Genomic DNA, 55,655 nt, shown 5'->3' with positions numbered 1-55,655 from the left:
GCGAGTTCGAGTTCCCGGCGGACGATCTTGCCAAGTTCGACATTGTCGACGGCGCCGGTGACCAGCATCTGCTTGGCATCAGACAGCGCGCGCATCCGCCCGTCGAATTTGGTTTCAAACTCGTCGAGGCTGGCCGATTCGCGCAAGGTGATGCGCGCCAGTGCGCCGATGCGCGCAAAGGCGTTTTTCATCCGGTGCGCCATCTCGCCGATCATCAGCTCGCGGTCTTCGGCATGGCGCGCCTTTTCGGCGGCGAGCGCCTGAAACGCGTCGATGCGGCGCCGCTGGACGCGGTGGAGCTGGGTTGCGAGCAGCGCGAGCGCGATGCCGAAGATCAGGATAGCGATCGGGCGCCCGAGCCGTTCGAGCAGGCGGCCATAGGAGATTCGCATCGTCCATTGCCGGTCGGCGACGCGCAATATCTGTTCCTGCGCGTCCCAGCCCATCGTTCCCTTGCGAAATACGAGCGGGGCCGACGGGCCTTCCCCGGCAAAGATTTCGATGCCGTCGATGGCGTCGAGCTGCGTTCCGAGCACCGCCTTCATCATGTCGTTGGTACGGAACGGGGCATAGACGAAGGCTTCGATCGGGCGGCTGTCGCCCGAGGTCGCGATAGTTTCGGGGTTCGTCCCTGCCGGAGCGCGCGCATAGACGGGCACGTAAATCAGAAATCCCGGCTGTTTGACCTTCACGCCCTTTTCCTGCGCGAGCTGGACGATGCCGCTCGCCGCCGGCTGTCCGGTTTGCCAGGCGCGGCGCATCGCGGCGCGGCGCGTCGGATTGCTGTACATGTCGAACCCCAGCGCGGCGTTGCGGCGCGGGGTAAAAGGTTCGACGAGGACGACGACAAAGCCGACGGGCTGGTCGGTCATTGGCCATACCTTGATGTCGCGGCCGTAATTTTCGCGCAGCTTTGCCTCGACCGCGGCGGGGGTGTCGGCGCGCATTGCAGCGGCAATGCCCACACCCTCCATCCCCGGCGCCTGCACCTGCGGCTGGAGCGCGGCGAGATAGGCGCGGATGCCGGGGCCGCTGGCGGCGGCGTCGGATTGATAGAGCGCGCGGACGCCTTTCAGCACCGCGACATGATCGTGCAGGCGCATGTTGACTTGCGCTGCCACGCGCTCGGCGCGATCGGCCTCTTCGGACTGGTTGTAGAGGAAACTTGCAGTCGCGGCGGCGAGCGTTGCCAAAAGGATGACCAGCCCGACGAACCGGACCAGCAGCGCCAACAGCCGATCTGCCCAAGAATTAGGGCGCATTCAATATTCCTGCCTGCTGGCTGCCGCGGCAGCGCCCCCCTCGCAATCGTCGATGTTCCACGCGGCGCGGTCGTTGGCAAGAATATTTCGCGAGGCGGTGAAATTCGCTTGAATGGGTTGCGGACAGCAACCTTTTCTCTATGCTGTCAGCAACAAAAAAGGAGCGTGGCGCGATGATTATTTACGGATCTTTGGTGTCGCCGTTCGTGCGCAAATTGCTGGCGTATCTGGGCGAAAAGGGGATCGATTTCGAGCTGAAGGGCGTCGGTATCGGCGATCCCGACCCGGGGTTCCGCGCTGCGTCGCCGCTGGGCAAGATGCCGGCGATGGATGACGATGGTTTCACGCTCGCCGATTCGAGCGCGATCATCCACTATCTGGAGGCGAAATATCCCGAACCCGCGCTGATCCCCGCCGATCCGCAAGAACGCGGGCGGGTGATCTGGTGGGACGAATTTGGCGACACGGTGCTGGCCGCGTGCGGCGGCAAGATGTTCTTCAACCGCATCGTCGCGCCGAAATTCCTGGGGCGCGAGGGCGATCTGGCGGCGGCGGCGCTGGCCGAGAGCGAGGAACTGCCCAAGCTGCTTGCCTATCTGGAAAGCGCGATCCCGGCGTCGGGGTTTCTGGTCGGCGCCCGGCTGACCCTTGCCGACCTGGCGGTCGCGTCGCCGCTGATGAACCTGCGCCACTGCGGCTGCGGGGTCGATGCCGCGGCCTATCCGAAGGCGGCGGCGTGGAGCGAGGCGATCCTGTCGCGCCCGAGCATCGCGCCGTGGATTGCCAAGGAAGAACGGATGATGGCGCGGGTGCTGGCCCCCGCGTCATAACGCGAGCAGCCACCCCGCGAGCGCCGCGGCGGCGATGATCGCCGGGGTCACCCACGCGCCCTTGATCCGCCAGACGGCGGTGAGCGCGAGTGCGAAAATCAGGATCGCGGGCAGCGGCCCGGTAACGCGCGCGGCGGTGACTTCGCCGAGCTGGATGAAGGTCGCGGCGATGACACCGACCACGGCGGCGGCGACCCCGGCGAGCAGGCGGTGGAGCGCGGGGTTTTCGACCACCGCCTCCAGCCGTTCGAAGAAGATCAATGAGAAAGCGAAGGCGGGCAGGAACATCCCCACGGTGATCGCGAGCGCGCCGCCGGGGCCGCCGACGACATAGCCGACGAAGGTCGCGAAGATGACGAGCGGCGCGGGCAGTATCCCGGCGAGCGCGACGCCGTCGAGGAAGGCCGCATCGTCGATCCAGCCGCGCCCGACGGTGTCGGCGCGGACATAGGGGATCGCCGTATAGGCGCCGCCGAAGGTCAGCAGGCCGCCCTTCAATCCTGCGATGAACAGCGCGAGCAGGGTGATCGGCGCATCCGCGGTACCGGCGACGAGCGCCGCGCCGGGGTTGGGGATCGCAAATTGGTGCGCGGCGAAGGCGGCGCCGATCGCGGCAATGCCGACGGCGAGCGCGACGAGCTGGCGCTGCGCCGCGGCATAGACAAGCCCGCCCGCGATGAGCGGGATCCAGAAGGGCACCGCAGCGAGGGTCGCGAGCAGGCTGGCGACGGCGATTCCGGCGAGCAGGTGATCTTCGATGATGTGCTGGCCGATGCGGACGACGGCGCGCAGGATGATCGCCAGTACGGCGATCTGCACCCCGAGCAGGACGCCGGTCAGCCCGGGGTCGCCTGCGATCCAGGTGACATAGAGCCAGCCCGCAAGCAGCATCAGCAAGAGGCCGGGGAGCATGAAGCCGAGCCCGGCGAGCAGGCCGCCGATCCGCCCGCGCGCGATCATCCCCAAATGGACGCACAGTTCATGCGCTTCGGGGCCGGGCAGGACCTGCAGCACCGCGAGCAGGCGGTTGAAGCGCGCCGAATCGATCCAGCGTTCCTGATCGACGAGCGCGTGGCGGATCATCGCGATCTGCGCGACCGGGCCGCCGAAGGCGAGCGCGCCAAAACGCAGGAATTTGAGGAACAGCGCGGGCAGGCTGAGCTGCGACGGTTCGGTGGGGGTGGGGAGAAGGCTCATATCAACGCTCCGAGCGCCGCGGATGCGGCGGGTGGAGCGGACTTGGACGGCGCCGAACTGTTCTTGGCCGTCTGAACGGGCGTCCGCGTCGGCCCGTTACCCCGCCTATCATCGAAGGCACGCCGCGCTGTCAAGCCGGGTTTCTAAAGCCAGCCGATGCTTTTGAAGCGCCAGAAGACCAGCCCCGAGCCGCCGAAAATCAGGGCCAGCGCAAAGGGGTAGCCGAAGGCCCAGTCGAGTTCGGGCATGAATTCGAAATTCATGCCGTAAATCCCTGCAATCGCGGTCGGCACCGCAAGGATCGCGGCCCAGGCGGCGAGCTGGCGGGTGATGACGCCCTGGCGTTGCTGTTCGAGCATCCCGTTGGTTTCGATCACCGACGCGGCGACATCGCGGAGGCCGGTGAGGCGGAACTCGGCACGCTGGACATGATCCCAGATGTCGCGAAAGAAGGGACGCACCGCGGGGTCGATACAGGGCAGGTCATCCTCGCCCGCGAGGCGCCCGGCGACGTCTTTCATCAATCCGGCCAGCCGCTGAAACCGGATGACTTCGTGGCGCTGGGCATAAAGCTGGCGGATTTCGGCGGCGTCGAGCGGGGTGTCCATCACGCTGTCCTCGACCAGCAGCATCCGGTCCTCGATCGCGTCGATCAGCGGGAAATAGCCGTCGACGATGAAATCGAGGATGGCATAGAGGACATAATCGGGGCCGTGCGCGAGCTTGGCGGGCAGGGTTTCGAGCCGCGCCCGCACCTCGCTGTGGGTGCGGGCGGAGCCGTGGCGGACGGTGACGATGAAGTGGCGCCCGACAAAGATCGCCGTCTCGCCCGACTGGATCGTCCCGCCGCCAAGATTGCCGGTGCTGGCGATGATGAACAGCTGGTCGCCATAGACTTCGACCTTGGGCAGCTGCTTGGCCTTGGTCGCATCCTCGACCGCGAGCGGATGGAGGCCGAAGCGTTTGGCGATGCCCTCGAGCTCGCCCGGGGTCGGCTCGTAGAGGCCAAGCCAGAAGAAATCGCCCTCGGCGCAATCGTCGGGCAGTTCCTCGTCGGGACCGATGTCGCGGACGAGCTTGCCGTCATGATAAACGCGGGCGGCCATGATCGGCATCGGCGGGTTACTCCGTTCAGTGTGGCGCCGCTATAATGGGCGCCACACCGAAGGGAAATCAATCGTCGCGGTTGGCGATGTTGGTGAAGGCCGCCCAGGCGGCGGGGTGCGCCCATTCGGCTTTCCAGCCCGCGATCGCGCTGCCGTCGGCGCGCTTGCCGCTGCGCACCGCGGCCATGCCCTGTTGCAGCGCTTGCGCGCGCGACAGCGCCGGGTTGTTGCGCCGCGCCAGCAGCGTTTCGACGGTGAGCACCGCGGTCGCATCGTCCGACACGCGCCAGTGGCTGGCGAGCAGCGCGTCGGCCCCGGCGTAGAGAAAACCGCGCGCGAGCGCCGACAGGCTGTCGCCGCCGCCCGAATTTTCCGCCGACGCGGTGTTGCACGCCGACAGGATCACCCAGTCGGCTGACAGGGTCAAGCGCGCCGCTTCGGTCGCGGTGAGCAGCCCGTCGTCGATGTCGCTGGCCGTGGGTGGCGGGGTCAGCACCAGCCCCGGCTCGCTGAAGCCGATCGACGGGTCGGGGAGCAGCCCGTGGGTGGCAATCGCGACGATTTCGCTGGTCGCGAGCGCGGGGTCCTGGCGCAGCGCCGTCTCGGTCGCCTTGCCGTCGATCGTCAGGCTGCCCGGCGCGACGCCGAACAAACGTGCCATTGCCGCCAGCTCGACCTTGGTCCCGGGCAACGGCGCGAGGCGGCGTAGTACGTCGGGGTCGGCGAGCGGCGCGCCCGATGGCGACACGGCGTCGAATACCGCGATGCCGCGCGCGGCGCGCGATCCGGTGTCGCCGCCGACCAGCACCGGGGCGCCGTAACCGCGGAAACTGTTGCGGCGGCGATCGCGCGGCGGATCGCGGGTCAAGGTCAGCGCGGCGACGGCAGGCAAGCTGGTGAAGGCGAAACGGTCGGACAGCCACGCGGCGCGCGCCAGCGTGTCGGGATCGGCGATGTCGGCGCCCGCGGGCCGCGCGGTCGCCGACAGCATCGCCAGCGGCAGGTCGCCAAGCTTGCCCGAGCTGGCGACATAGATGCGCTGGCTGTCCCTCAGCAGCGGCTCGACCGGTTCGATCAACAGTTTGTAGAGCGCGTTGGCGGTGTCGAGATCGAAGCGGCGATGGCCTTCGAGTTCGAGCGCCGACATCGGCAGCGCGTCGAGCTCGGCCTTGCGCGCCGCCGAACAGGTGGCGAAATCGACGTCGCAGCGTAGATCGGAAATCTGTTTCAGGACAACCGCGACCTCTTTGCCCGGACGGCTCCACCCGACCGATGTCGGGGTGACGACGAACAGGTGCAGCGCGTTCGCCGCTTCGGTCATGAGCAGCAGCGCTTCGCCCGGCTTCAGCGCCTGCCGCGCTTCGGCCAGGCTGATCGGGCGCGGCGCGACGAGCTGGCGATAGGATGGATATTTGCTGTCGATCAGCGCGCTCACCTTGGCCAGCTCAGCCTGTACCGTGTCGAGTTCGCCGCGCAGCCGTGCCGCCTCGACCGGTTTGCGCCCGCCGAGAGCGCGGAGGAGATTTTTGTCGATGAGGTTCGCCTTGGCGGCAAGATCCTGTTCCTGGCGTACCGCTTCGGCCATTTGCGGCGTCTTGGCGGCGCTGCGCGCTGCGGTTTGCAGCACCGCGCGGCCCGAAGCGGACGCAATCGCATCCTGCGCGGCGCGAAAGGCACGGTCCTGAATCTCCGCCTGCTGCGCGGCGTCGGGGGTGGCCTCCATCAGTCCGAACGCGGTGTTCAGATAGGTGGTGAAAATACCGCGGTCGGGGGCGGCCTGCTGCCGGTCGAGCGCCGCGAGCCCGACCGCGCCGCTGCCCGCGGCGCTTTGTTCGTTCAGGCGGCGCAGGATCGCGACCGCCTTGGCGGCCAGCGGCTCGGCCTCGGCGGCCTTGCCCTGGCGCAGCAGGGTCAGCGCCAGATTTTCATAGGCGCGTGCCGTATCGATATGCGTCTCGCCAAGGTTACGGCGCAGGATGTCGAGCGATTGGCGATAATAGGGTTCGGCGGCGCGGTCGCCGGGGCCGCTGCGGTCGCCGCGGACCAGCGCCGCGCCGACATTGTTGTAGGCGACGGCGGTCAGCGGGTGATCTTCGCCCAGCAGGCGGCGACGGATGGCGAGCGCCTTGCCGGTCATCTCGGCCTCCTCGGCATGGCGCCCGAGCCCGCCGAGCGTCGTCCCGAGACTGAGATAGGCCCAGGCGGTTTCGGGATTATCCTCACCGAACTTCGCGCGATAGACGGCGAGCGCCTCGCGCATCAGCGGTTCGGCGCGTGCCGCGTCGCCGCCGTCGCGCAAATTATAGGCAAGATTGATCTGGGTCGCGGCGTAGGAGGGATGGTCGCGGCCCGCGATGCCGCCCTGAATGTCCAGCGCGCGCCGATACATCGGTTCGGCCTCGGCATAGCGGCCCTGCCGGTTCAGGTTATGCGCAACATTGGCGTACATCGTCGCGGTGCGCTCGCTGTTGTCGCCATAGGCGCGGCGCGTGCTGTCGAGTGCCTGGCGCAGCAAGGGTTCGATGGCGGTGGGCGGCAAGCCGCGATTTTCCATGTTGAGCGCAAGGTTGTTCGTCGCCTCGGCGGTGAGCGGGTGCGCCGCGCCGAGCAGCCGGGTGCGGTTGTCCAGCGCCTTGCGATAGGCGGTTTCGGCTTCGCCAAAGCGGCCGGTCAGCCCGTAGCTATAGCCGAGCACGGTATAGCCGAGCGCCGCCTGAACGCTGTCGTCGCCCTTGGTCGCGCGCCAGATCGCGAGCGCGCGGTTCGCGGCGGTTTCGGCGTCGGCATAACGCCCGAGTTCGGTAAAGTTCACCGCGCGGTTATAGTGATGCAGCGCGACGTCGGGGCCGTTCGGGCCGGTCATCGCCTCGTCGATCGCCAGCGCCTTGTCGAGCATCGTCGCGGCTTCTTCGAACTGCCCCAGACTGCGCAACGTGACCGCCAGATTGGCGTATTGCGACGCGGTTTCGCGGTGCTGTTCGCCGTGGAGCGCCAGATTGGCGGCAAGTGCCTGACGGAACAATTTCTCCGCGCCGCGCATGTCGCCCAGCTCGACCAGCAGTCCGGCGAGATTGCCGGTCGCCGCTATCGTCGTTGCATGCTGCTGGCCAAATTGCGCGGTGCGCGCGGCGAGCAGGTCGCGGCGGAGTGGCAGCGCCTCGGCCGGGCGACCCTGTTTGGCGAGGTTGGTGGCGAGGAAGCCGGTGGCGGTGAGCGTCTGATCGTCCTGCGCCCCAAGGTATCGGCTATTGATCGCGAGGAGGCGGCGCCAATTGGCTTCGGCATCCTTCAGCTGGTTTTGTTCCTCGAGGTTGAATGCCAGCGCGCGATAACCAAGGCTGGTAATCAAATTGTCGGCGCCATAGCGTTTCGTCGCTTCGTCGATCCAGCGCCGATAGACGTCGCCCGCCTCGCCAAGCTTGCCTGCCCGTTCAAGTTCCATGCCGCGGTTGATCAGGTCGAGCATCTTTTGCTGATCGGCGTCGAGCGGCTTGGCCTCGGGGGCGGCGGCGCTGGCGGGGGCCGTGTCCTGCGTAAAGGCGGCGGGCGCGGCGGTCCACATGGGGGCGGCGAGGAGCAGCGCAAACAAGCGATGGCGTCGGTCGGTCATGGGACGGCGTATTCCCTGTCTTGTGTCAAGATAATGATAAATCTGGATATTGGCAGTGGTGGCCTTGCGCGATCACACAGGTGGAGCGTCGGGTGGGTGGCAATTGGGGTTTAAAAGGGGCGGATTTGCGGGGGTGTGACGGGGATCACTGGCAGACGGCGAGATGATGACCCGGTACATTTGGGGTGGGCGCGTGCGACGGTAATGGACGCGATTCCTCGCTGTGGCGCAGCCATGGGGAGGGGGACCGCCGCGAAGCGGGGGTGGAGAGGCAGCGGCCTTGCGTCGGGCCTCATCGGTGTCGGCCCCTCCGTCAGCCCTGCGGGCTGCCACCTCCCCATCGCTTCGCGACAGGGAGGATCGTCGGCGCCTGCCCACCTGTGTTACCTGAATAAAACCCCTTGCCAAACAGGCGCTACAAATGTAGCACGCTACAAATGTAGCGCATGAGGTGAGTCGCATGTTGTCCAGTTTGCCGCCGCGGGAACGCGAAATTGTCGATATTCTGTACGAGCGCGGCGCGTCGACCGTGACCGAGATCGGCGAGGCATTGAGCGACGAACTGTCGGGCTCGGCGATCCGCGCGATGCTGAAGCGGCTGGAGGCGAAGGGGTTTGTGGCGCGCGAAGCGTCGGACAACGGCTTTGTCTATGCGCCGAGCGTATCGGACAAGACCGCGCGCAAATCGGCGCTGAGCCAGGTGGTGCGGGTGTTTTTCAACGGATCGGCGACCAGCGCCGCCGCGGCCTTGCTGGGGATGCAGGAGGAAATGAGCGCGGATGAGCTCGACGAGCTGGAAAAGCTGATCGGGCAGGCGCGCGAAGGGAGAGCGAAATGATGATCACCGCTTCGATGTTGATCGGGCTCGCCTGGAAGTCGGTGCTGATCGCCGGGCTGACGCTGGCGTTGCTGCGGCTGGCGCGGACGCGTTCGGCGGGCGAGCGGTCGCTGGTCGCGCATGTCGGCCTGCTGGCGCTGCTGGTGCTGCCGGCCGCCTCGCTGGCGCTGCCGATATGGCAGCCGCTGCCCGCGAGCTGGGTCGCCGAGGCAGCACCCCGAGCCGTTTCGAGCAACGCGACGGGGGGATCGGCGGTCGATCCGGTGGCCGCGACGACATCCGTCCCGGTCGTGGCGGATACCGCCGGATCGCCGCCGATCAGCTGGTCGGTGGGGGCCGACCTTGCGCCCTTTCTCTACCTTGTCCCGCTCGCGCTGCTGTTTGGAGTGATGTTGCTGGCGGTGGTGCGGCTGTTCGCGATGCGCGGACGCGCCGAAATTCTGGTCGACGGGTCGTGGCTGTCGGCGCTCGCCGAGGCGCAGCGGCGGATGGGCTTCAAACATGGCACAGCGTTGCTGGTCAGCGACGAACTGCGCTCGCCGATCAGCTGGGGACTGCTGCGGTCGACGATCGTGCTGAGCCCGAAGGCGGCGCAGGCGGTCGGCGAGGCAGAGGCGATCATCGCGCACGAGCTGGCGCACATCGCGCGGCTCGACTGGGCCAAGCTGCTTGCCTCGCGCATCGCCTGCGCGATTTTCTGGTTCAATCCCCTGGTCTGGATGCTGGCGCGCGAGAGCCATCAGCTGCGCGAAGAGGCGGCCGACGACGCGGTGCTGATGGCCGACATCGACGGTCCCGACTATGCGACGCTGCTGGTCGGCGCGGCGCGGCATGACAATAAGGCGGCGCTGATGGCGGCGCATGGCGTCGCGCCGTCGAAGAGCAGCCTGAAACGCCGGATCACCCGCGTGCTCGACGCCAGTCTGAAGCGCGGGCCGGCAAGCGCGAGCTGGGTGTTGATGAGCCTGGTCGTGCTGGCCGGCGTAACCGCGCCGCTGGCCGCCTTTTCGGCGACCGCAGCCGAAGAAAAGATCGCCGCAAAGGATAACCGGACCGCGGCGCTAGCCGAACGGAAATCGGCGATCGCGTCGGCGCGCGTTGCCGGAGCAGCGAAAGGCGATGCCGAGGATCAGGCCGCCGCGACCGCATCGACCGAGAAGCTGAGCGCCGAGCAGCTGATCAACCTGCGCGCCGTCGGGGTCACCGCCGAATATGCCGCCGAGATGCGCGCCGAGGGGGCGTCGATGGATGTGGACGAGCTGATCTCGGCGCGCGCAAGCGGCGTCGATCCCGCCTATATCCGGCAGATGCGCCACATCTTTCCGAACGTGGACGTCGACGAATTGATCGGCGCCTCGGCGTTGCACATCGAACCCGCCTTTGCCCGCGACATGAAATCGCATTTCCCCGACATCGGTATCGACGATGTGATCGCGCTGCGCGCGATGGGGGTCGATTGCGACTTCGTCACCGACATGCGGAAGGCCGGGGTGCGGATGCGCAGCGCCGACGACGCGATCGAATTGCGTGCGACGTCGAAAGCCCGACCGACCGTCAGGTCGAAGTCGGCGGTGGCGCGGTCGGCAAGCGGCCCCACGGTCCGCATGAGCGCGGACGGGATGACGATGGAAGCGCGCAGCAGCGATGGCCGGGTCGCGCGGATCGAAATGGCCGAACCGTCCGCACCCCCCGAACCACCGGCGCCGCCAACCAGCTGACGCCCGGACATTCGTCCAAGCCTGAATATCGTTGATCGAAGCCTTGTTTTGAAACGCCGCTGCGGGGGCGAGCGATGACGCTCGTCCAGCGTCGGCAAGAGGAGTGCTGCCATGAAAACCCCCATGATCGCCGCAACCGCCGCGCTGATGACCGTCATCGCCTGCGCCGCGCCGAGCAATGCCGCCGACCCGCTGGTGATGACCGACATCGAATGGAAAGCGCAGCCCGGAAAAGGCCAGCCGCATTTGCGGGTGAGCCACGGGCGGTCGAGCAGCGATCTGTCGCTGGGCAGCGCGCGCGCCGCCTTGGCGCCCGCCCGCGATGCGCTGCAGGGCGCGGCGGGACCGGTGGCCTTTACGGTGGAACATGAGGCGGGAACGCTCGCCTGTACCGGCACGCTGACGCGCGCGTTTGAAGGGACGGGGCGTTGCCGCTTTACCTCTGACCCCGCGTTCGAGGCGGCGCTGGCGTCGCGCGCGCTGGTGCCCGAGCGGCGCAGCGACATGCTGTCGATGCTGATGGTCGACGCGACGATCGCGCTGGCCGATGGGCTGACCGATGCCGGAGCGAAGCCGAAAGACGCCGACGAGCTGATCGCCGCAGCAGCGCTGGAGGTCACCCCTGCCTATCTTCGCGACCTGAAATCCGAAGCATTGGTGCTGACCGACGTCGACGATGCGATCGCGTGCAAGGCGCTGGGGGTTGACGGCGCCTATGTGCGCGGGCTGGCCGCGGCGGGGTATCGCAAGCTGAGCGCCCATGATGTCGTGGGGATGAAGGCGATGGGGGTCACCGGCGAATATGCCGTGGCGATGAACCGCGCGACGCAGGGGGTCAAGTGATGCGGCTGATCAGCCTTTGCGCATTGTCCGCCGCGATCGCATCGCCGGTGCTGGCGCAGGAAACCGCGGCGACCGGCGAAGCGCCGCCGCCCGCTGCAGCAGCGACGGCGGCGACGGGCGCGGACGGCAGCGCGCGGCAGGTCTTCACCGCCGCCGATTTCGCCCGTTACGCACCGACAAACGCCTATGACATGCTGAACCAGGTTCCCGGCTTTTCGATCCGCGACAATGAAAATCTGCGCGGGCTGGGGCAGGCGACGGGCAATGTGCTGTTCAACGGCGAGCGGCCATCGAACAAGGGTGATGATATGTACACCCAGCTGTCGCGCATCCCGGCGGGAAATGTCGAACGGATCGAGATTGTCGATGGCGCGACGCTGGATATTCCCGGCCTTTCGGGGCAGGTCGCCAATATCGTCTATCGCGCCGACAGTTTTTCGGGGCAGTTTTCCTGGAAACCCGAATTTCGGGCGCATCATACCGACCCGCTGTTTACCCGCGCCGACGTGTCGGTTCGCGGGCGCAGCGGAACGGTCGAATATGAGGTTGCGCTCAGCAATGACAGCGCCCGGCGCAGCGGCGCCGGCGGGCCGACGATTATTACCGACGGCGCGGGGCAGGTCACCGAACGGCGCCATGACGTCTGGAACACCCATTTCGATGCGCCGAAGCTGTCGGGGCGGCTGACCTGGGATCCGGCGGGTGACACGGTGGTGAACATCGGCGGACATTATCAGCGCGAATATGACCGCTATGACGAGGATGGCGTCCGCGTGTCGCCGGGCCAACCCGACCGCGAGCGTATCGTCCGCCAGACCGACGATGCCTGGAATTACGAGGTCAACGGCGATTATCAGTTCGGGGTGGGGCCGGGCAGGCTGAAGCTGATCGGGCTGCGCCGCTTCAGTCACGAACCTTATGTGCAGGAGATCGTCACCACCCCCATCGGCGGCGCCGCCACGGGCGATCGCTTTGCGCAGACCGGCGACATCGGCGAAACGATCGGACGCGGCGAATATCAGTGGAAGATGCTGGGCGGCGACTGGCAATTGTCGGGCGAGGCAGCGTTCAACAAGCTCGACAATGTTGCGTCGATCGCGGTGCTCGATGCGAACGGAGTGTTTATCGAACAACCGTTTGTCGGCGGCACTGGCGGGGTGAAGGAAGATCGCTACGAAGGCTTGCTGAGCTTCGGTCGCAAGCTGACCGATACGCTCAATTTCCAGATTATCGGCGGCGCCGAACATTCGACGATCACCCAGACCGGAATGAACGGGCTGACGCGCAGCTTTTTCCGCCCCAAGGGCTCGATCTCGCTGGCATGGACGCCGTCGTCCGATTTCGACGTGTCGGCGAAACTGCGTCGCCGGGTGCTGCAACTGTCCTTCTATGATTTTCTGGCGCGCGCGTTCCTGAACGACGGCAACCAGAATGAAAGCAACAACGACCTGCGCCCGCAGCAGGACTGGACCTATGAGGCCGAGATCAACAAGAAGTTCGGCGCGTGGGGATCGACCAAGCTGATCCTGATTTATCGCGATGTCGAGGACCGCGTCGATGTCGTGCCGGTCGGTGCGAACGGTGAGGCGGTCGGCAATATCGCCAAGGCAAAGGCAGGCGCGATCGACTGGACTGCGACGATCAACCTCGACCCTGCGGGGCTGAAGGGGGTCAAGCTCGACACGCGGCTGCTGCTCCAGAAATCGTCGCTCCGCGATCCCTTTACCGGCGAAAAGCGCCAGTGGAACGGCTTCACCGATACGGTCGCCTATGTCGGTGTTCGGCACGATGTCGCGGGTACCGATTGGGCATGGGGCGCTGACGCCGAATATACGCACAACCAGCCGAGTTACCGGCGCAACCAGAGCGACAAGATCTGGGAAGGGCCGGTGTGGGCGACGGTCTTTGTCGAGCACAAGAATGTGATGGGGCTGACCGTGCGCGCGCAGGTCCGCAACATCGCCAACGCCAGGTCGAAGCGCGATCGCTCCGTTTACACGGGGGTGCGCGGTGCGAGTCCGATCGCCTTTGTCGAAGAACGCGACCGGCTGATCGGCCCGATCTTCTCCTTCTCGGCGCGCGGGACGTTTTAGGGGGGACATGATCCTCCCTGTGGCGCAGCCATGGGGAGGGGGACCGTCCGCCAAGCGGATGGTGGAGGGGCTTTGCGAGGGTAGTGCCAAAGCCCCTCCGTCAGCGCTTCGCGCTGCCACCTCCCCATCGCTGCGCGACAGGGAGGATGTGGTTCCAGCGTTCGGTCCTTCGCGCTATGCCCGGCGCGATGAAACCCCGCCGCACCAAAATCTATTTCGACGGCGGGTGCCGCCCCAATCCCGGTGCGATGGAGATTGCCGTCGTGATCGGCGGGGTCGCGGCGATCGACCGCGCGGCCGGGACAGGCAGCAGCATGGACGCCGAATGGCTGGCGCTGATCGCGGCGCTGCGGCTGGCGCAAGCGCGCGGGCTCAGCGACTTTGTCTTGCTGGGCGATGCGGCGGCGGTGGTGGCGCAGGCGAATGGCGCGGTTGCGGCGCGCCATGGCGCCGCGGCGCATCTGGCGGTATTCCGGGGCTTGGTCGGCGACGGCCCGGCCCCGCGCGTCCGTCATGTCAAGCGCAGCCAGAATCTGGCGGGCATTGCGCTGGCGCGGCGCTGACCCGCGATAGCATCCGATCGGGTTGCAAATCTGTACTAGTTCTTGCAAGGGGAAGCGTGGCTATCCCGATGCAATATAATGAAAGAACGGTGCGTTGAAGCCGACCCATCCCTTGCCCGTGCATCACAGCTGGCCGCTGTATGAACGCGAACGCTATTTCGAGCTGGGGCGGCTGCACGGCGCCGATACGCTCGACGCGGTGGCGAATAGCGGCGATATCGCGACGGTGGAGCGGTTCGGACCGGGGCTGCCGGGCTGGTGGGAATGCGACCTGGCGGCGGGCAACCGGCTGAGCTGGTCGAACGAGGTCTTTGATATTTTCGGCCTGCCGCGCGGCGCCGCGGTGACGCGCGCCGAGGCCGCCGCGCTGTACGAGGAGGGATCGCGCGCGGCGATGGAAAAATTGCGTGCCTATGCGATCAAGCATCGCCGCGGCTTTACGCTCGATGTCGAAATCCGGCCGACCGCGGCGCCGCCGCGCTGGATGCGCCTGATCGCCGCGCCGCTGTGCGCCGATGGCGCGATCGTCAAATTGCAGGGCCTGAAATTCATCGTTCCCGGCAGCGCCTAGCGCCGCGCGGCGATCGCCGACCAATGGCGGCTTTGGACGACGAAGCGTTGCTTCGCGGCGGCAAGTGGCGCGTGCGGCTCGACCGGGCCTGATAAACCAACGGTCTGCGCCAGCGGCGTTGACCTGATTTAACCATCGTCACAAGCCGAAATCCACGGGTGTTGCGGGCGTGACCGCGCGCGCGCCCGATTCTCCAATCCGCATCACCAGGGGCGTTCGGCGCATATGAAATTTTTTAATCGGTTCGGTTCGGCCGCGCATGACATGGCCATCGATCTGGGGACCGTGAATACCGTCGTCTATGTCCGCGACAAGGGCATCGTCCTCAACGAACCGTCGGTCGTCGCGCTGGAAACGCGCGACGGGGTACGGCGGGTGAAGGTCGTCGGCAACGAGGCCAAGCTGATGATGGGCAAGACGCCGAGCAACATCCAGGCGATCCGGCCGCTGCGCGATGGGGTGATCGCCGACATCGACGTCGCCGAACAGATGATCAAGCATTTCATCCAAAAGGCAAAGGGCGGCGTGGGCGTGCTGCGTCAGCGCAGCAATGTCGTGATCTGTGTGCCGTCGGGATCGACGATGGTCGAACGCCGCGCAATCCGCGACGCCGCATCGAACGCGGGCGCGGTGTCGGTGCAGCTGATCGAGGAATCGCTGGCGGCGGCGATCGGCGCCGGGCTGGACGTCACCGCGCCGCTGGGGGCAATGGTCGTCGACATCGGCGGCGGCACGACCGAGGTTGCGATCCTGTCGCTGGGGGGCATCGCGTACAGCAATTCGGTGCGCGTCGGCGGCGACAAGATGGACGACATGATCTCCTCGTACATCCGCCGCAAACATAATCTGATGATCGGCGAAATGACCGCCGAACGGGTCAAGCTGGCGGTCGGCTGTGCCGTGGCGCCCGAGGGCGAGGGCATGATCATCGCGGTGAAGGGCCGCGACCTGGTCAACGGCCGACCGGCGGAAGTGCAGGTCAGTGAGGCCGAGATCGCCGAAGCGCTCGCCGAACCGGTCGGGCAGATCGTCGCCGCGGTGCGCGCCGCGCTGGAACAGACGCCGCCCGAACTGTCCGCCGACATCATCGACGAAGGCATCACGCTGACCGGCGGCGGCGCGCTGCTGCGGCGGATGGACGTCGCGATCGCCGAAGCGACGGGATTGTCGGTCCGGGTCGCGGACAATGCGCTGATCTGCGTCGCGATGGGCGCGGGGCAGGCGTTCGAGGACCGGTCGTATCATGGGGTGCTGATTGCGGCTTGATTTTGGCTGGACGCCGATGGGCCGATAGGGGGAGGTTTCCAGGCTGCCCTCTATTCCCGTTCGTGTCGAGCGAAGTCGAGACACGCGAGGTCATGCACGATGTCAGCGCGTCTCGACTTCGCTCGACACGAACGGATTTCAAACGACAGCTTGCCCACAAACCATCGGTATCTGACCTTCTTCAGTCAGGCGTAAGCGTCGATCGCGGCGAGGTGCGCCGCCTTTGCGGCATCATCCAGAAACGACCCGGTGAAGCTGTTCCGCGCGAGGGTCAGCAGGTCGCCTCTCGACAGGTCGAGCGCGTCGGCGACGGCCTGATAGTTGGCGTTGACATAGCCGCCGAAATAGCTGGGATCGTCGCTGTTCACCGTGGCATGCAGCCCCGCGTCCAGCATGATTTTCAGCGGATGCGCGGCGATGTTGTCGACGACGCAGAGCTTCAGGTTCGACAGCGGGCAGATGGTGAGCGTGATGCCCCGGGCGGCGAGGCGCGCGACGAGGGCGGGGTCTTCGAGGCTGCGGTTGCCATGGTCGATGCGGTCGACCTTGAGCAGGTCGAGCGCTTCATACACATAGACGGGCGGACCTTCCTCGCCTGCATGCGCGACAAGCTTCAGGCCAAGGTCGCGGGCGCGGGCGAAGACGCCTTCGAACTTGGCGGGCGGGTGGCCGACCTCCGAGCTGTCGAGACCGACGCCGTCGATGCGGCCCAGATATGGCAATGCTTCGTCGAGCGTCGCCTCGGCGTCGGCTTCGCTGAGGTGGCGGAGGAAACACATGATCAGTTTCGAGGTGATGCCATAGCGCGCCTGCGCATCGTCGAGCGCGCGGGTGATGCCGGTGATGACGGTACCGAACGCGACGCCGCGCGCGGTATGGCCCTGCGGATCGAAAAAGATTTCGACGTGGCGCACCGCGTCGGCATGCGCGCGAGCGAGGTAAGCGGCGGTGAGGTCGTAGAAGTCTTGCTCGGTGTGGAGGACGCCCATCCCCTGATAATAGATGTCGAGAAAATCCTGGAGTTTCGAGAAGGCGTAGGCGGCGCGGACCTCTTCGACATTGGCGAACGGGATGGCGACCCCATTGCGCTGCGCGAGGTCGAACATCAGCTCGGGTTCGAGCGAGCCTTCGATATGCAGATGGAGCTCGGCCTTGGGCAGGCCCGCGATGAACGCAGCGCGCTCGGCAGCCGAAGCAAAACCGTCAGCCATTGGTATGCCCCTCTTCGCGCAGGATGATGGCCGCTTCGGGCTTGTGCTGGCGGATTTCGTCGATCGTCAGCCCGTCGATTTCGTGCGGAAAGATCAGCCACTGGTCGGTTTCGTGAACGAAGAAATCGGGGTGGAGGTCGGTGACGTTGCGCCCGGGTTTGAACCAGACGGTCGCGATACGAATGTCGCGCGGCATATTGTGGCGGCAGCGGGCTTTCAGCTCGGCGATGAAGGCGCGGATGCTGCGCCCGCTGTCGAACACATCGTCGATGATCAGCAGCCGGTCGTCGGGGTCGAGCGTGTCGATCAGATAGCCCAAGGCGAACACCTTCACCTCGGGATCCTGGCGGTCGATGCCGTGATAGGATGAGGTGCGGATCGCGATATGGTCGCAATGCTGGCCGTGATAATCGAGCAATTCCTGCACCGCGATGCCGACTGGCGCGCCGCCGCGCCAGATGCCGACGAGGTGGGTCGGTTTGAACCCGCTGTCGATGACCTGCATCCCCAGCCGCAGCGAATCGGCGAGGAGGTCGTTGGCGCTGATGAAGATCTTGTCGGCGGTCATGGCCGAGGGGTAATCGGGCGGGGCGGTGTCCGCAAGGCGGGTTTGCGGTAACTCCCGTCAGTCGGGTGCGGCTTGTGGTCCCAGCTCGGCGCGCAGGAAGGCGCTGATCTTGGTCCAGCTGTCGGCGCGCGCCGCGGCATTGCCGACTTCGGTGCCGCCGAGCTGTGCCCAGTTTCGGCGCGTCTTGGCGTCGGTAAAGGGCGCCCCCATCACGCCATGTCCGGCATCATTGTACCGCAGCACGATCGGCGCGGGCGCTGCATTCTTGGCGGCGCGCGCGACGATCTGGTCGGTCATCGGGCAGCTGGGCCACAGTTTTTCGGCCTCGCCGCAGATCAGCATCAGCTTGCCCTGAAATTTCTCGACCGGGATGACGGCGGCGGGATTGGCGCTCACTTCCTTGAGGCCGTTCACAAACACCGGCATCAGCCCGTCGGCGCCAGGTCGGCCCTTATAGGCGAGGTGCGGCAGCGGTTCGCCCTTCTCGCTCCAGGAGGAGCTGAACGATCCTAACAGATAGTTTTCGCCCGACATGCCGTCCCACACGACGCTCGACGGCATGCCAAGCACTGCGGCGCGAATGCCCGGATAGCGCGTCGCAACCACCAGCCCCGCCTCGGCACCTTTCGAATAGCCGACAATGCCGATCCGGTTCGGATCGACCTGCGGCTGCCTTTTGAGCCAGTCGAGCGCTTTGTAGAAGTCCTCCAGCGGGATATTCTTCAGCTTCGCCGATTTGCCGGGAGCGTTGTGATAGGCGAGTTGCAGCGTGTGATAGCCTTGCGCTTGCAGCAACAGCGCCAGCGCGTGCATGTCCTTGCCCAGCCCGCCTTCGGAGCCGCCGAGCAGCAATATGGCGGGCGAGGGACCGGACCCCTGAGCGGGGAAATAATTGGCAAGAATGCCGTTGTTCGCCACGCGCTGGCCGGTGGGCCCCGCATCGACGATCCGCGCCGGTTTCGGCGGCTGGACGATCATCCACGCCGCGCCGCCCGCGCCGACAACAACCAGCGCACCCAGCAGTCCAAGCGTGATTTTCCATTTGCGTTTCATCGTCGCCCTTCCCGTCGAACTGTATTATCCATATAGAACAGTTTCCGGATTGGCGACAAAAAAGGGGCCGCTCGCACGGCCCCATTTGTACTAGTGCATGGCGATCAGCCTGCCAGCCGCGCCGCATATACCTCGCGCAGCCGCACGAAATTGTCCCAGTGCGGGGTGGCTTGCGTGCCGCTGAGCTTTGCCTCCAGCACATCGACATGCGCGTGCCAGCCGGCGCTGACGTTGAGCAGGACGGCGGGGTCGGTCACGCGGTGGTGGGTGATCGTCAGCAGCACCTCGTCGCCCCGCGGTTCCAAGGTGAAGGTTACCCCGCCGGTGCTGCCCCAGCTGATCGCCAGCCGGTGCGGGGCGTCGCATTCGAGGACTTCGCAGGTCATGCGATGTTCGTCGCCCATGGCTTCGGGGCGGGTGCCGGGCGGATCGGTCAGCTCGTCGTTGCGCCACACCAGTTCGACCGCGGCGCCGACCTTTTCCTCCATCGCTCCCGCGGCGAGCCACTGGCGGCGGAGGTCGCTGTCGACGAGATAGGACCAGATGCGCTCGATCGGGCCGGGCAGCAGGCGTTCGAGCGTCAGCGTCGCATCCTCGCGAACGACGCCATAAGCGTCGGCGGGCGTCATTGTGGCCATCATCATTCTCCTTCTTTCCCGGGGAGGGGTGGTTTGACGGGAGGCGTCCCCGAATTGGGCGCGCGCAGTAGCGCTTCGAGCGTGTCGAGGCGGTCGGTCCAGAAACGGCGGTAGATGCCGAGCCACTGGTCGGCCGACATCAGCGGCGCCGGATCGAGGCTACAGATATGGGTGCGGCCGCGGACGTCGCGGCGGATCAGCCCCGCGCCCTCGAGCACCTTGATATGCTTCGAAGCCGCGGCGAGCGACATGGCGAAGGGCGCGGCGAGGTCGCCAACGCTGCGCTCGCCGGCGGCAAGCTCGCCGAGCATGGCGCGCCGTGTTGCGTCGCCGAGCGCGTGGAAGACCGTATCGAGAGCGAGCGAATCATGTTCAACCATGTGGTTGAATATGACCTGACCAATTTTATTGTCAACCGATTGGTTGAATTATTTGACGTCGATCCCGGCAATCCGGTTTCCGGCGTCTTCGCGGTAGGGCGTCCAGTCGGCGGGGCATGTGTTCACCGCCCTTGGCAATCCCTGCATACCCTCGGTCACCCAGCAATCGTTGAAGATCGAGCAATAGCAGGAACGGACCTTGAGCTTCCACCGTTCGCGGTTGAACTTCTGCCACACCTGTTCGGACGCCGGGCTGCGCGGAAAGCTGATGAATTCGAGCGTCTCGCCCGGGCGTACCGCCACCCCGCTGGACGGCGAGGTGGAAAAACGCAGCGCCTGCGCCGGGGTGTTGGTGCAGCACGCCCGCAGCAGTTCGAGCGGCGTGGCGATCGGCTTGCCTTCATAGCGAATTTCGATCGGGCCGAGGATCGCGGGGCCGACACCATTGTTCGTCAGCGACAGCGCAATATCCTGATTGCCGTCCGCGTCGCCGTTGCTCGTGCCAAAGGTGACGAAGGGCATCACCCCGCCGGTCTGCATCTTTTGCGTCGCATCGGCCTGGACAAAGGCAAACCAGGCGAGCGCGAGCGACGCGATCAGCGCGGGCAGGCCGATCAGGAAATGCGCGATCGTGATCAGCGGCAGATAGCGGAGCAGGCGCGATGCCGTCTCGGTCGCGGCGGCGGCGCTGGGGGCTGGATCATGGTCGGGCGTATCGGTCATGCTTTTCCCCTGTCTGGCCCATGTCTGACCTATGTGGCGCGGTTGGCGCGTCATCTAGCCGGATTCCGGTTCCTTTCCAACGACCCCTGAGATCGGGAATGGCGCGGCGTCGGCGCACAGGGGGCGATGCCCCCGCCGGGGCGCGGCAAATTTCGGCTTTCGTGCCATGGGCGATCGGATCATAAGCGGGGTATGTTGACGATCCTTCTTTCGCTCGCCCTGACGGCGCAGGCTGGTCCCGCCGTCATGACCACGCCGCCGGGTACCGGCCCGACCGTCCGGCCGATGATGGCACCTCCGCCCCCGCCGCCACCCTTGCCGGTGCCGGTCGTCGCGCCCGACACGCGGCCCTATGTTGCGCTGGTCACCGACCTTGGCACGATCACCGTGCGGCTTGAAAACAAACGCGCGCCGGTGACCAGCGCCAATTTCCTCCGCTATGTCGATGCCAAGCGGATGGACGGGTTCAAATTCTATCGTTCGACCAAAAGCTGGGGGCCGGCGAACCAGCTGGTGCAGGCGGGCAATCGCGGCGATGCGCGCAAGAATTTTCCGCCGATCGCGCACGAGCCGACGAAGACCAGCGGGCTGACCAATTGCAAGGGCGCGCTGTCGATGGCGCGGCTGAACCCCGGCGATGCCACGACCGATTTTTTCCTGCTGCTGTCGGACATCAAGGGGTTCGACAGCGATGCACCGGGCGGCGACGGGGCGGGCTTTGCAGTGTTCGGCGAAATCGTCAGCGGCGCCGATGTCGCGGCGGCGATCTTCAACGCGCCCATCTCGCCCACGGCCGGCGAGGGGGTGATGAAGGGCCAGATGCTGGAGCCGCAGGTCACGATCAAGACCGCGCGCCGCGTTCCCGCGCCCGCCGATGCGCTGAAAGGGTGCGTGGTAAAGGCGCCGTAAATCTGCGGCGAACCACCCATCATTTATTTTGCGTTCATCGGCGCTGTGGCTATACCGCGCGCATGACTCATCGCACCCCTTCGCGCGCCACCGTGCGCCTGCTCGCTGCCGCTCTGGTTATTACCCCCATGCTGGCGGCCTGTGGCGGCGCCGGGGTCAAGAAAGACACGCGCTATGTCGCGCGCGACGTCAACACGCTGTACCGCGCCGCGCAGGATCGGCTTGATCGCGAGCAATATGGCGTTGCTGCGGCGCTGTTCGACGAGGTCGAGCGTCAGCATCCCTATTCGCCCTGGGCGCGCCGTGCGCAGCTGATGAGCAGCTTCAGTTACTATATGGACCGCGAATATACGCCCGCGATCGAAGCGGCGCAGCGATTCCTGGCGATCCATCCGGGCAACAAGGACGCGCCCTACGCTTATTATCTGATCGGGCTCAGCTATTATGAGCAGATCAGCGATGTCACCCGCGACCAAAAGATCACCCAGCAGGCGTCGAACGCGCTGGGCGAGGTGATCCGCCGCTATCCCGACAGCCGCTATGCCGCCGACGCGCGATTGAAGATCGACCTGGTGCAGGACCATTTGGCGGGCAAGGAAATGGAAATCGGTCGCTTCTATCAGCGCAGCTCGAACTGGCTGGCGGCGTCGATCCGCTTTCGCGAAGTCGTCGACAAATATCAGACGACCAGCCACGCGCCCGAGGCGCTGTACCGCCTGACCGAATGCTATCTGTCGCTCGGCATTCCCGCCGAGGCGAAGAAGTCGGCGGCGGTGCTGGGCGCCAACTATCCGGGCAACGAATGGTATGAGCGCGCGTACAAGCTGATGCAGAAGCACGCGCCGAGCGCCTGATTGCGCCGGGAATAGATTCTGCCTTTGTTCTGCGGTAAGGACGGCCTGTGCTGACCGCTTTGTCCATCGCCAATATCGTTCTGATCGAACGGCTCGACCTCGATTTCACGCGCGGGCTGGGGGTGCTCACGGGCGAGACTGGGGCGGGCAAGTCGATCCTGCTCGACGCGCTGGGACTTGCGCTCGGCGCGCGCGCCGACAGCGCGCTGGTGCGGCAGGGAAGCGGACAGGCGCAGGTCACCGCCACTTTTGTCGCGCCCGCGGCGGGAACGCCGCTGGCCGCGCTGCTCGCCGAAAACGAGATGGCGCCCGAACCGGGCGAGCCTTTGCTGATCCGCCGCACCCTGAAAGCCGATGGCGGCAGCCGCGCTTTTTTGAACGATCAGCCCTGTTCGGCGGCGCTGCTGCGCGAAGTTGGCGCGCATCTGGTCGAAATCCACGGCCAGCATGATGATCGCGGCCTGCTCGCGCCCGCAGGCCACCGCGCGCTGCTCGATAGCTATGCGCGCGCGAACACGGGTGCGGTCGCCGCGGCGCATGTTGCATGGCGCGCTGCCGAGGCACGGCTTGCCGCCGCGCGCGCCGCGATTTCGGAGGCGGAGCGCGACCGCGAGTGGCTCGAACATTGTGTCGCCGAATTGCAGGCGCTCGGCCCGCTGCCCGGCGAGGATGCCGAACTTTCGGAAGCGCGCACCGCGATGCAAAAGGGCGAGCGGCTCGCGGGCGATCTGGGCGCGATCATGGAAGCGTTCGAGGGCAGCGAGAGCGGCCCCGCGCAGCTCCGCGGCGCGGCGCGGCGGCTCGACCGGCTGGCGGGCGACCACCCGCTGCTCGCCGAAGCGCTGGCGGCGCTCGACCGCGCGATCATCGAGGCCGACGAGGCCGAGGGCAAGCTCCATGAAGCGGCGCGCGCGATGGAATATGATCCCGACCGGCTCGAGGCGACCGAGACGCGTTTGTTCGAACTGCGCGCCATGGCGCGCAAACATGGCGTCCAGCCCGACGAGCTCACCGAACTCACCGGGACGCTCGCAGCGCGGCTCGACGCGATCGAGGGCGGCAGCGCGGGGCTGGCGAAGCTCGAAGCCGCGGTTGCTGAGACCGCCGCCGCCTACACCCATGCGGCGAGCGCCCTCTCCGACCAGCGTAGCAAGGCCGCCGTCCGTCTCGATGCCGCGGTCGCGGGCGAACTGGTGCCGCTGAAACTCGACGCCGCGCGCTTCCAGACGCTCGTCGAACGGCTGCCCGCCGAACGGTGGGGTCCCGACGGCATGGACCGCGTCGAATTCCTCATCTCGACCAACCCCGGCGCGCCCTTCGCGCCGCTCGCCAAGATCGCGTCGGGCGGCGAACTCTCGCGCTTCATTTTGGCGCTCAAGGTCGCGCTGGCTGAAGAGGGCGGCGCCGACACGATCATCTTCGACGAAATCGACCGCGGCGTCGGCGGCGCGGTGGCGAGCGCGATCGGCGAACGGCTGGCGCGGCTGGCGGGCGCCGGAAAACAGCTTCTCGCGGTGACGCACAGCCCGCAGGTGGCGGCGAAGGGTGCGGCGCATTTCATCATCGCCAAATCGAGCGAGGGCATTGTCACGCGCACCAGCGTCCACGCGCTCGACGAAGCAGGCCGCCGCGAGGAAATCGCGCGGATGCTGTCGGGCGCCGAGGTGACCGCCGAGGCGCGGGCGCAGGCGGAAAGGCTGTTGGAGACGATATGACCGGCGGGGCGGAGCAATATCGACGCGAGGGCTATCTGGCGCTGCCGGGTTTTGTCCCGATCGACGTCACCCACGCGTTGCTGGCGACCCTGAAATCCGACCTGATCCGGGGCGGGGTGTCGTTCGATGCCTTGAAGCGCGGATCGGCGCTGCTCAAGACCGAGGCGGTCGAGGTCTATGGCCAGCAATATCCGCCGCTTGCGACTTTTTTATGGGGAATGACCCCGGCGATCAGCGCGCTGGTCGGGCATGATTTGCGCCCGACCTATTGCTATTTCCGCATGTACCGCGCGGGCGACATCTGCCGCGTCCATTCGGACCGCCACGCGTGCGAGCATAGCCTGTCGCTGCTGCTCGCCGCGAGCGATGACAAGCCTTGGCCGCTTGAGGTCGGATCGCAGCATATCGAAACGCCGCGTGAACGCGCCGACGCCGATTTCGGCGCCGAGGCCTATGGGTCGGTGCCGATGCTGCCCGGCGATGCGGTGCTGTATCAGGGGGTCCACCGTCTGCACGGGCGGATGATGCCGAACCCCAATCGCTGGTCGGCGCATCTGTTCCTGCACTGGGTCGACCCCGCAGGACCGTATGCGGCGCAAGCGTTCGAGGGGATGAAGATTCCGGCGACGGCAACGCTGGCGATGGAAGGAGGCTGAGCCAATGACCGCGCACCCGCTCGATCGCCCGGTGTGGAGCATGCTCACCGGGCGGCAGGCGCATCTCGCCACCGGCGACGCGCGCGCGCTGCGCCTCGACCGCGGCTATGGCGTTTTCGGCGTCGCTGCCGACACTGGCGCGGCGGCGCAGGAGGCGTTGGCGGCGCTCATCCCTCCCGGTGAGGATCTATGGATCGTGGAGGGTGACCCTTGGCCGCTGCCGCCGGGGACGCGCGAAGTGAAGCGCGCCGCGCTGACACAGATGGTCGCCGAGGGGCCGCCGCCAGAGCCGCGGCCGGGCGAGCCTGCAATCGTCGCGCTGGGCGATGCCGACACCGCCGAAATGGCGACGCTGGCTGCCCATGCCCAGCCGGGCCCATGGGGGCCTAAAACGCACCTGTATGGGCCGTTTTACGGCGTTCGCGAGCAGGACCGTCTGCTCGCGATGGCCGGGCAAAGGATGCTGATGCCCGGCATGGCCGAGGTCAGCGGCGTCGCCACGTGGGCGGATTGCCGTGGCCGCGGGCTCGCGCGGACGCTGATCGGCCATGTCATGCGTCAGATGGTGGCGCGCGGCGAACAGCCCTTCCTGCACAGCTATGCCGACAATGCGGGGGCGATCGGCCTCTATGAATCACTCGGCTTTCGAATTCGGCGCGAGGTGCATGTGCTGGCGATCGTCCGCGCATGAACCGCCGCGAACATCTGGCGGCGTTGCTGGCGATGGCGGCGATGGTGCTGCCACACCGAAAACTGCAGGCGCTGGAGGCGCAAATGGAAGAAGTGATTCCCGAATATGGGCTGATCGGCCAGATGCTGGCGCAGCCCGGCCAGCGGGCGGCGCTGGTCGCGATCCTGTCCGAAGCGACCGACGCGATGCCCGGCAACATGGGCTATCTGATCGGCGAGGACAGCGCGAACGCGGACGCGATCTGGATCGTCGAGCTGTGGGACACCAAGGCGTCGCACGCTGCCTCGCTCGAGCTACCCGCGGTGCAGGCCGCCATCAGCAAGGCGCGCCCGCTGATCGCCGGATTTGGCACTCGCGCCGAGTTCACGCCGGTGGCAAAAGCGCGCGCATGATCGAGATTGAATCGCTGACCGAGGCCGATGCTGCTAACGAACTGATGCGTCTGGCCAAGGCGATCGCGCATCATAACAAGCTCTACCACGCCGAGGACAGTCCCGAGATTTCGGACGCCGATTATGACGCGCTCGTCCGCCGCAACAATGCGATCGAGGCGGCCTTCCCGCACCTGATCCGCGCCGACAGCCCGAACCGGCTGGTCGGCGCGGCGGTCGAGGCGTCGCCGCTCGCGAAAATTACCCATGCGCAGCGCATGATGAGCCTCGACAATGCGTTCGCCGACGAGGATGTCGCCGAGTTTGTCGCGCGGGTGCGGCGGTTCCTGAATTTGCCCGAGGACGCGCAGGTCGCGCTGACCGCGGAGGACAAGATCGACGGATTGTCCTGTTCGCTGCGCTATGAACGCGGCAAGCTGGTCCAGGCGGCGACGCGCGGCGACGGCAGTGTCGGCGAGGATGTCACGGCCAATGTCCGCACCATCGCCGATATTCCACAGGAGCTGAACGGCGCTGTTCCCGACGTGTTCGAGATCCGCGGCGAGGTCTATATGGCGAAGGCCGACTTCGCCGCGCTCAATGCCCGGCTGCTCGCCGAGGCCGACGATCCCGAAAAGGCGCGCCAGTTCGCCAATCCGCGCAACGCCGCGGCGGGGTCGCTGCGCCAGAAGGACGCGAGCGTCACTGCGTCGCGCCCGCTGCGCTTCCTTGCGCACGGCTGGGGCGAGGTGAGCGACCTGCCCGAGACGACGCAGTTCGCCATGATGCAGCGCATCGCGGCCTGGGGCGTGCCGGTGTCGCCACTGGTGAAGCGGCTTGAGAATGTTGCCGAGGTTCTCGCGCACTACCGGATGATCGAAGCCGAGCGCGCCGAGCTGCCCTATGACATCGACGGCGTCGTGTACAAGGTCGACCGGCTCGACTGGCAGGCGCGGCTGGGGTTCGTGGCGAAGGCGCCGCGCTGGGCCATCGCGCATAAATTCCCCGCCGAACGCGCGCAAACCACGCTCGAGGCCATCGACATCCAGGTCGGGCGCACCGGCAAATTGACCCCGGTAGGGCGGCTGACCCCCGTCACCGTCGGCGGGGTGGTGGTGTCGAATGTGACGCTGCACAACCGCGACGAGATCGGGCGGCTGGGCGTGCGCCCGAGCGACCGGGTCGTGGTGCAGCGCGCGGGCGACGTGATTCCGCAGGTCGTCGAAAATCTGACCCGCGAGGAGGCGCGCGATCCGTATGTTTTTCCCGACCATTGCCCGGTGTGCGGCAGCGAGGCGGTCGCCGAGGAGGGCGAGGTCGATGTCCGCTGCACCGGCGGGCTGATCTGCGCGGCGCAGAAGTTCGAGCGGCTGCGCCATTTCGTCAGCCGCGGCGCGCTCGACATCGAGGGGCTGGGCGAGAAGAGCATCGCCGAATTTCTCGAGCTCGGCTGGCTCGACAAGGGACCGGCGGATATTTTCCGGCTGCACCGGCGCCGCGATGAATTGCTGGCGCGCGAGGGGTGGAAGGAAAAGTCGGTCGACAATCTGCTCGCCGCGATCGAGGCGAAGCGCGCGCCCGACGCGGCGCGGCTGCTGTTCGGGCTGGGCATCCGTCACATTGGCGCGGTGACCGCGCGCGATTTGATGAAGAGGCTGGTGACATTGCCGACGCTGCGGACGGCAGTGGAGCAGATGAATGAAATGTATCGGCTCGAAGATGGCACGCGAATTCCCGCTCCAGCCAACTATTTTGAGATCGACGGCGTTGGCACCGCGGTCAATGAAGCATTGCGCGATTTTTTCCACGAGCCGCACAACCGCGCGCTGTGGGATGATCTGTTGTCCGAAGTGTCGCCGCCGCCTTATGTGGTCGAAACGCGTGACAGCGAGGTGTCGGGGATGACCGTCGTGTTCACCGGCAAGCTGGAGACGATGAGCCGCGACGAAGCGAAAGCGCAAGCCGAAGCTTTGGGCGCGAAGGCGGCGGGATCGGTGAGCGCCAAGACCGACCTGGTCGTCGCGGGGCCGGGCGCGGGATCGAAGCTCAAGCAGGCCGCGGCGCTCGGGATCAGGGTCATCGACGAGGCCGAGTGGGCGAAGATTGTGGCGGCGGCGGGGTAGTGATCCTCCCCGGTGGGGGAGGATCGGCTATTGTCGCGTGCGCGCCGTCACAGACGACGCCGCGCAAATGGGGTTGGGGGACCAAATGGCCAAGCGTGACTATCTGACCAACCTGATGCGCGATCTGGAATCGCATACCGAGGTGCGGCGCTTTGGCAGCGGGTGGCTGTCGGGGTTCTTCGCGTTGCTGTTTGCCATCGTCGGCTTCGGCATGGTCGTCGCGCTGCGCTTTCCCGACTGGTTTGCGACGCCGGAACTGGCGATCATCAAGGATTGGGGCGGGTTTCGCGGGCTGGTGCATCTGGTGCTGCTGGCGAGCTATGGGCTCGCACTGCTCAGCCTGCTGCTCCGCCCGCGCAAGGTGCTGGGTGCGACCGCGCTGATGATTGCGCTCGCCGCAACGCTGTTCGGCGGCGCCAATGTCCAGCCCGAGGAGACGCGAAGCTGGGGGATTTTCTTCGGGCTCGACTTTTTCGTCGTCAACCTGCTGATCACCGGCTTCATGTTCGCGCCGCTCGAACGCCTGTTCCCGCACCGCCGCTCGCAGCGCCTGTTCCGCACCGAATGGCGCGAGGATCTGTTCTACTATCTGGTCAGCACGATGTTCGTGCAGGTGCTGGGCTTTCTGGCGCTCGCGCCGTCGACGATCATCAACGAGAGTACGAACAGCTGGGATACGTTCCGCGCCACCGTCGCGTCGCTGCCGTGGCTGGTTCAGTTCGCGATCGTCCTCGTCGCCTCCGACCTCGCGCAATATTGGTACCACCGGTTGTTCCACAAGATACCGTTCCTGTGGGGCTTTCACGCGATCCACCACAGCGCCAAATCGATGGACTGGCTGGCGGGGTCGCGGATGCATTTCGTCGAGATCATCCTGCTCCGCTCGATCACTTCGCTGCCGCTGTTCACCCTCGGGTTCAGCCCGTCAGTGATGCAGGCCTATATCGGCTTTGTCTATGTGTGGTCGTCGCTGCTCCACGCCAATGTCGGGGGCAATTTCAACCGGCTCGGCCACTGGATCGCGACGCCGCGCTTTCATCATTGGCACCACGGGCTGGAGCGCGAGGCGTTCGACGTCAATTTTGCGATCCACTTTCCGTGGCTCGACAAGATTTTCGGGACGTTTCATCTGCCGAAGGACCGCTGGCCGGAGAATTATGGCATTCCCGAGGATGTGCCGAAACATTATTGGGGGCAGTTCCTGTATCCGTGGCGGCGGACGGGGAAGAAGATCGACGAGACGCCGGCGGAGTGATTTGAGCCTTTTCTGCCGTAGCCCTGAGCCTGTCGAAGGGCGCTTCTCAGTGAAGCGCCCTTCGACAGGCTCAGGGCTACGGTTCCATACTTGCCACGCCCGCCCCGTGGCCATAAAGGCCGCCGCGTGAGCCTGCTCGCCGCCTTTCGCCGTCCCGGTATTTTGCTGCTGCTGCCGCTGCTGCTCGCGCTCGGCGCGCGGGTGTTGGTGGCGCCGGGGTGGATGATCGAGAGCGATGCGGGTGGGTCGATCACGGTGCGCATCTGTTCGGACCCGACCGACCCCGGCAAGACGGTGACGATCCCGCTGGAAAAAGCGGGCAGCCATGATGCGGGCGAGACGCAACAACATTGCCCGTGGGGGGCGCTGGCGAATGCGCCGATCGTTCCCGATGAGCCGATTTTGGCCGCCGCGCCAATGGTGGCGGCGCCGACGCCGGTTGCGGTACGATCGCTGGGTTTTGCCCCCGGCATCGCCTCGCCGCTGCCGCCGAGTACGGGGCCGCCTTCCCACGCATGATGTGTCGTTCCGGCGGAGGCCGGAGCCTCGCCGCTGCGCATTGATGCGACGGTGAGATCCCGGCGTGCGCCGGGATGACGACTTGAATTGTCGCGCTGGTCCTGCCGCGCGGCTCCATCATCTACATATCGGGAAGAAATTGCCCATGACCAAAACTGCCTATCGGGCGGCGCCTTTGCTCGCGCTCGTCCTCTCGCTCGTCCCTGCCGCGGCTCAGGCCGCCGAGGCCGAAGCCGATCCGACGATCATCGTCACCGCCCCCGAACTGACTAACGACGCTGAAACGCGCGCCCAAAAGACCGCGGGCGGTGCCGACGTCGTCAGCCATCAGGATTATGCCGACAAATCGATCGTTTCGCTGCGCGACACACTGGCCTTTTCGCCCGGCGTCTATCTCCAGCCGCGTTACGGGCAGGAGGTACGCATTTCGATCCGCGGATCGGGACTGTCGCGCGGTTTCCATATGCGCGGCCTGACGCTGCTGCAGGACGGGGTGCCGATCAACCTGGCCGACGACAATGGCGACTTCCAGGAGCTCGAGCCGATCTTTTTCGATCATCTTGAGGTCTATCACGGCGCCAACGCCTTGCGCTTCGGGTCGGGTACCCTGGGCGGCGCGGTCAATGGCGTGACGCCGACCGGGCGCACCGCTGAAGGCTTCTACCTGCGCGGCGATGTCGGCAGTTTCGACAGCTATCGCGGGCTGGTGTCGGCGGGCGTGGCGGGCGAGCGCGTCGATGCGTGGGCGGCGGTCAGCGCCGACACGTCGAGCGGCGACCGCGACCATGTCAACCGGCGCAGCTTTCGCTTTCACGGCAATGTCGGGCTGAAGCTCAGCGACGTCGTGTCGACGCGCATTTATGCCAGCTACAACGACATCAAGCAGGAAATTCCCGGCGCGCTGACCTTTGACCAGGCGCTCACCACGCCGCGCATCGCCAGCCCGGCGGCGGTGGCGGGCGATCAGGCGCGCGACATTGTGTCGCTGCGGCTGCAGAACCGGACCTCGTTCGATTGGGGCGCGTTCAAGCTTGACGTTGGCGGGTTCGTCAACGCCAAGTCGCTGTACCACCCGATCTTTCAGGTGATCGATCAGGATTCGCTCGATGTCGGCGGCTTCTTCCGGGCCGATTATGCGAGTGGGCCTGTCGAGGTGACGCTGGGCGGCGAGCTGCGGCGCGGCAGCACCGACGCACGACAGTTCGTCAATATCGACGGGCGGCGCGGCGCGCTGGTGTTCGATGCCGACCAGACCGCGCGCACCGCCAATATGTATGGCGAGGTGCGGGTGCGGCCGACCCGTCAGCTGACCTTGATCGCGGGCGGCGTCTATGCCGATGGCTTCCGCAAGCGGCGCGTCAACGTCTCCACGTCGCGCGACGGGCGGATCGACTTCGACGCCTTTTCGCCCAAGCTCGGCTTGTTGTTCGAACCGAGCGCCGACGTGCAGTTCTTCGCCAACTACAGCCGCTCGGCGGAATTTCCGGGCTTTGGCGAAGTGTTCCAGAATATCGGCACGCCTCCGATCAGTCAGGTCGTCTCGACGATCCGTCCGCAAGGCGCGTGGACGGCTGAGGTCGGGACGCGCGGTAAGGCGGGGATCGTCCACTGGGATCTGGCGCTCTATCGCTCGACGCTGAAGGGCGAATTGCTGCAGTTCACCACCAATGTCAGCATCCCGGCGGCGACCTTCAACGCCGACCGGACGCTGCACCAGGGGGTCGAGGCGGCGCTGGAAGTTGCGCCGACCGACTGGCTGCGGCTGCGGCAGGTTTACACCTACAGCGACTTTCGCTTCCGGAACGACAGCGAGTTCGGCGACAACCGGCTGCCGGTGGTGCCGAAGCATGTTTATCGGGCCGAGGCGCGAATCGGTAGCGACGCGCTGCATATCGCGCCGAATGTCGAGTGGGTGCCCGATGGGCCGTTCGCCGATTACCGCAACCTCGTCCAGACACCCGGCTATGCCCTGCTGGGCGTGACCGGCGGGGCGCGGATCGCCGAAGGGATCGACGCGTTCGTCGATGTCCGCAACATCACCGGCAAGAAAGCGATCGGCGATATTAGCGCGGCGATCACCGTGACCCCGGCATCGGCGGTCTATTATCCGGTCGAGCGCCGCGCGGTGTCCGCCGGTATTCGCGCGCGCTTTTAAGCGAAAGGACAGGGGATGACCGACATCAACCGGATTCCGCTCTATCGCACGATCTGGCGCTGGCATTTTTATGCCGGGCTGTTCGTCATCCCCTTCATCCTGCTGCTGTCGGTGACGGGCGCGGCCTATCTGTTCAAGCCGCAGCTTGACCGGTGGCAGGAGCGCGGATGGCGCGATCTGCCGACCGCCGAGCGGGTCGATGCCGACGCGCAGGTCGCGGCGGCGCTCGCCGCTTTTCCGGGCGCGAGCTTTCACTATTACCGGGTGCCCGAGGCGCCGGGCGATGCGGCGATCGTCCATGTCGGGCTGCCAAATGGCACGATGCGCGATGTGGCGGTGGCGCCGCGGGGAGAGGTGATCGGGTCGGCCAATCCCGACGACCGGATTTCGGCGTGGCTGGCAAAAATCCACGGCAGCCTGCTGATCGGGCGCGCGGGCGGGATCATCGTCGAACTCGCCGCGAGTTGGGCGATCGTGATGATCCTGACCGGCCTGTATCTGTGGTGGCCGCGCGGGCGCGGGGCGGCAGGGGTCGTGTGGCCGCGCCTGTCGCTCGGCCGGCGCACCGCACTGCGCGACCTTCACGCCGTCACCGGCTTTTGGGTGTCGGGACTGGCGCTGGTGCTGCTGCTCACTGCCTTGCCGTGGACCGATGTCTGGGCGCAGGGCTTTCGTGCGGCGCGCGCCGAAATGGGGTGGGTGCAGGGCGCGCAGGACTGGAAAAGCGGCGGCCATGCCAACCACCATGCTGCACATGACCACAGTGCGATGGCAAAGGCGATGCCCGCGCCAGTCGCGGTCAGCGATGCGCCGCGCGTCCCGCTCGACCGCATCGTCCTGCGCGCGCAAAACGAAAACCTGCCCGCGCCGGTGATCATCCAGCCGCCGGGGGCGCCGAACATGTTCGGGCCGCCCAATGGCGACACCTGGACGCTGACCACCCAGACGCAGAACCGCCCGCTCGTGCGCAAGGTGAGTTATGACGTCGTCACCGGGATCGAGGTGTCGCGCAGCGGCTTTGCCGACAAACATGTCATCGACCGTATCGTCGGCATCGGCATCGCGTGGCACGAGGGCGCGCTGTTCGGGATCGTCAGCCAGCTGATCGGGGTGCTCACCGCGCTGATGCTGATGACGCTTGCGGTGTCGGGTTTCCTGATGTGGCGCCGCCGCAAGCCCGGCGATGCGCTGGGCGCCCCGCCGCTGCCGCGCGACCCGGCGAAGCTGAAAGGCTTGACGGCGATCATCCTGTTGCTCGCCGCGCTGCTACCGCTGCTCGCCGCGTCGCTGATCTTGCTATGGGTCGTCGATCGGCTGTTGCTCCCGCGCCTGCCGCGCGCGGCGCGCTGGCTCGGAGTCGCGGTCTAGGTCGTTGCCGCCGCCGTCCCCGGCGCCGACGGCACGGCGCCGGGGACGCGTGCGTTCATGTCCTTATTCTCGGGAAAGATCGGCCACAGGAGCTGCTGCCCCAGCGTCGCTGGCGGCAGATTTTCGACGCCGTAGCTCGCCGGATAATGCCGCGTGATCTTCGCGGTGCCGAAGAGCACGTCCCAAAAGAACAGCAGGTTCCCGAAATTGCCCTTGTAGTTCACCGCCGGATCGTCGGCGTGGCGGCCGTGGTGCGCGTGGTGCGTCGCCGGGGTGCTGATCGTGCGTTCGACGACCCACATCAGCGGCGACAGTGCCTTGATCCGGTAGAGCGGCGCATCCCACGCGACATCGCTGTGCGCGCCGATGATCACCGCCATCTTGACCACCAGATAGCCCGCATAGAACCAGCCGAGCCCGAGATAGACGAGCACGCCCGCGAACCAGATGCTCGGCATCATCGCATAATAGATGATGTTGTTCCGATAGACGAGCCGTACGCTCATATAGCGCGCATTATGGTGCGCGCGGTGGAGGTTGTAGAGCCACGCAAAGCTGTGGCTCGCGCGGTGCCACCAATATTGCATCATATCCTCGAAGACGAGGAACAGCGCGAGCGCGGCCAAGAAGGGCGCATTCGCAAGCGCCCCCTCATATTGCGGAAAGAAGCGGTGGCCGAGCGCGCCGACCACCAGCAGGATCGTCGGCTGGGTGACGATCAGCAGCATGAAGGTGCTGATGATTTCGATGATCCCGTCGTGGCGCGCCTGCTCGTCCTTCGCGAACAGGCGGGTGCGGATCAGCTCGATGAGGCAGAAGCCGAGAAAGATCGCCGCGACGATCGCGCTCGACTGGGCGGTGGTCAGATGCATGTCGCGGCACTCCCATGGCCAGTGACAAGTCGTTGCTTGCCATGCCCCGCTGTTTGCCACAGTGTCGCGCCTCGAAATGCAAAGAACTTATCAATTTGCGATGGCCGAACGCTCGACGCTGTCGCCGCGCGAACTGGCGCAGCTGACGGCGCGCGCGCGGGTGCGCGATTTCGCCGACGGCCAGTTTATCCAGTATCAGGGCGATCCGGGTCGGGAATTCTGGGCGGTGGTCGAGGGCCATGTCACCGTCGGGCGCTTTGCCGCTGACGGCGGATTTACGCATTTCGGCGTGCTCGGCGCGGGCGACCTGTTCGGCGAGCTTGCCTTTTTCACCGGAGTGCCGCGCCAGGTCGATGCGCTCGCCAGCGGTCCGGCGCGGCTGGTGGCGATCGACCGCCCCTTGCTGCGCCAGCTGATGGCCGCCGACGTTGGCTGGGCCGAGCTGTTGCTGCGGAGCCTGTCGCGTCAGCTTGCGGCGACGCTCGACACAATCGACGCCGAGCGGCGGCTGTCGACCCCCGACCGGCTGCTCGGCCTGCTGCGCACGATGGCGCGCGAAAGTGACGAGGGCGACCGGGTGACCGCGACGCAGCAGCAGCTTGCGGACCTGCTCGGCGTTTCGCGGGTGACGCTGGGTGCGGCGCTGCGTATATTGGCCGGGGCCGGGGAGGTCGAACGCGGCTATGGCCAGATTCGGCTGCTGCGGCCCGGTCGAGACGGTTTCATTTGAAACTTTTTTATGCTAGACGGTTCTCATGAAAGACGGCTTTACCCATGTCCACGAAACGCCGCCGCCGGGTGCCGCGTCCGACTGGACGATTTCGCAAAATTGGGACGCCTTCACCGCCGCCGAACATGCGATGTGGGACAGGCTGTTCGCGCGCCAGTCGGCGATGCTGCCCGGCCGCGCGTCGGAGGCGTTTCTGCGCGGGATCGACGTGCTGCGCCTCGAAAAGCCGGGGATTCCCGATTATCGCGAGCTCAACGCGCGGTTGATGGACGCGACGGGGTGGCAGGTCGTCGCGGTGCCGGGGCTGGTTCCCGATGATGTGTTTTTCGACCATCTCGCCAACCGGCGTTTCCCGGCGGGCAATTTCATCCGCACGCCCGATCAGCTCGACTATCTTCAGGAACCCGACGTGTTCCACGACGTGTTCGGCCATGTCCCGATGCTCGCCGACCCGGTGTTCGCCGATTATATGGTCGCTTATGGCGAGGGCGGGCTGCGCAGCCTGCAATTCGATGCGCTGAAACAGCTGGCACGGCTTTACTGGTACACGGTCGAGTTCGGGCTGATCCGCGAGGCGGGCGGTCTTCGGATTTATGGCGCCGGGATCGTGTCCTCCTATGCCGAAAGCGTGTTTGCGCTCGACAGCGACAGCCCCAATCGCATCGGTTTCGACCTCGCGCGGGTGATGCGGACCGATTATCGAATCGACGATTTCCAGCAGAATTATTTCGTCATCGACAGCCTCGACCAGCTGCTCGACACAACGGTGAACACCGATTTTGCGCCGCTTTATGCCGCGAATGACGCGCTGCCGCCGATCGCGATCGCGGATATCTTGCCGGGTGATGAGGTGATCACGCGCGGCACGCAGGATTATGCGCTAGGCAAGCAAACCGCCTGAACCCCTTCGTGGCGAGCGAAGTCGAGACACCGTGAAGTCTCGCGCCACTCATGCGTGTCTCGACTTCGCTCGACACGAACGGGCACGGCGGCGGTCTTCTACCAGCTCCCGAAACTTGCGTCCGCCGGGTCGGCGCGGTGGAAGGCGCGTTCCTTGCGGCGCCAGCCATAGCGGCGGCGCTTGACGAGCAGCAGGCACGGCCATTCGGCGCTGCCCCCGCGCGCCACCAGGCGAAAGCCCTGCGCGCGGTAGGCGGCGAGCACTGGTTCCATCTGCCGCGCGATCAACCCTGCGAGGATGGCGTGGCCGCCCGGCGCGGTCGCGGCGCCGATGTCGGGAGCAAGGGTGATCAGCGGCCCGGCAAGGATATTGGCGATGACCAGATCATAAGGCGCGCGGTGACGGATCGCGGGATGGTTGGTCCCCGGCGCCACCGCGAGCGCGAGGCGTCCGCCGCCGCGGCCGAGCGGCACGCGGTTGATCGCGGCATTGTCGCGGGTGACGAAGATGCTCGCGGGATCGATGTCGGACGCGATCATTTTCGCGCGCGGCCACAGCGCCAGCCCGGCAAAGGCGAGCAGTCCGGTGCCGGTGCCGATGTCGGCAATATTGCGCGGACTGGCGCCCTGCCGCGCAAGGCGGTCGAGCATCGCTAGGCACCCCGCGGTCGTGTCGTGGCCGCCGGTGCCGAACGCTTGGCTCGCGTCGATCAGAAAAGGGGTGGTGCCGGGCGGAATGCGGTCGGCGTGGCTGCTCGTATGGACGAAAAAGCGCCCCGCCTGCACGGGTTCGAGCCCCTGCTGCGACAGCGTGACCCAATCCTCCTCGGGCAATTGTTCGGCGGTGGGCTTCACTCCCTTTGCGCTTGGTACGAGCGACTGGAGCAGCGCCAGCAACGCCGCGTCGGGCTTGTCATCGACATAGGCGTCGAGCTGCCACAGTCCGGCCTCCTCGTCGATTTCGCGCGTGACGATGACGGGCGCCTCGGGCAGCGCATCGAGTTCATGAATTTCGCCCGACAGCGCCTCGGCCTCGGCGCGGGTGCAGGGGAGGGAGACGATCCAGCTCATCGGTCAGCGCACATAGCTGGCGCCATTGATGTCGAGCACCGCGCCGGTCATCGACGCGGGCGCATCGAGCGCGCACCAGCGCGCCATTTCGGCGACCTCCTTCGGCAGTGCGACCCGGCCCAGCGGAATGTCGGCGAGCAGCTTGTCACCGTCGCGGCTGGCGAGATAGTCGTCGGCCATACCGGTCATGGTGAAGCCCGGGCAGATCGCAAAGGCAAGGATGCCCTCGGCGGCATAGGCGCGCGCGATTGTCTTGGTCATCGCGACCATCCCGCCTTTCGATGCGGCATAATGCCAGTGCGCGGGGCTGTCACCGCGGTGCGCGGCGCGGCTGGCGATGTTGACGATGCGGCCTGAGGCTTTGTGGTCCTGCCAGTGGAGGACAGCGCGGCGGCAGAGGTCGGCGCTGGCGGTCAGGTTGATCTGAAGCGTGCGGTTCCAGCTGGCGAGCCAGACGTCATCGTCGTCATCGAGCGGGCTGGCTTCAAAGATTCCGGCGTTGTTGACCAGCACATCGATGCGGCCATCGAGTTGGTCGATACTTTGATGCCACAGACGGGCCGGGACTGCCGGGTCCGCAAGGTCGCCGTCGGCGCTCGACAGCGCGACCGTCCTAGTGGCGTCCGAGGTCAGCGCGGCGGCGATCGCGGCGCCGATGCCGCGGCTGGCGCCGGTGATCAGGATGTGGGTTTGCATGGAGCGGCTTTAGCGATGCAATGGCGGCAGTCCAACCGCCAAACCGCGACCCATAGCGTCAGGACTTTCCTCGTTCCGTTTGTGTCGAGCGAAGTAGAGACACGTTGCGTTTGTGCATGGCCTCGCGTGTCTCGACTTCGCTCGACACGAACGGATCAAATTTGTACCCTTACGCCACCCGGCGGCTGAACTCGCTCGCGGCTTGTTCCAGCTGCTGAAGCCGCCCGCCCATCTTGCCGAATTCCTGGCTGAGCACGCTGATTTCGTTCGCGACCATCCCCGAATCGTTGCGGATGCTGGCGATCGTCGACGACATGCTGTCGGCGGCAAGCGCGGTTTCGTCGACCGCGGCGGTGATCGAGGTGACGGTCTGCGCCTGCGCGTCCATCGCGTCGCGGATGCGTTGCGCCGAGCGCTGGACCTCGACGATCGTCTGCTGGATCGACTGGTTGGCACTCACCGATCCGCGCGTCGCCTGCTGGATCGCGGTGATCTTGCCCGCAATATCGTCGGTGGCGCGCGCGGTTTCGTTGGCCAGGCTTTTGACTTCCTGCGCGACGACGGCGAAGCCGCGGCCCGATTCGCCGGCGCGCGCTGCCTCGATCGTGGCGTTCAGCGCGAGCAGGTTGGTCTGGCCCGCAATCTCCCGGATCAGGCCCAAAATGGACTCGATCGATTCGGCGTGGTGCGATAGCGTTTCGGACATCGCGACCGCCTCGCCCGCCTGTTCCGACGCGCGGGTGGCCACGCTGGCCGATGCCTCGACCTCGCTGCGCGCATCCTCGATCGCGCGGATCAGCCCGGCGGCGGTCGAGGCGGCCTCGCGCATCGCCATCGCCGATTGTTCGGATGCGGCGGCGACTTCGCTGGTCTTGGCGATCATGCCCTTGGCCGCCTGATCGGCGGAGGCGGCTTGCTTGGCCAATTGTTCGCGCACCCCGTCGGTGTCCTGGACCAACGAGGCGATCGAGCGATCGAAATCGCCTGCCAGCGTCTGGCGTTCGCTGGAAATCACCGCACGGTCGAGCTTTTCTGCATAGCGCTGCATGATGTCGAATTCGAGCAGCGCCAGCCGGTTGATCGCGCTCGTCAGCCGCGCGAGCCGCGGCGCATCGTCGATGCAGGCGGCGACGACATATTCGATCGTCAGCCGTTGGCTTTCGGCGATGCACGACATCACCGACGCGAGCGGCAGTTTAACCCGGCGCGCCATATGCGCGTTCTGGCAGGCGATCGTCGCGACTTCCTGTCCGGCGGCGTCGGCATATTTGGTTTCGGTGTGCCGCGCGCTGCCGCGCACATAGGATTCGAGCAACTCGCCCTCGACCGCGCGTTCGACGCTGGGCAGCGCGTTGAACGCATCCCAATAGGCGCGCGCAACGGCGTCCTCGCGTCCGGCGATGATCGTATGAATGTCGGCGGCGTGCGCGGCCAGCTGGCCGTCGAGGTCATAATAGGGGAAGCGGTCGGCCATCGAAATCGGGTCGATTTGCTGCTTATGAATCGGATTTTCCTTCACCATGATCCTGCTTCCCTGATCGATCCTGACGCGCGAGTCTGTCGCCCGCCTGTCATCCGCAAAACACAGGACCGGGCTATGCGGTGCTTTTGGTAAATTGCGCGTTAACCAGCGCTGCGATTTTCGTGGTTAGGACGCTTCGCTGGCAGGGACCGGATACCCCTCGAACGCCTTGATCGTGCGGAGCGCGAAGGCGCTGTGCATCGCGGCGACCCCGGGCAGGCGCGACAGGCAGTGGCGGTGAAGCCGGTCGAAATCGGCGACGTTGCGCGCCGCGACGCGCAGTCGGTAGTCGGAGGCACCGGAAAGCAGCTGGCATTCGAGGATTTCGTCAAAGCTTTTGACCGCGCTTTCAAACGCGGTCAGCGCCTCTTCGCTTTGCGAGGTCAGGCTGATGTCGACGAACACGTCAAGCCCCAGGCCGATGCGATCGGGGGCGAGGCGCGCGGTATAGCCGGTGATGATCCCGGCCGCCTCCAGCGCGCGGATGCGCCGGTGGCACGCCGACGCCGACAGCCCGACCGCTTCGCCCAGTTCGGCGGCGGGGCGCGGACCGCTGCGTTGCAGCATGTCGAGAAGCTTACGATCGATTCGATCAATCATTGTGCGTCCTTGATCAGTTTTGCGCGTGATTTGTGCGCATTTGTCGCGAAACCAGCGACGATATGCAAGCACCTCGCGCCCCAAACCTGCTATTGGGCAGAGCCATGAACGACGCGGCGCCGGACCAGCGCGACCGGCGGCGAACTAATGGAGAGCGACAATGATCATCGGCACCCCCAAGGAAATCAAGAATCACGAATATCGCGTCGGGCTGACGCCCGAAAGCGCCCGCGAACTCAGCGCGCACGGCCACCGCGTGCTGGTGCAGACCGGCGCCGGCGAGGGCATCGGCGCGCACGACCGTTTTTATGTCGAAGCGGGCGCCGAGATCGTCCAGACCGCCGAGGAAATTTTCGCGACCGCTGACATGGTGGTGAAGGTCAAGGAGCCGCAGCCCGGTGAGCGCGCGATGCTGCGCGAAGGGCAGATCCTTTACACCTACCTCCACCTCGCGCCCGATCCCGACCAGACGCGCGACCTGATGAAATCGGGTGCGGTGTGCATCGCCTATGAAACCGTGACCTCCCCGCACGGCGGCCTGCCGCTCCTGAAGCCGATGAGCCAGGTTGCGGGGCGCATGTCGATCCAGGCCGGCGCGACCGCGCTCGAAAAGGCGCATGGCGGTCGCGGCGTGCTTTTGGGCGGCGTTCCGGGCGTCGCGCCGGGCAAGGTATGCGTGATCGGCGGCGGCGTCGTCGGTTTCAACGCGGCGCAGATGGCCGCGGGCCTCGGCGCCGACGTCACCATCCTCGACCGCGATCCCGAAGTGCTCGAACGCGTCGGCACCTTCTTTGAATCGCGTGCCAAGACGCGCTTTTCGAACCGCGCCAACCTCGCCGAATGCGTGGCCGAGGCCGATCTGGTCATCGGCGCGGTGCTGATCCCCGGCGCCGAAGCGCCCAAGCTCGTCACCCGCGACATGCTGGCGACGATGCAGGCAGGCTCGGTGCTCGTCGACGTCGCGATCGACCAGGGCGGCTGTTTTGAAACGAGCCATGCGACAACGCACGCCGACCCGACCTATGTCGTCGACGGCATCGTCCATTATGCGGTCGCCAACATGCCGGGCGCGGTCGCGCGCACCAGCACCTATGCGCTCAACAACGTCACCCTGCCGCACGCGCTGCGCATCGCCGACCTGGGTTGGAAGGAAGCGTTGAAGCGCGACGTGCATCTTGCGCAGGGTCTGAACGTCTGGAATGGTAAGGTGACGTTCGAAGCCGTAGCGGAAGCGATCGGAACCGATTATGTGCCTGTGGAGCAGGCACTCGCCTGATAACAAGGACATAGGTGCAAGAATGACCGACCAGACTCCCCCGCCGCCGCACGACGACGCGCCCGAGGAAAATGAAGTGCTGCGCGCCGCGCGCGAACAGCGCCAGCAGAAGGAAGCCGCCGACGCCGCCGAAGCGGCGGCAAAGGGCGGCAAGCGCGGCTGGAAAACGGCCGCGGCGGCGGGGCTGGGGATCGGGTCGGCGGCGGTAATCGCGGCGTTGCTTTACGCGAACCGCGACAAGATCAAGTAAGGCGGCGAAATGGCCGCCGTTAGGTGGGGAGCGGACGTGCGTTCACGATCGTTCGTCATGCTGAACTTGTTTCAGCATCCATGGCCTGAGCTCGAATTTGGCGCGGCGTCGAAGGAACCGACCGGCCATGGATCCTGAAACAAGTTCAGGATGACGATGCTATGAATGTCGTGTTCTGGTCGTTAGCCGACCCAATTGCACCCCCACGCGCCTAAGCAATTGCATATCGCGCGCGCCGCGCTAAACCGGCGCGCATCGACCGAACAGAGTCAGGAACGGGGCTGATATGGCTGGAAACGAACCGAGCGCGCGCCCGCGCGCACCGCATTTGCAGGTGTATAAATGGGGGCCGCATATGGCGGTGTCGATCCTGCACCGCGCGAGCGGTGACGGGCTGGCTATAGTCGGCGCGGGTCTGTTCCTGTGGTGGCTGGGCGCGATCGCCGCGGGGCCGGAGGCTTATGCGGCGTTCGTTGCGTGCATCTGGCATGATCCCAGCCCCGAAATCAGCCTGTTCCACCAGATCACCAATATTCTGGGCAAGATCGTCCTTGTCGGATTGACCTGGGCATTTTTCCAGCACCTGTTTTCGGGGCTGCGTCACTTCGTGCTCGACACCGGCGCGGGCTATGAACTCAAATCGAACAAGCTGTGGTCGACCGTCGTGATCGCCGCGGGCGTATTCGCGACCGCTGCGACCTGGCTCTATATCATGGCGGAGGCACTCTGATGGGCGATGGCACGCATCTCGGCAAGGTCCGCGGGCTTGGCTCGTCGGGGCACGGGTCGCAGCACTGGCTGCAACAGCGACTGACCGCACTCGGCAACATCCTGCTCGTCGGCTTCCTGTTCGTGTCGCTGATCCGCCTGCCGCTCGGCGATCATGCCGCGGTGCTGCGCTGGGCGTCGGACCCGATGGTCGCGCTGGCGCTGATCCTGATGGTCGTCAGCGTATTCTGGCACCTGAGGCTGGGGCTGCAGGTGCTGATCGAGGATTATGTCCACGGGCCGATGCTGCTGCTGGCGCTCGTCCTGCTCAATTTCTACGCCATCGGCGGCGCCGCTTACGGGATCTTCACGATCGCCCGGATTGCGCTTGCGCCCGTGACGGCCGGCCCGGGGGGCATGTGAGATGACCGACGCTTACAAGATTATCGACCATATCTATGACACCGTCGTCGTCGGCGCCGGGGGTTCGGGCCTGCGCGCCACGATGGGCTCTGCCGAAGCGGGGCTGAAGACCGCGTGCATCACCAAGGTGTTCCCGACGCGCAGCCACACGGTGGCGGCGCAGGGCGGCATCGCGGCCAGTCTGGGCAATAATTCGCCCGACCACTGGACCTGGCACATGTACGACACCGTCAAGGGGTCGGACTGGCTCGGCGACCAGGATGCGATCGAATATATGGTCCGCGAGGCACCCGCCGCGGTGTACGAGCTGGAACATGCCGGCGTGCCGTTCAGCCGCAATGCCGATGGCACGATCTATCAGCGTCCGTTCGGTGGCCATATGCAGAATATGGGCGAAGGCCCGCCGGTCCAGCGCACCGCCGCCGCGGCCGACCGCACCGGCCATGCGATGCTCCACGCGCTGTATCAGCAGTCGCTGAAATATGACGCCGACTTCTTCATTGAATATTTCGCGCTCGACCTGATCATGGAAGACGGCCCCGACGGCAAGGTGTGCCGCGGCGTCATTGCCCTGTGCATGGACGATGGCAGCATCCACCGCTTCCGTTCGCAGGCTGTCGTGCTCGCGACGGGCGGCTATGGCCGCAGCTATTTCACCGCGACGTCGGCGCATACCTGCACCGGCGATGGCGGCGGCATGGTACTGCGCGCGGGGCTGCCGCTGCAGGACATGGAGTTCGTCCAGTTCCACCCGACCGGCATTTATGGTGCCGGGGTGCTGATCACCGAAGGCGCGCGGGGCGAGGGTGGGTATCTCACCAATTCCGAAGGCGAGCGGTTCATGGAACGCTATGCCCCGTCGGCGAAGGATCTGGCGTCGCGCGACGTTGTGTCGCGTTCGATGGCACTTGAGATCCGCGAAGGCCGCGGCGTCGGCCCGCACGGCGACCATATCTTCCTGCACCTCGATCATATCGATCCCGCGGTGCTGGCCGAGCGGCTGCCCGGGATCACCGAAAGCGGCAAGGTGTTCGCAGGCGTCGACCTGACGCGCCAGCCGCTGCCCGTGGTGCCGACGGTCCATTATAATATGGGCGGCATCCCCTGTAACTATCACGGCGAAGTCGTGACGCTGGGCAAGGATGGCCCCGACACCGTGGTGCCGGGCCTGTTCGCGGTCGGCGAAGCGGCGTGCGTGTCGGTGCATGGCGCGAACCGCCTCGGGTCGAACAGCCTGATCGACCTCGTGGTATTTGGCCGCGCCACCGGGCATCGCCTGCGCGACATCATCAAGCCGGGCGCAGCACAGCAGCCGCTGCCAGCCGACAGCGCCGACCTGGCGCTCGGCCGCCTCGACCATTTCCGCCATGCCAAGGGCGGATCGCCGACCGCGGAAATCCGCACCGAAATGCAGCGCGCGATGTCGGCGCACGCCGCGGTGTTCCGCACCGACGAGCTGATGGCCGAGGGCAAGGAAAAGCTGACCAAGACCTATCAGCGGATGAACGACGTCGGCGTCACCGACCGCAGCCTGATCTGGAACACCGACCTTGTCGAAACGCTCGAGCTCGACAATCTGATCAGCCAGGCTACGGTGACGATGCATTCGGCATACAACCGCAAGGAAAGCCGCGGCGCGCACGCGCACGAAGATTTCCCGAACCGCGACGACGCGAACTGGATGAAGCACACCGTGGCGTGGTTCGACGGTTGGGGCGGCAAGGGCGGCGGCGTCCGCCTCGATTACCGGCCGGTGCACGAATATACGCTGTCGGACGACGTCGAGTATATCAAGCCGAAGGCGCGGGTTTATTGATGGAAGCGCGGCGTCGGGTTGTCGCCAGATAATGGCCAATTTGTCCTCGCCCTATGAAAAGTCCTCAATCTCGTCGGGGACGTCCTCGCGCTGGTGGAGGATGCGGACCAGATAAGTTCGGTTTCATTGTAGCGATAGATTACCCGGTGCGACCCTGATCTGATCTTGCGATAAGCTTGGGGCAATCCGAACGCGCCACTCCCGATCCCCGGAAATCGTGCGGCGGACCCGATTTGTCGGCGGATGTCGTCGATATATTGCTTCGCCTGTTTCTCGCCATGTTCGATAATGGTGTAATCGGCGATATCCAAAAGGTCGGCTTTGGCGCGTGGCCGCAGCACAATCTCAAGCATTCGGGAATTTTTCGGCCATAAAGGCATCCCAGTCGAACGGACGCGCCGGGCCGCTTTCTTCGCCTTCCTGAACGAGCTGCCTGAGACGCGCAATGCGAAGGTCGCGTTCGGCGGCACGACGCAAGGCATCGCGAACGACATCGCTGACCGATCCGAACTCGCCCGACGCAACCTTGCTCCGCGCATAGTCAGCCAATTCGTCGCTCAAGGCGACCGAGGTGTTCTTGATTGCCATGGCCCGAGTTTACCAAAATTTGGTAATGCGGTCTAGAACCAGCTTTCGAACAGGTTGACGTCCGAGAAGGGCTGGTCGACGTCCTGACCCATGATCCACAGTTTTTGGCACGCGATGCTAAAAAAGATCAGCGCGATCGTCCAGACGATGAAGGTCTTGCGGGCTTGCCAGCGGCGTTCGGCCTCGGCCGCCTTTGCGCGCGCCTTGTAATCGATGCCCAGTTCGCCTTCGAACTCGGCAACCAGCTGTGCGCGGCGGGTGCGCGAAATATTCGCGATGCTCGCGTTACTTTCGTCAGCCTTTACGCGGCGAGTCGCCATGGTTGTACCCTGACCAAGATAGTCCTGTGGTCAGTCATAGGGCACAGCCCCTGCGAAACCGTTAATTCGCGCCGATCAATCGGGCGCGATAGCGATCAGTTTTTTCCGTGCCGTCGCCCCGCGCAGCAGGGTCAGGTCGCGGCGCGGGCGGCCGAGCGCCGCAGCGAGCAGGCCGATGACCGCCTCGTTCGCGGCGCCGTCGGCAGGGGGTGCCATGACGCGCAGGCGAACCGTGGGTCCGTCGATCGTCACGTCGTCGCGTCCGGCGCCCGGCGTCACCCGCACCTCCAGCCGTCCGGTCGACGCCGCGAGATCGCGCAGCGCCGCCGTCAGCGCGGGATCGGGCCGATATTTCAGATCGTGATGACCAGCTTGCCGACCGCGCTGCGATCGCCGAGCTTGGCGATCGCCTGGCCGCCGTCGGCGAGGGGATAGGTGCCAGTGACGCGCGGATTGATCTTGCCCTGTTCCCACAGCTGGAACAGGCGCGCGACATGCGCGCGGTTGCGTTCGGGCTCGCGCGCGACAAAGGCGCCCCAGAACACGCCCGCGACGTCGCAGCTTTTGAGCAAGGTCAGGTTGAGCGGCAGGCGCGGGATGCCGGCGGGGAAGCCGACGACGAGATAACGGCCTTCCCACGCGATCGAACGCAGCGCGGGTTCGGCATAGTCGCCGCCAACCGCGTCATAGATAACATTGGCGCCGCCCGGTCCGACGGCTTCCTTGAACTTGTTCGCGAGCTCCTTCGACTGGTCCTTGTCGAACGGCTGACGGCCGTAGATCACCACCTCGTCGGCGCCGGCCTGCCGCGCGATATCGGCCTTCTCCTCGCTCGACACGCCCGCGACGACTCGCGCGCCGAACGCCTTGCCCAGCTCGACTGCCGCGATGCCGACCCCGCCCGACGCGCCAAGCACGAGCAAAGTGTCGCCTTCCTGGATATGCCCCCGATCGACGAGCGCGTGGATGCTGGTGCCATAGGTCATCAGCAGCGAGGCGCCGCCCGCAAAGTCATGGCCTTCGGGGAGGTGATAGACATTGTGGACGCCGACCGCGACGGCTTCGGCCATGCCGCCATTGCCGCAGCCCGCGATGACGCGGTCGCCGATGTTGAACCCGGTCACGCCTTCGCCGATTTCGGCCACCAGGCCCGCGACCTCACCGCCGGGGGCGAAGGGGCGCGCGGGTTTGAACTGATATTTGTCTTCGATGATCAGCGTGTCGGGGAAATTGACCGCGCAGGCCTTGACGTCGATGACGATCTGGCCCGCGCCCGCGGTCGGCCGCGGCAGCTCGCCAAGAACCAGCGTTTCGGGGCCGCCGGTGGCGGTCGACAAGAGAGCCTTCATCATCTTCTCCTCATAGTGTCGCGGGGATCAGCCAGGGCTGGTCCGTCGCCATTTTTTTCTCATGCGCGGCAATCGCCGCTTCGCTTTTTTCGGTCAGGGAAATCTCGTCGAGCCCGTTCAGCAGGCACATCTTGCGGAACGGGTCGATGTCGAAGCGGAAGCGGTCCTGAAACGGCGTCGTCACCGTCTGGGTGTCGAGATCGACATGGATCGGATCGGTCGCCGCTACCTCCATCAACCGGTCGATGGCCGATTGCGGCAGCACGACGGGCAGGATGCCGTTCTTGACCGCATTGCCGGAGAAAATGTCCGAATAGCTCGGCGCGATGACAACGCGGATGCCAAGGTCGCCGAGCGCCCAAGCGGCATGTTCGCGGCTCGACCCGCAACCGAAATTGTCGCCCGCGATCAGGATTGGCGCGCCCGCAAATTCGGGGTTGTCGAACAGATTGTCGGGGTCGGCGCGCAGCGTCTCGAACGCGCCGCGGCCCAGCCCTTCGCGGCTGATCGTCTTTAGCCATTTCGCCGGGATGATGACGTCGGTATCGACATTCTTCAGCCCGAACGGGATCGCGCGGCCTTCGACTTTTTCGATCGGCGTCATGCTATTCGGCGGCCTTCGGAAATGCGGGCAGCTTACCGACATCGCGCGGTTCGTGCTGGATGATCACGGTGGCTTTCAGGTTTTTGGCTAGCGCCTTGAACCGGCCAAAAGACGCCAACGTGTCGGCGCGGTTGGTGTTGAATGTCGGCACGCCATCGCTGTCGTAATTTTCCTGAAAATGCGCCTGATCGCCGGTCAGCAGCACCGGCCCCATTCCCGCCAGCTTTACCAGCAAGCTGTGATGACCCGGGGTATGGCCGGGCATGTCGAGCATCACGACGCTGCCGTCACCAAAAATGTCCTGATCGCGCGCCACCGGCTCGACCTTGCCGCCGCCGCTGATCCAGTGCGTGAAAGGGGTCGGATTGACAAAGGCGGGTGGTGGGTTCTGGGTAAGCAAATCCCAATCGTGCTTGCCGATGTATAGCTTTGCGCCGGGGAAATCGGGAAGCTGGGCGATATGGTCGAAATGGAAATGGCTGATACCGACGACGTCGATGTCGCCCGGCGTGATGCCAAGTTCGGCCAGCTGTTCGACGAGGGTGCGGTTAACCGAGGCCGACATGTCGCCCGTCGCGGTGAACGCCGCGCCCTTCAGTGCCGAAGGCAGGCCCAGATCCCATAGCATCAGCTGGTCGCCGTGGCGGATCAGGTAGCAACCGACGGTCAGGTCGCGGCTTTGCCCTGGATAGGCTTGGGTGTCCGAGAAGGCATTGAGCCGGTTGACGCGCACCGTGCCGCAATCGAGGCGGGTCAGGCTCACCTTCGCAGCGGCGGGCTTGTCCTGCGCCAGGACGGGCGTCGCCAGCGCCAATGCCGCTGCGGCCGATGCGATAGCTTTCCAGATCATGCCATTCCGCTCCTTCTTTTCACGCTTAGTCGATCAGTTCGCGCACGTCGGTGAGCCGCCCGGTGACCGCCGCCGCCGCCGCCATTGCGGGCGATACCAGATGGGTGCGGCTGCCCGGACCTTGGCGACCGACGAAATTTCGGTTGCTGGTGCTGGCGCAGCGTTCGCCAGCGGGCACCTTGTCGGGGTTCATGCCAAGACAGGCCGAACAGCCGGGCTCGCGCCACTCCAGCCCCGCGTCGGTGAAGATGCGATCGAGCCCCTCGGCTTCGGCCTGTGCTTTCACCAGCCCCGATCCGGGGACGACGATCGCCCATTTGACCCCCGCCGCCTTGTGGCGCCCTTTCAGCACGGCGGCGGCGGCGCGCAGATCCTCGATGCGGCTGTTCGTGCAGCTGCCGATGAAGATATTCTCGACCTGAACGTCCTGCATCCGGGTGCCGGGTTCGAGGCCCATGTAAGCGAGCGACTTGGCGGCGGCGGCCTGCTTCGACGGATCGGCGAAGCTCGCCGGATCGGGGACGGTGCCGGTGATCGGCACGACATCCTCGGGGCTGGTACCCCACGTGACGCTGGGCGCGATGTCGGCGGCGTCGATGACGACGGTCTTGTCGTAAGTCGCGCCCCGATCGGTCGCGAGGCTGGTCCAATAGGCGACTGCGGCGTCCCAGTCGGCGCCCTTCGGCGCATAGGGACGGCCCTTCAGATATTCGAACGTCACGTCGTCGGGCGCGATCAGTCCGGCGCGTGCGCCGCCCTCGATCGCCATATTGCTGACCGTCAGGCGGCCCTCGACCGACAAAGCGCGGATCGCACTGCCGGTATATTCGATGACATGACCGGTGCCGCCCGCGGCGCCGATCACGCCGGTGATGTGGAGGATGATGTCCTTGGCGGTCACGCCCGGGCCGACTTCGCCCTCAACGCACACTTCCATGGTTTTGGCAGGCTGGAGCAGCAGGGTCTGCGTCGCCAGCACATGCTCGACCTCGCTGGTGCCGATCCCGAACGCCAGCGCGCCGATGCCGCCGTGACACGCGGTGTGGCTGTCGCCGCAGACGATCGTTGTGCCGGGCAGCGAAAATCCCTGTTCGGGACCAACGACATGGACGATCCCCTGCTCGGGCGCGACCGCATCGATATAGCGGATGCCGAATGCGGGGGCATTGGTTTCCAGCGCCGCAAGCTGCGCCGCGCTTTCGGCGTCGGCGATCGGCAGGCGGTTGCCGCTCGCATCGCGGCGCGGCGTCGTCGGCAAGTTGTGATCGGGAACCGCAAGCGTGAGGTCAGGGCGGCGCACGGTGCGCCCGCTCGCGCGTAGCCCGGCGAACGCCTGCGGGCTGGTGACTTCATGGACCAAGTGGCGGTCGATGAAGATCAGGCAGGTGCCGTCGGGGCGCTGTTCGACAACATGCGCGTCCCAGATTTTTTCATACAGGGTGCGGGAGCGAGTCATGCGGTTCACTTAAGCCTGTAGGATAACAATGCAAGCGAGTGGCGATCCAAAACGCAATTTTCGGTCGTTGAGCGTCGTCGCCCCTGCGAAGGCAGGGGCCGTAGTCGGCCTTGATCAGCTTGGCCGCGTAAACCGACAGCGGCCCCTGCCTTCGCAGGGGCGACGAGATAGTCTATAATGCCCGCATGACCACGCTCGCCATCCTCGCGCTCATCCTCGCCACAGTCATCGCGATGGAATTCGTCGCTTGGGGCAGCCACAAATATATCATGCACGGCTTTGGCTGGGCCTGGCACCGCGACCATCATGAACCGCATGACAAGTTGCTGGAAAAGAACGACTTGTTCGGACTGTTCGGTGCAGCATTGAGCATTTCGATGTTCGCGGTGGGCAGCCCGATGATCATGGGCGCCAGTGCGTGGGAACCGGGGACGTGGATCGGGCTGGGGGTGCTGTTTTACGGCGTCATCTATACCGTCGTGCACGACGGGCTGGTCCATCAACGCTATTTCCGCTGGGTGCCGCGGCGCGGCTATGCAAAGCGGCTGGTGCAGGCGCACAAGCTGCACCATGCGACAATCGGCAAGGAAGGCGGGGTCAGCTTCGGCTTCGTCTTTGCGCGCGATCCGGCGAAGCTGAAGGCCGAATTGAAGGCGCAGCGCGCGGCGGGGATTGCGGTCGTGCGCGAGGCGCTGGTGGATTGACCGTTGCTCCCGCGAAGTCGGGGGGCCGTTGTCGGCATTGCCGGGCATCGCCGCGTAAACCGCTTGCGGCCCCCGCCTCCGCGGGGGCGACGGTGCTTCTAAGCCGTCCGGTAATCCGCGGTAATCGCGCCGCACGCGCGCAATTCTTCCTCATGCCCGACCTCGCGCCAGCTTTCGGCGAGCGCTTGCCTTTCCCATTCCAGCATCGCAGGGTGCGCCAGAATCTGATCGACCCACGCCTGCCCGGCACCGACGTCGAGGCCATAGGTACGGATACGGAACGCGACCGGCGCGAAAAAGGCGTCGACCGCGGTGAAATCCGGCCCGGCGAGCCACGGCCCGCCAAACTTCGTCAGCCCCTCCTCGAACAGCTCGCGGATCCGCGCGACATTGGCCTGGAGTGCGTCCGACATCGGCTTGGGCGTCACGCGGACCCCGACATTCATCGTGCAATCGTTACGCAGCGCCGCAAAGCCGCTGTGCATTTCGGCCGTGGCGCATTGCGCCCACGCGCGCGCATCGGGGTCGGTCGGCCACACCCCCGCGTGCCGGTCGGCGAGATAGAGGGTGATGCCGAGCGAGTCATAGACGGTGCGCCCTTCGTGTAGCAGCGCAGGCACTTGTCCGGTCGGCGAGAAGCTGCGGAAATCCTTGTAATTGGTGGGCTTCGTGAACGGCTCCACCCGGTCGCGAAACGCGATGCCGAGCGCGGTCATCAGCACCCACGGGCGCAATGACCAGCTCGAATAATTGCGGTTGGCGGTGATCAGCTCGTACATGCTTCGCGCTCCTGACGGATGATGGGGGAGGTGTAGGCCGGGTCGTGTGCGATGGGCAGCGGCCCCCCCTTGGCGAGTGCCGTCAGCACGCTGCCAAAATCGGTCCGCGCCCGCCAGCCGAACCGACGTTCGGCGCGCGACGGGTCGTAAACGCGCTCGATCCGGTCGGGAAGCACCCAGCCCGCGTGCGCATAAAGCCGGGCCGCATCGGGAAAATAGCGCGCGATGACCGCGGGCGCGTCGCGGGCGATTTCGGCGGCGTCCTCGCGCCCGAACGGCGGCGGCGCAGAGAGGATGAAGGTGTCGCAGCCGATGGTTGGCGCCACTTCCAGTGCGGCAAGATGCGCCGCCGCCGCATCCTCCACCGTCAGGCGGCGGTGGAGCAATTCGTTCGCCTTGAGGTTCGGCCCGCTAGGCACCGCATGGGTGTCGTCATCCTCGGGAAAGAAGCGCCCGGTGCGAAGGATCGCGACATTGATGCCATGCTCCCGGTGGACAAGGCGGCAGGCCTGCTCGGCGGCGAGCTTGGTGATGCCATAGATATTGCGCGGCTCCAGCGGACCGAAATCCTCGTCCATCCACCACGCGCCCGCGTCGCCCGCGCCCGCGCGGACGTCGGCGCGCACCATCAGCGAGGTGGTCGAGGTGAACAGGAAGCGATCATTGCCCGCTGCGACCGCGGCTTCGATCAGGTTCAGCGTACCGGTCACATTGACGTCGATAAAGGCTTGCCGCGGATAGCGGACGATGTCGGGTTTATGCAGCGCGCCGCCGTGGATGATCGCTTCGATGCCATGGTCAGCCATGGTCCGATCGACGAGGGCACGGTCGGCAACCGTGCCGACAACCTGGGTGTGGGTACCCGGTACAACGTCGACTCCGACGACCCTATGTCCATTCTGGCTGAGCAAGGGAGCGAGATAGCGCCCCAGCCAGCCCGACGATCCGGTGAGCAGCACGCGCATCGATGATCCTCCTCTTGCTGTTGCGCGCGCGCCGTAGCCAAGCGGCACGCCGGCGCGCAACCAGATCCCGCGCGTCAGCCTTTCGGAATTCCGTTGACCGGCGCCGCTGCCGCGGCGACGTTCCTTGCGGGCGGCAGTTCGCTAAGGTCGAGCCACCCCGCGTCGTCGCGCTTGTGATAGCTGTCGATCACCGTGAACGGGATGCGGAAGGGGAAACCCCAGTCGCTGTTCCACATCGCGACGACGCCGGTCCGCGTCGCGGGTTCGAAAATCATCGTCGCGCGGTAACCCGCAACGGCGCCCGAATGGCCTTCGAGCCGGTGACCGCCATAGGTGAAGCTGCGCCAGCCGAGCCCATAGGCGGCATCGCCCATCGCCTGGCGCAAATTACCCCCATAGAGTTTCGCGGTGCCGATGCGGGGGCGGTGGGCGAGCTGCAACACCGATTGCGGCAGCACGTCGGGGCGCGCGCCCATCATCGCCTGCATCCATTTCGCGAAATCGACGATGTCACTTTCGACCCCGGCGGCGGCGGGGACGCGCCAATAGGCCTCCTTGACCGGGAGCACGCGATGGCCGCGATGCGGCTTGGCCCAGTCGGCAGCGCCGGTCAGCCGCTCCATCCCGAAACCGGCGCTCACCATGCCAAGCGGCAGGAAAAACCGATCCTCGACGGCGCTGGAAAAGGGCTTGTCCGCCGCCGCACTCAAAATCTCGGTCGCCGCGTCGAAGGCGATATTCTGATAGGTGTGGCACGTGCCGGGGTCGCATTGGAGCGGCGCCGCGGCGAGGCCGGTGCGGATCTGCGCCGGGTTCTGCCCTTCCTCCAGCTTCTCGTCATAGGCGTTTTTGGTGAGCCCGGTGCGCTGGGCGAGCAGGTCGTCCAGGGTCACCTGCGCCTCGGCGCCGCGGGGCAAGCGCAGCGACGTGCGCCAGGCGGCGACCGGGCGGTCGAGATCGAGAGTGCCGTCTTTCGCGAGCGCTGCCGCCATCACCCCGGTCGTGGTTTTCGAAACCGAAGCCCAGCGGAACAGCGTTTGCGCGGTCACCGGCGCCCCCGTTGTTACGTCCGAAACACCATAGGCGCGGACAAAGCGCAGCTCGCCGTCTTCGACGACTGCCACCGCCAACCCTGCCATTTCGGGCCGTTGCGCAAGGTCGGTGAGCTGCCGGTCGAGCGCGCGATAATCGATCCGCCCGCGCCACTGCGCCGGGGTCTGTGGCAGGTTTTCCGGCGCGGTCATCGGAATAGGAACGCTGTCGAGCGGCTGCTTCCCGCCGATCGCGTGAATGCCGAACCAGCCCGAAAATCCCAATGCAGTAACCGCAATCAGGATCAGGACGACGCGCGACATGGAAACTGGTTTGAGCTGCGACCTCATAGTTGCGGCTGTCTTAGCCGCTGCTGTCCCCGTCGTCACCCCCGGAGGGTCTCAGGTCGCCAGATAACGCCAGGCTTTGACCGTACCGATGGCATAGACTGTCCCATCGAGGAGAACGATCGCCGACGACCAGATCGCGAAAGCGTCGCTGTGTTGCGGTCGCCACAGGTGGAGCGGCACAAAGATCAGCGCGCGGATCAGGTAGATGGCGGTGATGGTCACGAGCCCGGTGCGCAGCAGCGGCAGACGCGGGAGGGCGTCCGCGCCCGAAAAGGCGTAAGCAGCCCAGATCAGCAGCACTGCGCTGATTGCCAGGGTGATCAGCGTCGGGGTCCAGTCACCCCGCGCCGCCGCGCGCGCCATGCCCTCTCCGGCACCAAAGAAACGATACCAGTCGGGACCGCCGAAAATGCACGCGATATGGAGCAGCGCCGCCACAACCGACAGCCCGCCCCCGATGAGCAGCCACGTCGAACCGGGGTTGGCGGCAACGTCAGACATGCGCGTTCACCTCTGTTCGCGGCGCATTCATTGTTCGAGGTTCAACAAGTCGTCGCGGGTAAAGAGCAGCTGGCACTGCTTCAAAATCTCGTCGCGAACGCGCGGGTCGATCAGATCCCGCTCATGTTTCAGATCGGCCGCTACCGAGAGGTCGCTTTCTTCAAACGCAACGCCGAGATTCAGCATGGCGCGCAAATCGATCGGTCCGCTCAAGAGAAGGTCGAGATCGGAGCCGGGCCGCGACGTCCGCGCCGCGCGCGAGCCATAGAGGCTCACCCGGTCGATCTGATCGGCGTACGGCGAGAGAACCTTGGCGACGATGCGTATATCATCGACCGACAGGCCGATGGCGTCATACTCGACGCGCATCGGCATCCCGTTCTAGCGCGGTCAGTATCGCAAGGAATTGCTCGGCGATCAGTTTTAAACCCTGATCGCGGATTGGCTCGCTGTAGGTATGCGACAGTTGGTTGCGCAGCTTGCCCATCGCCAGCCATTCGTCGGCGGCCACAATCATCCCGGCAGCATGCGCGGCGCGAATGGTCGATGCCGGGGTCAGCGCTTCGGGTGGTGCCAGCTCTTCCGCAAGCCGATCGGCCAGCAGCTTCCAGCCCAATTCCCATGCAATCTCGAAACGCTGGACCATCCCCGCCTTTTCCAGTTCGCTCAGCGGACGGCTCTGGCGCAGTTCGACTGCCTCTCTCAGGCCCGCCAAGGCCCGCGAAAAATTGTCCAGACGGAGCCGGGAACGGGGCGGTGGCTTGTCATCCATTCAGGACAAGTAGCTTGCCGTCGTTTTGGCAGCAACATCTTCCGCCGTCACCCCCGGCGCGAGCTCGATCAGCTTGAACGGGCTGCTGTGGTCGTCGCGCTTGAACACCGCGAGGTCGGTGATGATCATGTCGACGACGTTCTGGCCGGTCAGCGGCAGGGTGCATTCGGGGATGAACTTCGGGCTGCCGTCCTTGGCGTTGTGCTCCATCACGACGATGATCTTCTTGACCCCGGCGACTAGGTCCATCGCGCCGCCCATGCCCTTGATCATCTTGCCGGGGATCATCCAGTTGGCGATGTCGCCATTTTCAGCGATCTCCATCGCGCCGAGCACGGTGAGGTCGATGTGGCCACCGCGGATCATCGCGAAGCTGTCTGCCGAGCTGAAATAGGCCGACTGCGGCAGCTCGCTGATCGTCTGCTTGCCCGCATTGATCAGGTCGGCATCTTCCTCACCCTCATAGGGAAAGGGGCCGATGCCGAGCATGCCGTTTTCCGACTGGAGCGTCACCGTCATCCCTGCCGGGATATGGTTCGCGACCAGGGTCGGGATGCCGATCCCCAGATTGACGTAATAGCCGTCCTGCAGTTCCTTTGCGGCGCGCGCCGCCATGTCATCGCGGGTCCAAGGCATTATTTCGGCTCCCAATTGGTGTCGGAGGGGAAGGTGTCGTCCCAGCCCAGTTTTTCCCATGGGCCATAGACGGAGTTGGGGAACAGGAACCAGCCCTTGTCCCAAAGCGCGGTTGCGCCGAGGCCGGTCGCGAGCGCCGTGCGCTGCGCGGCGGGCAGGTCCTTGACATTGAACTGCTGGCTGAAATCGCCGAGCTGGTCGCCCGCGAGGATGATGATGCAGTAACGCGATGCGATCGTCGCGCGGCGTGCGTCCTTACTCGAGCCGCTGGCGTCGTCGCCCATCAGGAACAGGGTCTCGCCATGCTTGAAATCACCCAGTCCGGCGGCGCGCAGCGTATCCTCGCTGCCCTTGGCGTTGGCGGCGCTGCGGTTGGTGTTGGCGACGACGGTGATGCCCGCCGCGCGCAGCCTGGCCAGCATCTCCACCGTGCCGGGCATCGCGACCGCCTTGCCCGCGCCGGTCTTTTCCCACTGGTCCCAGATTTTGGGGTCATATGATGAACCTTTTTCGGCGAAATAACGCATCGGGCCAAGGTTCCAGATCAGCGTCTCGTCGGCGTCGAACACCGCCGCGAACGGCTTGTTGCCGCACGGTTCAAAGCGCGGCGCGTCCATTGTCGCTCCGGCGGCAAGGATGACGCTGTCGGTCGGGCGCTGCTTGACCCGCGCTGCGGCATAATCCGCAATCCGCGCATTGGTCGCGCGAACGGCAATCGCCGCCTCGGCCGAACCATAGAGATATTGCAGCGCGACCGGCGGCTTGGCCGTTTCGGCGGGAGCGGCGGCGGGTGGTGGGG

At 65.8% G+C, this 55,655-nt stretch carries 58 protein-coding genes (1 of these 58 running past the window's edge); 27 read left to right on the top strand and 31 right to left on the bottom strand.

The genetic code is table 11. The features are described from left to right. On the bottom strand, positions 1–1,262 hold the 5' portion of the coding sequence (locus tag FFS18_RS10955) for a CHASE domain-containing protein (protein WP_137870849.1). The gene continues 358 nt to the left of window position 1, outside the view; 1,262 of the gene's 1,620 nt are visible here — the first part of the coding sequence; the start codon lies at positions 1,260–1,262; its stop codon lies beyond the left edge, outside the window. Between the two features lie 173 nt (positions 1,263–1,435). Here FFS18_RS10955 and FFS18_RS10950 point away from each other — a divergent pair, with 173 nt between their 5' ends. Continuing rightward, positions 1,436–2,092, top strand: coding sequence for a glutathione S-transferase family protein (locus tag FFS18_RS10950; protein ID WP_137870848.1), 657 nt, complete (start codon positions 1,436–1,438; stop codon positions 2,090–2,092). Here FFS18_RS10950 and chrA read toward each other — a convergent pair. The 3 genes from chrA to FFS18_RS10935 all read right to left on the bottom strand — a co-directional run bounded on the left by chrA (position 2,087) and on the right by FFS18_RS10935 (position 8,005). Further along, positions 2,087–3,289, bottom strand: a complete 1,203-nt coding sequence (gene chrA / locus FFS18_RS10945) for a chromate efflux transporter (protein WP_137870847.1) — start codon at positions 3,287–3,289, stop codon at positions 2,087–2,089. The two genes, FFS18_RS10950 and chrA, sit on opposite strands and share 6 nt — an antisense overlap. A 143-nt stretch (positions 3,290–3,432) precedes the next feature. Continuing rightward, on the bottom strand, positions 3,433–4,404 hold the full coding sequence (locus FFS18_RS10940; protein WP_120215265.1) for a magnesium and cobalt transport protein CorA: 972 nt from the start codon (positions 4,402–4,404) through the stop codon (positions 3,433–3,435). 58 nt (positions 4,405–4,462) lie between these two features. Continuing rightward, entirely contained in the window at positions 4,463–8,005 is a 3,543-nt protein-coding gene (locus FFS18_RS10935; protein ID WP_137870846.1) for a tetratricopeptide repeat protein, read from the bottom strand. A 460-nt stretch (positions 8,006–8,465) separates the two neighbouring features. On the opposite strand from FFS18_RS10935, the gene FFS18_RS10930 reads away from it, so the two are divergent. The 7 genes from FFS18_RS10930 to FFS18_RS10900 all read left to right on the top strand — a co-directional run bounded on the left by FFS18_RS10930 (position 8,466) and on the right by FFS18_RS10900 (position 15,897). Next, positions 8,466–8,843: a BlaI/MecI/CopY family transcriptional regulator gene (locus FFS18_RS10930; protein ID WP_120215267.1), complete on the top strand. Its 378-nt coding sequence runs from the start codon at positions 8,466–8,468 to the stop codon at positions 8,841–8,843. Further along, entirely contained in the window at positions 8,840–10,561 is a 1,722-nt protein-coding gene (locus FFS18_RS10925) for a M56 family metallopeptidase (RefSeq protein WP_137870845.1), read from the top strand. The genes FFS18_RS10930 and FFS18_RS10925 overlap by 4 nt, the downstream gene beginning before the upstream one ends. Positions 10,562–10,672: 111 nt before the next feature. Further along, the gene (locus FFS18_RS10920) at positions 10,673–11,404 is read left to right on the top strand and encodes a hypothetical protein (protein WP_120215269.1); all 732 of its coding nucleotides are present in this window, start codon (positions 10,673–10,675) and stop codon (positions 11,402–11,404) included. After that, on the top strand, positions 11,404–13,497 hold the full coding sequence (locus FFS18_RS10915) for a TonB-dependent receptor plug domain-containing protein (RefSeq protein ID WP_120218036.1): 2,094 nt from the start codon (positions 11,404–11,406) through the stop codon (positions 13,495–13,497). Before FFS18_RS10920 ends, FFS18_RS10915 begins: the two co-directional genes overlap by 1 nt. A 188-nt stretch (positions 13,498–13,685) precedes the next feature. Further along, positions 13,686–14,060, top strand: a complete 375-nt coding sequence (locus FFS18_RS10910) for a reverse transcriptase-like protein (RefSeq protein WP_137870844.1) — start codon at positions 13,686–13,688, stop codon at positions 14,058–14,060. Positions 14,061–14,154: 94 nt separating this feature from the next. Next, a complete protein-coding gene (locus FFS18_RS10905) occupies positions 14,155–14,631 on the top strand; it encodes an SH3 domain-containing protein (protein ID WP_120215270.1) in 477 nt (158 codons plus the stop codon). Between the two features lie 225 nt (positions 14,632–14,856). After that, the gene (locus FFS18_RS10900; RefSeq protein WP_137870843.1) at positions 14,857–15,897 is read left to right on the top strand and encodes a rod shape-determining protein; all 1,041 of its coding nucleotides are present in this window, start codon (positions 14,857–14,859) and stop codon (positions 15,895–15,897) included. 185 nt (positions 15,898–16,082) lie between these two features. On the opposite strand, the gene FFS18_RS10895 is transcribed toward FFS18_RS10900, so the two are convergent. From FFS18_RS10895 to FFS18_RS10870, 6 genes are all read right to left on the bottom strand, one after another. Beyond that, positions 16,083–17,108: an adenosine deaminase gene (locus tag FFS18_RS10895; protein WP_137870842.1), complete on the bottom strand. Its 1,026-nt coding sequence runs from the start codon at positions 17,106–17,108 to the stop codon at positions 16,083–16,085. Then, positions 17,101–17,676 carry a phosphoribosyltransferase gene (locus FFS18_RS10890; RefSeq protein WP_120215273.1) on the bottom strand — a complete coding sequence of 192 codons (576 nt, stop codon included), beginning with the start codon at positions 17,674–17,676 and terminating at the stop codon, positions 17,101–17,103. The genes FFS18_RS10895 and FFS18_RS10890 overlap by 8 nt, the downstream gene beginning before the upstream one ends. Positions 17,677–17,733: 57 nt before the next feature. After that, positions 17,734–18,729 carry an alpha/beta hydrolase gene (locus FFS18_RS10885; protein WP_137870841.1) on the bottom strand — a complete coding sequence of 332 codons (996 nt, stop codon included), beginning with the start codon at positions 18,727–18,729 and terminating at the stop codon, positions 17,734–17,736. 104 nt (positions 18,730–18,833) lie between these two features. Further along, positions 18,834–19,367: an SRPBCC family protein gene (locus FFS18_RS10880; protein ID WP_212743043.1), complete on the bottom strand. Its 534-nt coding sequence runs from the start codon at positions 19,365–19,367 to the stop codon at positions 18,834–18,836. 2 nt (positions 19,368–19,369) lie between these two features. Beyond that, positions 19,370–19,747 (bottom strand): ArsR/SmtB family transcription factor, encoded by a 378-nt coding sequence (locus FFS18_RS10875; RefSeq protein WP_137870839.1) that lies wholly within the window; start codon positions 19,745–19,747, stop codon positions 19,370–19,372. A 48-nt stretch (positions 19,748–19,795) separates the two neighbouring features. After that, a complete protein-coding gene (locus tag FFS18_RS10870) occupies positions 19,796–20,470 on the bottom strand; it encodes a hypothetical protein (RefSeq protein WP_137870838.1) in 675 nt (224 codons plus the stop codon). A gap of 192 nt (positions 20,471–20,662) precedes the next feature. Between FFS18_RS10870 and FFS18_RS10865 the strand changes: the two genes are divergently transcribed. The 11 genes from FFS18_RS10865 (at position 20,663) to FFS18_RS10815 (ending at position 33,086) form a co-directional block, all read left to right on the top strand. After that, positions 20,663–21,379, top strand: coding sequence for a peptidylprolyl isomerase (locus tag FFS18_RS10865; RefSeq protein ID WP_137870837.1), 717 nt, complete (start codon positions 20,663–20,665; stop codon positions 21,377–21,379). A gap of 62 nt (positions 21,380–21,441) precedes the next feature. Continuing rightward, a complete protein-coding gene (locus FFS18_RS10860; RefSeq protein WP_137870836.1) occupies positions 21,442–22,233 on the top strand; it encodes an outer membrane protein assembly factor BamD in 792 nt (263 codons plus the stop codon). 47 nt (positions 22,234–22,280) lie between these two features. Then, positions 22,281–23,948: a DNA repair protein RecN gene (gene recN / locus FFS18_RS10855; protein ID WP_137870835.1), complete on the top strand. Its 1,668-nt coding sequence runs from the start codon at positions 22,281–22,283 to the stop codon at positions 23,946–23,948. Further along, the gene (locus FFS18_RS10850; protein WP_137870834.1) at positions 23,945–24,604 is read left to right on the top strand and encodes a hypothetical protein; all 660 of its coding nucleotides are present in this window, start codon (positions 23,945–23,947) and stop codon (positions 24,602–24,604) included. Before recN ends, FFS18_RS10850 begins: the two co-directional genes overlap by 4 nt. Positions 24,605–24,608: 4 nt before the next feature. Then, positions 24,609–25,295: a GNAT family N-acetyltransferase gene (locus FFS18_RS10845; protein WP_137870833.1), complete on the top strand. Its 687-nt coding sequence runs from the start codon at positions 24,609–24,611 to the stop codon at positions 25,293–25,295. Then, on the top strand, positions 25,292–25,687 hold the full coding sequence (locus tag FFS18_RS10840) for a putative quinol monooxygenase (RefSeq protein WP_137870832.1): 396 nt from the start codon (positions 25,292–25,294) through the stop codon (positions 25,685–25,687). Before FFS18_RS10845 ends, FFS18_RS10840 begins: the two co-directional genes overlap by 4 nt. After that, positions 25,684–27,789, top strand: coding sequence for an NAD-dependent DNA ligase LigA (gene ligA, locus FFS18_RS10835; RefSeq protein WP_137870831.1), 2,106 nt, complete (start codon positions 25,684–25,686; stop codon positions 27,787–27,789). Before FFS18_RS10840 ends, ligA begins: the two co-directional genes overlap by 4 nt. Positions 27,790–27,874: 85 nt before the next feature. Continuing rightward, on the top strand, positions 27,875–29,044 hold the full coding sequence (locus FFS18_RS10830) for a sterol desaturase family protein (protein ID WP_137870830.1): 1,170 nt from the start codon (positions 27,875–27,877) through the stop codon (positions 29,042–29,044). Positions 29,045–29,170: 126 nt separating this feature from the next. Then, positions 29,171–29,563 carry a hypothetical protein gene (locus FFS18_RS10825; protein WP_137870829.1) on the top strand — a complete coding sequence of 131 codons (393 nt, stop codon included), beginning with the start codon at positions 29,171–29,173 and terminating at the stop codon, positions 29,561–29,563. Between the two features lie 145 nt (positions 29,564–29,708). Continuing rightward, positions 29,709–31,718 (top strand): TonB-dependent receptor family protein, encoded by a 2,010-nt coding sequence (locus FFS18_RS10820; protein WP_137870828.1) that lies wholly within the window; start codon positions 29,709–29,711, stop codon positions 31,716–31,718. 15 nt (positions 31,719–31,733) lie between these two features. Further along, entirely contained in the window at positions 31,734–33,086 is a 1,353-nt protein-coding gene (locus FFS18_RS10815) for a PepSY-associated TM helix domain-containing protein (RefSeq protein WP_137870827.1), read from the top strand. Here the strand turns inward: FFS18_RS10815 and FFS18_RS10810 are convergent. Further along, entirely contained in the window at positions 33,083–33,958 is an 876-nt protein-coding gene (locus tag FFS18_RS10810; protein ID WP_137870826.1) for a sterol desaturase family protein, read from the bottom strand. The two genes, FFS18_RS10815 and FFS18_RS10810, sit on opposite strands and share 4 nt — an antisense overlap. 76 nt (positions 33,959–34,034) lie before the next feature. On the opposite strand from FFS18_RS10810, the gene FFS18_RS10805 reads away from it, so the two are divergent. Together FFS18_RS10805 and phhA are read left to right on the top strand one after the other, a co-directional pair. After that, on the top strand, positions 34,035–34,688 hold the full coding sequence (locus FFS18_RS10805) for a Crp/Fnr family transcriptional regulator (RefSeq protein WP_137870825.1): 654 nt from the start codon (positions 34,035–34,037) through the stop codon (positions 34,686–34,688). 25 nt (positions 34,689–34,713) lie between these two features. Then, positions 34,714–35,589, top strand: a complete 876-nt coding sequence (gene phhA, locus FFS18_RS10800; protein WP_137870824.1) for a phenylalanine 4-monooxygenase — start codon at positions 34,714–34,716, stop codon at positions 35,587–35,589. 98 nt (positions 35,590–35,687) lie between these two features. On the opposite strand, the gene FFS18_RS10795 is transcribed toward phhA, so the two are convergent. The 4 genes from FFS18_RS10795 to FFS18_RS10780 all read right to left on the bottom strand — a co-directional run bounded on the left by FFS18_RS10795 (position 35,688) and on the right by FFS18_RS10780 (position 39,477). Further along, positions 35,688–36,659 carry a 50S ribosomal protein L11 methyltransferase gene (locus FFS18_RS10795; RefSeq protein WP_137870823.1) on the bottom strand — a complete coding sequence of 324 codons (972 nt, stop codon included), beginning with the start codon at positions 36,657–36,659 and terminating at the stop codon, positions 35,688–35,690. Positions 36,660–36,662: 3 nt separating this feature from the next. Then, on the bottom strand, positions 36,663–37,355 hold the full coding sequence (locus FFS18_RS10790; protein ID WP_137870822.1) for an SDR family NAD(P)-dependent oxidoreductase: 693 nt from the start codon (positions 37,353–37,355) through the stop codon (positions 36,663–36,665). Between the two features lie 169 nt (positions 37,356–37,524). Further along, positions 37,525–38,877 carry a methyl-accepting chemotaxis protein gene (locus FFS18_RS10785; protein WP_137870821.1) on the bottom strand — a complete coding sequence of 451 codons (1,353 nt, stop codon included), beginning with the start codon at positions 38,875–38,877 and terminating at the stop codon, positions 37,525–37,527. A 126-nt stretch (positions 38,878–39,003) separates the two neighbouring features. Then, positions 39,004–39,477, bottom strand: coding sequence for an Lrp/AsnC family transcriptional regulator (locus FFS18_RS10780; RefSeq protein ID WP_137870820.1), 474 nt, complete (start codon positions 39,475–39,477; stop codon positions 39,004–39,006). A gap of 160 nt (positions 39,478–39,637) precedes the next feature. On the opposite strand from FFS18_RS10780, the gene ald reads away from it, so the two are divergent. The 5 genes from ald to sdhA all read left to right on the top strand — a co-directional run bounded on the left by ald (position 39,638) and on the right by sdhA (position 43,950). Continuing rightward, positions 39,638–40,753 carry an alanine dehydrogenase gene (gene ald, locus FFS18_RS10775; protein WP_120215295.1) on the top strand — a complete coding sequence of 372 codons (1,116 nt, stop codon included), beginning with the start codon at positions 39,638–39,640 and terminating at the stop codon, positions 40,751–40,753. A 22-nt stretch (positions 40,754–40,775) separates the two neighbouring features. Next, the gene (locus FFS18_RS10770; protein WP_137870819.1) at positions 40,776–41,003 is read left to right on the top strand and encodes a hypothetical protein; all 228 of its coding nucleotides are present in this window, start codon (positions 40,776–40,778) and stop codon (positions 41,001–41,003) included. A gap of 286 nt (positions 41,004–41,289) precedes the next feature. Then, positions 41,290–41,733 (top strand): succinate dehydrogenase, cytochrome b556 subunit, encoded by a 444-nt coding sequence (gene sdhC / locus FFS18_RS10765; protein ID WP_137870818.1) that lies wholly within the window; start codon positions 41,290–41,292, stop codon positions 41,731–41,733. Beyond that, positions 41,733–42,134: a succinate dehydrogenase, hydrophobic membrane anchor protein gene (gene sdhD, locus FFS18_RS10760; protein ID WP_137870817.1), complete on the top strand. Its 402-nt coding sequence runs from the start codon at positions 41,733–41,735 to the stop codon at positions 42,132–42,134. The genes sdhC and sdhD overlap by 1 nt, the downstream gene beginning before the upstream one ends. A gap of 1 nt (position 42,135) precedes the next feature. After that, on the top strand, positions 42,136–43,950 hold the full coding sequence (gene sdhA, locus FFS18_RS10755; RefSeq protein WP_137870816.1) for a succinate dehydrogenase flavoprotein subunit: 1,815 nt from the start codon (positions 42,136–42,138) through the stop codon (positions 43,948–43,950). On the opposite strand, the gene FFS18_RS17900 is transcribed toward sdhA, so the two are convergent. From FFS18_RS17900 to leuC, 8 genes are all read right to left on the bottom strand, one after another. After that, the gene (locus FFS18_RS17900; protein WP_171005288.1) at positions 43,944–44,303 is read right to left on the bottom strand and encodes a type II toxin-antitoxin system RelE/ParE family toxin; all 360 of its coding nucleotides are present in this window, start codon (positions 44,301–44,303) and stop codon (positions 43,944–43,946) included. The two genes, sdhA and FFS18_RS17900, sit on opposite strands and share 7 nt — an antisense overlap. Continuing rightward, a complete protein-coding gene (locus FFS18_RS10745) occupies positions 44,296–44,538 on the bottom strand; it encodes a type II toxin-antitoxin system ParD family antitoxin (protein ID WP_120215302.1) in 243 nt (80 codons plus the stop codon). The genes FFS18_RS17900 and FFS18_RS10745 overlap by 8 nt, the downstream gene beginning before the upstream one ends. Before the next feature lie 32 nt (positions 44,539–44,570). Then, entirely contained in the window at positions 44,571–44,858 is a 288-nt protein-coding gene (locus FFS18_RS10740; RefSeq protein ID WP_137870814.1) for a hypothetical protein, read from the bottom strand. A 75-nt stretch (positions 44,859–44,933) separates the two neighbouring features. Further along, complete coding sequence (locus FFS18_RS10735; RefSeq protein WP_349304048.1) at positions 44,934–45,143, bottom strand: DUF167 domain-containing protein; 210 nt, start codon at positions 45,141–45,143, stop codon at positions 44,934–44,936. A gap of 68 nt (positions 45,144–45,211) precedes the next feature. Then, complete coding sequence (locus tag FFS18_RS10730) at positions 45,212–46,207, bottom strand: NADPH:quinone oxidoreductase family protein (RefSeq protein ID WP_137870812.1); 996 nt, start codon at positions 46,205–46,207, stop codon at positions 45,212–45,214. Between the two features lie 10 nt (positions 46,208–46,217). Beyond that, positions 46,218–46,811 carry a 3-isopropylmalate dehydratase small subunit gene (gene leuD / locus FFS18_RS10725; protein WP_137870811.1) on the bottom strand — a complete coding sequence of 198 codons (594 nt, stop codon included), beginning with the start codon at positions 46,809–46,811 and terminating at the stop codon, positions 46,218–46,220. 1 nt (position 46,812) lies between these two features. Beyond that, on the bottom strand, positions 46,813–47,661 hold the full coding sequence (locus FFS18_RS10720) for an N-acyl homoserine lactonase family protein (protein WP_171005287.1): 849 nt from the start codon (positions 47,659–47,661) through the stop codon (positions 46,813–46,815). A gap of 25 nt (positions 47,662–47,686) precedes the next feature. Beyond that, positions 47,687–49,117 carry a 3-isopropylmalate dehydratase large subunit gene (gene leuC, locus FFS18_RS10715; RefSeq protein WP_137870810.1) on the bottom strand — a complete coding sequence of 477 codons (1,431 nt, stop codon included), beginning with the start codon at positions 49,115–49,117 and terminating at the stop codon, positions 47,687–47,689. Between the two features lie 185 nt (positions 49,118–49,302). Between leuC and FFS18_RS10710 the strand changes: the two genes are divergently transcribed. Beyond that, on the top strand, positions 49,303–49,821 hold the full coding sequence (locus FFS18_RS10710; RefSeq protein WP_137870809.1) for a sterol desaturase family protein: 519 nt from the start codon (positions 49,303–49,305) through the stop codon (positions 49,819–49,821). 98 nt (positions 49,822–49,919) lie between these two features. Here the strand turns inward: FFS18_RS10710 and FFS18_RS10705 are convergent, their stop codons facing one another. The 8 genes from FFS18_RS10705 to FFS18_RS10670 all read right to left on the bottom strand — a co-directional run. Further along, positions 49,920–50,600: a glutathione S-transferase family protein gene (locus FFS18_RS10705; RefSeq protein WP_137870808.1), complete on the bottom strand. Its 681-nt coding sequence runs from the start codon at positions 50,598–50,600 to the stop codon at positions 49,920–49,922. Beyond that, positions 50,588–51,565, bottom strand: coding sequence for an NAD-dependent epimerase/dehydratase family protein (locus FFS18_RS10700; protein ID WP_137870807.1), 978 nt, complete (start codon positions 51,563–51,565; stop codon positions 50,588–50,590). Before FFS18_RS10700 ends, FFS18_RS10705 begins: the two co-directional genes overlap by 13 nt. Before the next feature lie 74 nt (positions 51,566–51,639). Further along, positions 51,640–52,920, bottom strand: a complete 1,281-nt coding sequence (locus FFS18_RS10695; protein ID WP_137870806.1) for a serine hydrolase domain-containing protein — start codon at positions 52,918–52,920, stop codon at positions 51,640–51,642. 78 nt (positions 52,921–52,998) lie between these two features. Then, positions 52,999–53,448, bottom strand: coding sequence for a hypothetical protein (locus tag FFS18_RS10690; protein WP_137870805.1), 450 nt, complete (start codon positions 53,446–53,448; stop codon positions 52,999–53,001). 27 nt (positions 53,449–53,475) lie between these two features. Next, positions 53,476–53,817 (bottom strand): nucleotidyltransferase domain-containing protein, encoded by a 342-nt coding sequence (locus tag FFS18_RS10685; protein ID WP_137870804.1) that lies wholly within the window; start codon positions 53,815–53,817, stop codon positions 53,476–53,478. Continuing rightward, a complete protein-coding gene (locus tag FFS18_RS10680; RefSeq protein WP_137870803.1) occupies positions 53,801–54,220 on the bottom strand; it encodes an HI0074 family nucleotidyltransferase substrate-binding subunit in 420 nt (139 codons plus the stop codon). Before FFS18_RS10680 ends, FFS18_RS10685 begins: the two co-directional genes overlap by 17 nt. Further along, on the bottom strand, positions 54,221–54,856 hold the full coding sequence (locus FFS18_RS10675) for a CoA transferase subunit B (RefSeq protein WP_137870802.1): 636 nt from the start codon (positions 54,854–54,856) through the stop codon (positions 54,221–54,223). Then, on the bottom strand, positions 54,856–55,655 hold an 800-nt coding region (locus FFS18_RS10670), incomplete at its 5' end, for an HAD family acid phosphatase (protein WP_137870801.1). The genes FFS18_RS10670 and FFS18_RS10675, both read right to left, overlap by 1 nt.

The sequence above is a fragment of the Sphingopyxis sp. 2PD genome, from assembly GCF_005503695.1.
Lineage (GTDB): Bacteria > Pseudomonadota > Alphaproteobacteria > Sphingomonadales > Sphingomonadaceae > Sphingopyxis.
This window is presented reverse-complemented; position numbering and strand designations above follow the sequence as displayed.

Coding starts and splice junctions, on each gene's coding strand:
- FFS18_RS10920 (WP_120215269.1), top strand. CDS start 10,673: ATGAAAACCCCCATGATCGCCGCAACCGCCGCGCTGATGACCGTCATC.
- FFS18_RS10740 (WP_137870814.1), bottom strand. CDS start 44,858: ATGGCGACTCGCCGCGTAAAGGCTGACGAAAGTAACGCGAGCATCGCG.
- FFS18_RS10865 (WP_137870837.1), top strand. CDS start 20,663: ATGTTGACGATCCTTCTTTCGCTCGCCCTGACGGCGCAGGCTGGTCCC.
- FFS18_RS10795 (WP_137870823.1), bottom strand. CDS start 36,659: ATGAGCTGGATCGTCTCCCTCCCCTGCACCCGCGCCGAGGCCGAGGCG.
- sdhC (WP_137870818.1), top strand. CDS start 41,290: ATGGCTGGAAACGAACCGAGCGCGCGCCCGCGCGCACCGCATTTGCAG.
- FFS18_RS10830 (WP_137870830.1), top strand. CDS start 27,875: ATGGCCAAGCGTGACTATCTGACCAACCTGATGCGCGATCTGGAATCG.
- FFS18_RS10790 (WP_137870822.1), bottom strand. CDS start 37,355: ATGCAAACCCACATCCTGATCACCGGCGCCAGCCGCGGCATCGGCGCC.
- FFS18_RS10915 (WP_120218036.1), top strand. CDS start 11,404: ATGCGGCTGATCAGCCTTTGCGCATTGTCCGCCGCGATCGCATCGCCG.
- FFS18_RS10950 (WP_137870848.1), top strand. CDS start 1,436: ATGATTATTTACGGATCTTTGGTGTCGCCGTTCGTGCGCAAATTGCTG.
- FFS18_RS10850 (WP_137870834.1), top strand. CDS start 23,945: ATGACCGGCGGGGCGGAGCAATATCGACGCGAGGGCTATCTGGCGCTG.
- FFS18_RS10840 (WP_137870832.1), top strand. CDS start 25,292: ATGAACCGCCGCGAACATCTGGCGGCGTTGCTGGCGATGGCGGCGATG.
- FFS18_RS10730 (WP_137870812.1), bottom strand. CDS start 46,207: ATGAAGGCTCTCTTGTCGACCGCCACCGGCGGCCCCGAAACGCTGGTT.
- FFS18_RS10770 (WP_137870819.1), top strand. CDS start 40,776: ATGACCGACCAGACTCCCCCGCCGCCGCACGACGACGCGCCCGAGGAA.
- FFS18_RS10720 (WP_171005287.1), bottom strand. CDS start 47,661: ATGATCTGGAAAGCTATCGCATCGGCCGCAGCGGCATTGGCGCTGGCG.
- sdhA (WP_137870816.1), top strand. CDS start 42,136: ATGACCGACGCTTACAAGATTATCGACCATATCTATGACACCGTCGTC.
- FFS18_RS10710 (WP_137870809.1), top strand. CDS start 49,303: ATGACCACGCTCGCCATCCTCGCGCTCATCCTCGCCACAGTCATCGCG.
- FFS18_RS17900 (WP_171005288.1), bottom strand. CDS start 44,303: ATGCTTGAGATTGTGCTGCGGCCACGCGCCAAAGCCGACCTTTTGGAT.
- FFS18_RS10820 (WP_137870828.1), top strand. CDS start 29,709: ATGACCAAAACTGCCTATCGGGCGGCGCCTTTGCTCGCGCTCGTCCTC.
- FFS18_RS10895 (WP_137870842.1), bottom strand. CDS start 17,108: ATGGCTGACGGTTTTGCTTCGGCTGCCGAGCGCGCTGCGTTCATCGCG.
- FFS18_RS10870 (WP_137870838.1), bottom strand. CDS start 20,470: ATGACCGATACGCCCGACCATGATCCAGCCCCCAGCGCCGCCGCCGCG.
- FFS18_RS10930 (WP_120215267.1), top strand. CDS start 8,466: ATGTTGTCCAGTTTGCCGCCGCGGGAACGCGAAATTGTCGATATTCTG.
- FFS18_RS10910 (WP_137870844.1), top strand. CDS start 13,686: ATGAAACCCCGCCGCACCAAAATCTATTTCGACGGCGGGTGCCGCCCC.
- FFS18_RS10675 (WP_137870802.1), bottom strand. CDS start 54,856: ATGCCTTGGACCCGCGATGACATGGCGGCGCGCGCCGCAAAGGAACTG.
- FFS18_RS10705 (WP_137870808.1), bottom strand. CDS start 50,600: ATGTACGAGCTGATCACCGCCAACCGCAATTATTCGAGCTGGTCATTG.
- FFS18_RS10925 (WP_137870845.1), top strand. CDS start 8,840: ATGATGATCACCGCTTCGATGTTGATCGGGCTCGCCTGGAAGTCGGTG.
- FFS18_RS10935 (WP_137870846.1), bottom strand. CDS start 8,005: ATGACCGACCGACGCCATCGCTTGTTTGCGCTGCTCCTCGCCGCCCCC.
- FFS18_RS10885 (WP_137870841.1), bottom strand. CDS start 18,729: ATGAAACGCAAATGGAAAATCACGCTTGGACTGCTGGGTGCGCTGGTT.
- FFS18_RS10700 (WP_137870807.1), bottom strand. CDS start 51,565: ATGCGCGTGCTGCTCACCGGATCGTCGGGCTGGCTGGGGCGCTATCTC.
- FFS18_RS10780 (WP_137870820.1), bottom strand. CDS start 39,477: ATGATTGATCGAATCGATCGTAAGCTTCTCGACATGCTGCAACGCAGC.
- FFS18_RS10890 (WP_120215273.1), bottom strand. CDS start 17,676: ATGACCGCCGACAAGATCTTCATCAGCGCCAACGACCTCCTCGCCGAT.
- leuC (WP_137870810.1), bottom strand. CDS start 49,117: ATGACTCGCTCCCGCACCCTGTATGAAAAAATCTGGGACGCGCATGTT.
- FFS18_RS10940 (WP_120215265.1), bottom strand. CDS start 4,404: ATGCCGATCATGGCCGCCCGCGTTTATCATGACGGCAAGCTCGTCCGC.
- ald (WP_120215295.1), top strand. CDS start 39,638: ATGATCATCGGCACCCCCAAGGAAATCAAGAATCACGAATATCGCGTC.
- FFS18_RS10690 (WP_137870805.1), bottom strand. CDS start 53,448: ATGTCTGACGTTGCCGCCAACCCCGGTTCGACGTGGCTGCTCATCGGG.
- ligA (WP_137870831.1), top strand. CDS start 25,684: ATGATCGAGATTGAATCGCTGACCGAGGCCGATGCTGCTAACGAACTG.
- FFS18_RS10745 (WP_120215302.1), bottom strand. CDS start 44,538: ATGGCAATCAAGAACACCTCGGTCGCCTTGAGCGACGAATTGGCTGAC.
- FFS18_RS10680 (WP_137870803.1), bottom strand. CDS start 54,220: ATGGATGACAAGCCACCGCCCCGTTCCCGGCTCCGTCTGGACAATTTT.
- FFS18_RS10805 (WP_137870825.1), top strand. CDS start 34,035: ATGCAAAGAACTTATCAATTTGCGATGGCCGAACGCTCGACGCTGTCG.
- FFS18_RS10880 (WP_212743043.1), bottom strand. CDS start 19,367: ATGGCCACAATGACGCCCGCCGACGCTTATGGCGTCGTTCGCGAGGAT.
- FFS18_RS10845 (WP_137870833.1), top strand. CDS start 24,609: ATGACCGCGCACCCGCTCGATCGCCCGGTGTGGAGCATGCTCACCGGG.
- leuD (WP_137870811.1), bottom strand. CDS start 46,811: ATGACGCCGATCGAAAAAGTCGAAGGCCGCGCGATCCCGTTCGGGCTG.
- phhA (WP_137870824.1), top strand. CDS start 34,714: ATGAAAGACGGCTTTACCCATGTCCACGAAACGCCGCCGCCGGGTGCC.
- FFS18_RS10785 (WP_137870821.1), bottom strand. CDS start 38,877: ATGGTGAAGGAAAATCCGATTCATAAGCAGCAAATCGACCCGATTTCG.
- FFS18_RS10875 (WP_137870839.1), bottom strand. CDS start 19,747: ATGGTTGAACATGATTCGCTCGCTCTCGATACGGTCTTCCACGCGCTC.
- FFS18_RS10695 (WP_137870806.1), bottom strand. CDS start 52,920: ATGTCGCGCGTCGTCCTGATCCTGATTGCGGTTACTGCATTGGGATTT.
- sdhD (WP_137870817.1), top strand. CDS start 41,733: ATGGGCGATGGCACGCATCTCGGCAAGGTCCGCGGGCTTGGCTCGTCG.
- FFS18_RS10860 (WP_137870836.1), top strand. CDS start 21,442: ATGACTCATCGCACCCCTTCGCGCGCCACCGTGCGCCTGCTCGCTGCC.
- FFS18_RS10815 (WP_137870827.1), top strand. CDS start 31,734: ATGACCGACATCAACCGGATTCCGCTCTATCGCACGATCTGGCGCTGG.
- FFS18_RS10685 (WP_137870804.1), bottom strand. CDS start 53,817: ATGCGCGTCGAGTATGACGCCATCGGCCTGTCGGTCGATGATATACGC.
- FFS18_RS10810 (WP_137870826.1), bottom strand. CDS start 33,958: ATGCATCTGACCACCGCCCAGTCGAGCGCGATCGTCGCGGCGATCTTT.
- chrA (WP_137870847.1), bottom strand. CDS start 3,289: ATGAGCCTTCTCCCCACCCCCACCGAACCGTCGCAGCTCAGCCTGCCC.
- FFS18_RS10900 (WP_137870843.1), top strand. CDS start 14,857: ATGAAATTTTTTAATCGGTTCGGTTCGGCCGCGCATGACATGGCCATC.